Origin of the sequence: Methanomicrobium antiquum (assembly GCF_029633915.1) — an archaeon.
In the GTDB taxonomy this organism is placed as follows: domain Archaea; phylum Halobacteriota; class Methanomicrobia; order Methanomicrobiales; family Methanomicrobiaceae; genus Methanomicrobium; species Methanomicrobium antiquum.
In genome coordinates this window covers 747731-805401 of sequence record NZ_CP091092.1, presented here as the reverse complement: position 1 = coordinate 805401, position 57671 = coordinate 747731, and the positions used below count along the sequence as shown (strand labels likewise).

The following is a 57671-nucleotide window of genomic DNA, read 5'->3' as shown; positions in this document are numbered from 1 at the left end:
TTTATCAGACATTTTTTGTCATTTTTTTCATTCAACAAAAAGAAATGAAAATTTTTCTGAATATTACCTGAACTTCTGATGATAAATTATTAATTTTTCTAAAATCCAATTTTTGCGCAGAATGTATATTCTGCGTAAAGATTATTTATAAAGAGATATTAAAGAATAAAGCATGCAGGGCGATTATTTCTCAGAATGGCTGAAGCGTTTTGTTTACCACCTCAAAATGAGGAATTATTCTCCCAGGACAATCAAAAGCTATGAAGAAGTGATAAGAAAATTTGGTTATTATCTATGGATTAGAAGAAACAGAGGTCCTGATAAACTTGTTATCTACTGGAGTGATTTAAAAAACGCAAGACTGGATACAGAAATTGATTCAGCTCCGATTATTATCAATGATTTTCTCTTGTTTATTTCATCGCAAAAAAATTATAAACCTGCAACACTTCAGAGAGTAATATCTTCATTAAGCTCATTTTATCGGTTTTGCTATACTCAGGATGCAATTGACGCAAATCCAATGCTTGGAATAGACAGGCCAAAGATAAAAGACAAAGAAATCAGGTATCTAAAACACAATCAGGTGCTAAAACTCCTTGATTCCATCTCAAATATAAGAGACAGACTAATAATTAGAACAATCTATGCAACAGGCGTCAGGGTTTCAGAGTTGTGTTCTATAAATATAGAAGATATTGATTGTGAGGATCACACAATTAAAGTCAGAGGAAAGGGAGGTAAAATACGAATTGTTTTTGTTGACGATGAAACTCTAAGAGAAATTGAGGAATACTCAAAAGGAGAGATTGAAGGACCTTTATTTAAAGGGCAGATGGGCAATAATCTCTCACCAAGAACTGTTCAACACATATTCACTAAGTACGCACCACAGGGAATAACACCTCATAAAATACGTCATAGTTATGCAAGTGAACTCTATAAAAGGTCAAAAAACCTTCGTGTTGTTCAGGAAAATCTGGGACACAGTTCAATTCAGACCACTGAAATTTATCTTCATACAGACATTGATGAAAGAAAACAGGTTTACAACAGGTATTTCCCCCTTTCAAACAATAAAGAGCAATAAACCATTCAAACAAACTTTTGGCTCTTCGCTGTTTTGAATGGGTGAAATTTAATCAGTTGGATCAGCAATTCAGCCAGAAATCTCAGGAATTGATCAGTTAGATTAAGGAATGTGTTATAATCCTGCTGAAAACCCGGATGATTCAGTAGAAGTTGTAATAACTACCCACACGATCTGACGAAGAGCCAAACTTTTTTTCTGATTCATTATTTTTTACATTTTGTCCTGAATCATTTCACATCTTTATTCATAAAGCCTGCCTGGAAATTTCATCTCTTTTATTTAATGAAAATATAGACTGTTATTATTGTGCAGCTGTTATTGTGCTGATTCCAGATCAATTATCAAAAAAATAACATAATGAGGCCGATTCCAAAATTAGAGAGGATTATAACCTGACTTTGCCACTTGGTCTTTTGAAGTGCATTATTCCCAAAAATATCAAAAATAATCGTTATTGAATTTGACATTTGGGACATATTTGCATGTAAATCTGCAATAAAAAATTTTTTAGAGCATACAAAAAAGTTCAGAAATTCCATTAATTCACCGATTAAGAACTTTGAGGATTTCTTCTTTATTAGGTCTACGTTCTGTCCGCATAATATCTGCGCACACAGGTTCCCCCTCATTTACCATTATCAGCTCTTTCATCATTAAAAAACAAAAAAATACTCTTTTTTTATTCCTTAATCACTCTAAAATCACTCTTATTGTTTATTAGTGCCCTCAATAACACACCTGAGATGTGAATATTATAGCAAATTATTATTTTTTATAGCAGATTCTTTTTTGGATTCATTTATGAGAGAAAATAATGAGATATAATAGTCTCTTTTCTTAATCAGATTCTATTTTAAAGAGAAAAAAATCCAGACTTTCATTATTTTTCTCATAAATTGTCCGGGAAAATTTCATAACAATAATTGTATAAACCATATGATGCTATACATAAGAAACTGAATTGAATCATAATCTATAATTAAAATTATCCAAAATTAATAAATTTAATACTGGTTTAAAATGCAATTAAATGATAAAATAAAGAAATAACATTTACAGAATTAACAAATATACTTTATTAAGATGATATAAGAGGACTAAAATGAACAAAAATGACGATGATGATGATTCTAAAGGAAATACAGATGTGAATTTAAACGAAGAATTTGAAATTAATAAACCTGTAATTGCCGATGAAGCAGAAAGTTATGGTAATTTAAAACCAGATATGGACATTACTCCAGATATAAATAACACTCCAAATTCAGATGATACCTATGATTCTGAAATCAATAATAATCAGACATATATCGCACCCCCTCTCCCCAGAAAGCTTACAGAAGAAGAAAAGGAGCGAATAAACAAATATAAAAAATTCAAAAAAGTTGATGGTGCCGCATACAAAAGAATCAATACATTTCTGAGAAAACATACATATATTACTGCAAGAGAATGGGCCATTGCCCGGCTTTGCGCTGATTTTTCAACACGTGGAGGCGCAGAAATGACATTTATCGGAGAAAACCTCCCCGAACTTGTTCCATTTATGACAGACACATATTCTCCGCAGGCAGTAAACCAGGCAAGAAGCTCCTTTAAGAAAAAAGTTAAAAAATCAGGTGCAACTTTTTTTTACGGTGCACTATGTGGTTTTTTTACAGCAGATGAACTTGATGACATACTATTTGAATCAAGTGAAGTTGCAAGATTCCTTCTGGAAATTGAAGGAACATCTGTAGATATTGATGACGAAATCGAAACTGAGGACAGAATAACTGATGTAATGAGAAGTGTTGCAGAAGCCGCATCAATGATAAGACAACCGCGACAATCATCTGATTCATCTGACAATACACACCCACCCGATAATATACAAACATCTGATAATAAAGACGAAATAACTAAAGATAATAAAAGTGAAGCTGAAGAAAATAAAAGTCAACAAAGCGAATTGTAAAAGGAGATACAAAAATGAAAATTATTCATCTGACAGGGCATTCAAATTCAGGCAAAACAACTCTGATTCACAAACTTCTGGATAAAATGGTCCTGATGTTTCCAAAAAAAGTAGGCGTCATAAAACATATGGGCCATCATAATTTTGAGATGCCAAAGGGAAAAGATACAACCACCCACTATGAACATGGTGCCTATGTTGTCGGCGGTCTTGATTCCAATAAATCAATGGTTGCTATAAATAGCAATGAACTTTCAGACATTCTGGATTTGTTTTCAGACGCAGGTATTGAATATGCTATTATTGAAGGATTCAAAGACGAGGGGTTCAAAAAAATTGTTCTTGGAGAACTTGAATTAGATAACGTTATCATGAAAAACCCGGATGTTGATGAGATAATAAATTCACTTGAAAAATTTGATGATTACTATACTATGCAGGGAATTATCAAAAAAATCAAATCAGAAACAGATATGCCTCATGCCGGTGCAATCCTCTCATTTAATGGAATTGTAAGGGAATATACAAAAGATACAAGGACAACACACCTTGACTTTAATGACAAAAAAAGTGTTGAAAAGATAATAAGTGATATTGAAAAGGAAGTAAAAGAAGTACCCGGAGTTTTAAACGCCAAATTCCATCACAGTACTGGAAGAATTAACGCCGGGGGGGATTTAACTTATCTTGTAATAATATCTTCTCACAGGCAGGAAGCATTTCTGGCAATGATGAATGCAATTGACAGACTTAAAGCTGAACTTCACGATGCCGGAAAAGAACTTGTTGAATAACCCCTTTTTCAACCTGAATTTTCCCATTTTTGTTCAGTATTCTTATTTTTGATTTCATTTTTTTTGTTCTTTTCCTTTTTCCTTTTCCCTGCCTTATTTTGTTTTCTTAATTTTCATATAAACTCTATAATGCAATATCTAAGATACAGTAAAAGAACTCGAGCACTTAACCTGCCACATTATCAACAAACAAAAGAACATCAGGAACAAATAAAATATCTTCATTGAAACCAAATTACTTTCAAACAGAAAATTGGTGTATTAATGTCTGAAAAACAATTAAAAAAACAGCTTTTTGGTACAAACGGTGTTCGCGGAGTTATTGGAGAATCCATGAATCCGCAACTCGTCTTAAAAATTGGTCTTTCTCTTGGGGCAATGAGACAGGGGACTGTCGCTGTCGGGATGGATACAAGGACATCAGGCCCTGCTCTCATTAATGCCTTAAAATCAGGACTCATCTCTGCCGGATGTAATGTTGTAGACGTAGGCATACTTCCAACACCTGCTCTTCAGTATCTTGTAAAAAAACACTTTGACGCCGGCGCAATGATTACAGCATCACATAATCCTCCTGAATACAACGGTGTGAAATTAATTGATACAGACGGAACAGAGATGGATGATGAGCAGACAATAATGCTTGAAAATATTCTCTTTTCAGAATCATTTAAAGTACAGGAATGGTCAAATGCCGGAACAGAAACTCAGTCTCATGGCATGATCAATGAATATATAGACGAAGTTGCCGCACAATATCCCTCTTTAATTTCTGATATGACAATATCCGCCGACCCCGGAAGCGGTCCTGCCTGCCTTACAACCCCTTTAATTCTCTCAAAACTCGGATGTAAAGTCCACACTATAAACGGCCGCTGTGACGGGACTTTTCCGGGCAGACTTCCGGAACCTTCAGTTGAAGGATTGAAGGGTTTATCAGAACTTGTTATATCAACAAACTCTGCATTTGGTGTTGCACATGACGGAGATGCGGACAGGGCTGTATTTGTCGATGATAATGGGGAATATCTGGAAGAAAATGATGAATTTGCTTTGATGCAGAGATATTTCTGCAAAGATTCTGTAAACGGAGTTGTAGTAACTCCTGTAAGCACATCACGTATTGTAGAAGATATTGCAAAAGAGACAAACTGCAGAGTGGTTTATACAAAGGTTGGAAGCATTTATGTTGCACGTAAAATGCTGGAACTAAAAGCAAAAGGTGAAAATGTCTTATTCGGAGGAGAGGGAAACGGAGGATTGATCTTTCCAAATTTCCAGCATTGCCGTGACGGAGGTATGTCTGCGGCCGCAATGGTTGCACTTTTGACATCTGAAGGAAAAAAACTCTCTGAATTGAGAAAAGAACTTCCAAAAAGACATATGCTTAGAGATAAGGTATTCACTGAAAATCCGGAAGGTGTCTTAAAAAAGATAAAATCTGTCTTTTCAAATGAAATGGTTGATGAAACAGACGGAATCAGAATCAACAGAGATGATTCCTGGGCACTCTTAAGACCTTCCGGAACAGAACCTTTTATGAGACTGTTTGTTGAAGCAAATGACAAAGAAAAAGCAGAAAAATTTTGCAATGAAATAAAAAATTCAATTTCATTTTAAATCATATAATTTTTAAAATATCAAATTCTGTCGCAGAATTTTTAGATTTAAGTTAAATCTAAAAAGATAGTTTTTTCTGATTTTTTTTATTAATCCTGTGAGCAAAAAATATATTCCAGGGCATATCCTCGGTATTCGCCGAAATTTCGTTTAGCAACCTCTTTTATTGTATCATCAAACTTATCATCCTTTGGAGTTCCAAGATTTACATTTTTTAAGTAATTGGCTGCAAATATTTTTCTTATATGTGCATCAACAGGAAATGCTTCGTATTTTTTAAATGCAAAAAGAAGTATCCACTCGGCAACCCTGTGTTTGATGCCCTTAAAATCCGTAAGAATACCAACAGCTGCTTCATAATCCGCCGAATAAATTTCATTTTCCCACAATGGGTTTTCAACGACTTTTCTTGAGGCCATCAGGATATTATCAGCAAAGTAACTGATGTTGCAGGATTTAAGCGCAGGAAGGCCTGCCTCTAAAATCTCCTGAGGTCTTGGAAAAGAAAAGAATTTTTTTCCTTCAAATTCAATTTCTTTTCCAAGTTTTGAAGAGACTCTTGTTATCCTGTCACTTGATGATTTTGTACGAATTTTATTTACAGTCATCTGAAAAACCAGACATTCCCATGCATCCTGATTTACCAGTCTAAGCCCGTAATTTTTTTCAATTGCCTCTTTTCCGTAATTATCACCTTTAAGTCTTGTATAGACATTTTCTAAATTTAAATCAAGACAAAAATAATCATATATGAATTCAGCGTCTGCTCCAGTAAAATGCAATTCATTTTCTTCCTGCCGTATTTTAACAACAGATTCCCTTATTATCCCATACCACCAGCCATTATCAAAAAACCATCGGGGAGCCTGCCCACAGGATAATGTTTTATCAAGACTGAATGGCTGATTAGAATCCAGCTCAATTACATCGAACTTTGCCATTAAGAGATCATTTGTTTTCAATATTCAAAAAACATATTACCTAAAATTTGCCACATCCATCAAATATATTGTATTGTGCAAGAATTAAATTTGACAGTTCCAGGAATTTTTGAAAATATTTCCAAAATTAACTTCATTCTGAGCTTAAATTCTAAATGACTCTGGCATTAAAAAAATAAAACTGATGTTTTGCATACAAATATGTCCCAACTGTAAAATTCTATAATGATTATTTTTGATATTTATTGGGTAATAATGCACTTCGAAAGATTAACTGGCAAAGACAGGATATTACACAAAAAAAAGTTTTCACAGAAAATTACGTTCTCATTCACATGAAAAAATAAAAAAATATTCCAAGAGTGTTTTTATGAAAAATATCCGCCTAATATTTTTTTTCTTTTACTTTTTCAATTATGGAGTAATTGTTAGGATTTTTCGGTAACTTTTCTAATAAATTTGATGAATTAATAATTATTTCACTTGATTTTTTAAAAACTTGTCAAATATACAAATTTAATCTAAAATGATTTTTTGAACATCACAATTAGTAACACTTATATTCATAAATATCACACCATAAAATGTTGATGGATTATGCACATACCTGATGCTTTTATTCCGCTACCACAGGCAGCGGTATACTGGATTATTGCGATAATATTTGTCGCACTTGCTCTAAAATGGGCAAGAACTGAGCTGAATGAAGAAAAAATGCCATTAATAGCAGTACTTGCGGCAGGCATCTTTGCCATTCAGGCATTCAATCTGCCAGTCGGAATGGGCACTTCCGGACATCTTGTCGGAGGTGCACTTGCAGCTATAGTATTAGGTTCACCTTATGCGGCAGTATTCATACTTTCAATAGTTCTTATAATTCAGGGAGTAATATTCGGTGATGGTGGAATTACAACAATGGGCGCCAATATCATAAATATGGGAGTCATTGGTGGATTTGTTGGTTATTACTCATTTAAAGGGATTAAAGCAGCAATTGGAAACTGTTACGCATCTGCCGGAATTGCAGCATGGATGGCATGTTTAATCCCGGCGCTTGCATGCGCTATTGAGATGTTCATTGCAGGTACTTTCCCTCTGGTCCCGGGTATTATTGCAATGGGTACATACCATGCATTAATAGGAATAATTGAAGGAAGTATCACAGCCGGCGCTATATACCTCATTCATACCACAAGACCAGATCTTATGGAAGCTGAAACAGCAGGAGGGGTTGCCGCATGATTGACAATAAAACATTTATGATAGCAGGAATTATTCTTGCAATTGTTATTGGAGTTTTGGCAGTTTTCCTGGCGTCGGGTGACCCGGACGGTCTTGAAAGCACAGCCTTTGTAGTACAGGGCGAAAAAACACTAACAGGTGCTTCTCCTGAAGACGGGGATGCAGAGGCAATAGGCTCAGGAACATTTGAGTATGAATCCCCGCTTCCTGACTATTCAATGGAAGGCGCAGGGAAAATAGGTGATATAATTGCACTTATCATTGGTGTCCTCATTACATTCGCACTTGTTCTTGGGGCAACCTGGGCACTCACATCAAAAGCCTCAAAATCTTAAAAAACCAACTTTTTTATATTATGCACCTGATTGAAACACGAAACCTCACACATACCTATAATAAAAATATAGATGCATTGAAAAATGTAAACTTTATTGCAGGCAGAAAACAGCGTATAGCAATAATTGGTGCAAACGGTGCGGGAAAAAGTACTCTTTTTAAACATTTTAATGGCATCCTTAAACCCACTTCAGGAGAAATATTAATCAGAGGAGAGCCGATAACAAAATCAAACATCAAAGAAATCAGAAAATTAGTAGGAATTGTATTTCAAAACTCTGATGATCAGGTTTTTTCTCCAACAGTAGAACAAGATATTGCATTTGGACCGACAAATCTGGGTCTGGATGAACATACTATTGAACACAGGGTCAATGAAGTCCTAAGAATTCTGGATATAGAGGATTTACGAAACAGACCACCGCACCACCTGAGCGGAGGTGAGAAAAAAAGGGTTGCAATTGCAGGTGTTCTTGCAATGGAACCTCAGATACTGATTCTGGATGAACCAACAGCAGGACTTGATCCAAGAGGTGTTGCAGACCTTACACAGTTTGTAAACCGTCTTCCTGAAGAATATGGAATGACTGTTATTTTCTCCACTCACCATATAGACATTGTTTCAGAGATTGCAGATTATATTTATGTCATGGATAAAGGGCAGATTGTCGCACAGGGAAGTATGGAAGAAATTTTTACACAGCAGGAGTTACTATCTGATTTAAGGCTGGATATCCCGGTTCTTCCAAAGTTAATAAAAAACCTTCAAATGCATGGAATTGATATAAAAATGGCTTATAATTACGAAAGCTCAGAAAAATCCTTTTTAAAAGCATTTGGTAAAAAATATGATTGAAGAGCTGTATTCTATAGAACGCCAGGCGATGGGAAACAGCTATATTCACAATATGGATGCCCGGATAAAAATAATAATTGTATTTTCTGTAATAATTGCAATGGTAGCATATCCATATTCCAAAGATATAATTATTCCAGGGATTTTTTTCTATTTTTTCTTTTTAACACTGTGGATATTATCAAAATTAAGTTTTTTCTCATATCTGAAAAGAATTCTTATGATTCTTCCATTTGGGATATTCATAATTATTTTTCAGATTTTTTTTAAAAACCGTTATTATGATATATTCACACCGATAATAGATCTTCCCCTCGACATTCATATTTATTTGGAATCGGTTGAATTTGCTTTAATTTTACTTGTAAAGTTCATAGTCTGTATATCTTTCATAGTACTTTTATCTTCAACAACTACTATGCAGGACATGCTAACAGGTGCAAGAAGACTCGGACTTCCTTCTGAGTTTGCTTTAATTACAGGTCTTATGATAAGGTACCTCTTTGTATTTGCAGACATTTTTGAAAAAGTAAAAAACTCATTTGATACAAGATGTTTTAATTCATTTAATAGATCGCTTCCATATAGTTATCGTCTAAGGACTCTTGCATATACAGTTGGAACAATATTTATCAGATCATACGAACAGGGTGAACGTACCTATACAAGTATGCTATGCAGAGGGTATAGTAAAGACTCTTTTCTTCATGTTGGAAAAAAGAAATTAAAACCGGGAGAAATCAAATTCTTATCTTTTTCTCTGATGCTTGTAATAGTAATACCAATAGTTTCTTATCTTTTCTCAGGATCCGTCATATGAAATTTTTATGTTCAATATAAGACCAATTCTGTTCTTAAAGATCTTTCTGAAATTAATTTTTTATTCACTTTATTTTAAAAATCATATTTGATTTTAATCATAAATGACATGCTAGATATATGTTATGAGATACTTTTTTACTTTTAAATGAATTTCCGTTGCAATCCTGAAAAAAATGCACAACATAAAATAGCATGAATTTAATGAAGTTTCAGGGATATTATAGGCTATTTTCAAGAACTATTTTAACCCCAATTAATATCAGAATAATCCCGCCTATGAAAGTCGCATATCTTCCTGTCGAACTTTGGAGTTTATCACCAAGATATACTCCAAAAAATGAGATAACAAATGTAAATATGCCAATAATAAATGCAGGGAATAATACAGATTCATTTAAAAATGCAAATGAAAGACCAACTGCCAAAGCATCAATACTTGTTGCGATTCCAAGAAGCAAAAGAACATAGGGATTTTGGATATCTATTAATTTTTCATCACTCTCCTCAATCATTTTAATTCCAATTATGAAGAGAAGAAAAAAAGCTATCCAGTGAGCATAATCCAGAATAAATCCAGTAAAATTAATCCCTAAAACCCACCCCAATACCGGCATGAAGCCCTGAAAAAATCCAAAAACAAGACCAATTACGACAGCCGCTCTAAATTTGCCTTTAATCTTTGTTGTTCCGGATGACACAGAAACTGCAAATGAATCCATTGCAAGTCCTGCCGCTATGGCAAAAACAGAGATTAAATTCATTTTTTAATCTGATTTTTTCTAATTTTTACTGATTCCTCTTCACTTGAAACTTTTACCAGAAAGGTTCCATGACAAGGCTTTGTATATGGAAATATAACTATGTCATCATCAAGAGCAATTGTTACAGGAGGTACACCTATTATATGCACATCAAATATTTTGTAACCGGGAGAGACTGTATAGACTTCCTTGTAATTTTTCTTAAGATATTCTCTGCACTCGGAAAAACTTACGTTTCTCAAAATTACCTCATACGGAAGCTTATCTAGGCATCCCATTTTATCACCTTGTTTATTTCATTTATCAGAGGTTTTGGATTGTGAGTTGCCGGCACAGATATCTTTTCGCATTCAAATGTAATCTGAGTAGACAGTTCATCGGCATCACTTCCAAAAATAACAGGATATAAAACAGATTTCATTATGGAATCCATTGTTGCGGCATATGATACACCTGCATCATTGTGAATGAAAACAAAGCATAAAGGATATTTCTCTCCTTTTTCTATTATTGCATCGATTATAAAATCCAAATCCTTTATCTCGTCTATATAATGTCCGTCAAAATCAGCATATTTGATAAGCAGTCTGGCGGCAGGGGTTCCTGCAACAACGGTCTTTATACCGGCTTTTTTTAGCTTTGCGGCAATATACAAAACAGATGTCGTCTGAACAGGAACCTGAGGACATCCAAGAACCAATAGCGCTGAGCCTGAATTGTTTAAAATTTCCATACTATCACTGAACCTTCAAAGATACAATACAATATATTTTCTATAATAGTTATTGATGACCTTTAAAAGGCCATCAGAATTTACCTGTTACATGTAATTATTCATATAATATCAGTGATTAAAAGGACATTATGAATTAAAATTCAGAAAATTTCAAACAAATATTGAACAAATGATAAGAAAGGGAATGAAAAAAGATAATAATTAAAAATAAGACTTAATCTCTAAGTTATTAATTAAAAACGTCCATGAAATTATATTTCATACACGGTCTCATGTAAGTTACGAAGTGACTTTCATGTAAATTCAAAGATAATCATATTTAATCAGGAAATGCAGGCTGGAAATAATGAATTTAAAATATGTAGATTTTGAGATAACAATTGTTAATAAATGGGATAAAACAGAGATTGTTGAACTCTACAGGGATGGCAACTGGTGGGATGAATCCTGGAATCCTGAAGAAATTGGAAGTTTAATTAAGGGGAGCTTTATATTTGCAGTGGCTGTAGATAAATCAACAAATTCGGCAATAGGTATGGGAAGAATAATATCTGACGGAGTCTCAGACGGATACATACAGGACCTTGTTGTCAAAAAAGATTACAGAAAACTTGGAATTGGGAAATGTATCCTGAACACTCTTGTTAAAGAGGCTCAATCAAAAGGACTTACATGGATAGGATTAATAGCTGAGCCTGAAACGTCCGGATTTTATAAATCTGAAGGTTTTTTTGTTATGGAGAATTATATCCCTATGATATACAGGAAATGAAACAGCATGCTTGATATAAGTGATTTTAAACCGGTAACACTGGATGACAGAAATTTTTTTAAATCCTTTTATGAAAGATTTCCAATACAGCACAGCGACAACACCTTTACAAATATGGTGTGTTGGAATGACTATGCACAATATGAATACTATACCAATAATGACGCACTGGTTATTTCAAGTACAATAGAAAATAAAACCTCTTTTCGAGGTCCTTTTGGAATTTATGATGATAATCTTTTAAAAGAGGTTCTAAAACTTGCAAAAAAAACAAATCACCCGCTTGCATATCAGATATTTGACGAAGAAACAAAAGCCCGAATCCTCGCTTTATATCCGGATATTAATCTTTCATCAGATAGGGATTACTATGATTACGTTTATAAAACAGATATTTTATCAAAACTCCCCGGAAAAAAATTTCTAAATATCAGAAAACACATAAACAGCTTTAAAAAGAGATGCAATTATACAACCGAACCTATGACCTCAGAATCCGTTCAGGATGTCATTGATTTTTTTTTTAAATGGTGTGAATGGAAAGAGTGCAAAAAAAACCCTATTATGAATTATGAAAAAAATGCAACCATTTATTCAGTAAAACATTTTGAACAGCTTGGCCTTTGTGGATTGCTTTTAAAAAACGAAAACGAAATAAGTGCTATTTCAATATATGAAGAATTAAACAAAGATACAATAGTAATTCATTATGAAAAAGGCCTGCCTGACTGTGAAGGAAATTATAAGGTTATTAACAATGAGGTTGCCAGACTTGTTTCAGGCAAATATGATTACATAAACAGAGAATCAGATCTTGGGATTGATGGCTTAAGAATTGCAAAAATGCGTTATTATCCGGAATTCTTTGCAAAAGTATACAATATTGATGCAAACGATATTCCGGAGATTTAATTTTGGGATAGCTTACTTTAAATATTATTTTTTAATTTTGAATTTATAAATTTTTAATTTTTCATATTTTTTTAACTTGTTGCGGCTAAAACACACTCTTCAAGTGTTCCTATTCTTACATTGCATCCACACATATTTGGAACATATGCGAATGCTTTTCCTGAATCAACCATTACTGTGTCAAATACATCCATCGCCGGAGATACTACAATGCAGGTGTCTTCAACAACCTTTGCACCACTCTTTTCGATTTTACTGACATATCCCATGTTTGAATCCTTCACTCCCTTAGCTACAAAGACAAAGAAGGTTTTCGTAGTTTTTTTGCCTTCAAGAAGAGATGCAAGACGGGATAACTCATCAGGTGAACAGTGCGGACATCCAACTGCAACAGCATCAACATCAGACTTCTCAAAAAGACTTTCAATTTCGGACTGTTCAATAACAACCTTCTCAACAGGTTCTGTTTTAAATGTAGGAAGCTTTGTTTCAGGAGTGATGCCCTTTACATGGTATAGTGCAACAGCTCCGGATGCCGCCATAGCTGCACCAAGGGCTTTTAGCTGATCTCTTGACGGACGGATGTTTGTCAAAAAGGGAATTTTATTTCCTGCTATTTTTCCTGCAAGATAACCTATTGCGCCATAATGCCCGCTGTGAACACCACTGCCGGATTCAACCTCAATTGTAATTTCAGGCATTCTGTTTTTGAAGAGATGAAGACCATAATTGGGTGTTTTACCAATCATTGCGGCCGCAAGTGCAGAAGGGCCTCCCTCTCTATTGGTTCTTGCTCCAATCACTGAATTGGCATATGATACAGCAGATGACTCTGACCATGCCAGATGATCTCCATAATTTGTAATATTAAGATAATATGGAGTGCATGTACACTCCATTTTTATTCCAAGACGCTTGTAGGCTTTTATTACCTTATTCTGGTTTTCTGCAAACTCTGTTGATATTCCAATATCCCTCCAGCTTTCACGCGGCATTCCGATTGGATTTAAAATTGAAGGAACAGCAACACGTGCATCAAGGTTATTTAGCCATTCAAGCCCCCATTCTCCTATAGTCTTATAGGATGCACCACTAATCTGTGCACTTGTTATGGGTACAAGATTTTCTGCATTGAATACTTTTCCAAGTGCAAGAAGAATTTCCATCATCTTCTGCCTTGTCTCTCCATATTCACCATTTAAAATACTTTCATCTTCACTATCAAGATACATTGTCAGTCATCCCATTCTGCTCTTATAAATTCGTCTTCTTTTCCCATTACCATAGTTGCATCCACACCAACCTTAACATTCATTCCATCACCAATACGACAGGGATCAAGCGAAGAGCCTCTTACACCTTTTATAACCATTATATCTTCATCTCCCCTGACACGCGTTGCAATAGCATATTCCACATCCTCCATATTGTAGATATCAATATCTTCATCAACAACTACTACATGTTTTAATGATGTATGGGCGGCAAAAGCGGCCATTATAGCATTCTTTGCATCCCCCTGAGTGTTTTTTCTAATCTGTACGACACCATGAAGATATCCGCATCCTCCTGTTGTAAGAGATACATTTCTAACCGTTGTTACTCCTGATACATAGCGATAAATTTTGGGTTCATATGGCATTCCCATTAATAGCTTATGTTCATTTCCTCCGGGCAATATTCCATGATATATCGGGTCATCTTTAATGTGCATTCCTGTAATCTCAATTACAGGACCCTGTCTTACCGGATCATATGTTCCTGTTATATCTACAAAAGGACCTTCAGTAGCTTTTTCTCCTGTGATATATCCTTCAAGAACAATTTCTGCATCAGGAACTTTTACACCATTGGGACATTCGAAAACTGATATTTCCCCTCCCATGAGCTCAGCGGCAAAAGGCATCTCCTTTCCTTCAGGCACTCTTGTACATGAAGCAAATGTAACAAGAGGGTGTGTTCCTATTGTAATTGCAACAGGAAGCTTTTCATTATTCGAAAGGGCACTTTTTAAGAGATTATGAGTGTGCCTTCCTTCCACAAGCCTTGCCGCAAGATGATTTTTGTCAAGAACAAGCATCCTGTGTATTGATGCATTTGAAATGTTGCCGTACTCTGAAAAAACTATTGCTGATGTTAAGTATCGACCGGCATCCTTTGGATAATGCTTCATTATCGGAAGAGACAAAAGATCAGGCTGAATCATGTACAGTTTGCCTCTGTTTACAACATTTCCATTGTATTCAGCTTTGGACAGGTTTTTTACTATATCTTCTTCCGGGTACCCAAGTGCAATGGAAAGTGACTTTCTAATAGAAGTTACATTCATCACACTCTTTTTATCACCATCAAGTTTGTGGAAAAAAACCAGTTTATTAGTCTTTGATGCAATCTTTGGAGCCTGGTATACAGAAGATACTTCTTCGTATATATCATCAACAAGACCTGCATCTCTCATTTTTTTTATGAATTCACGCATCAGTCACAACTCCATCTTTTCCCGATATCATGTTCTTCTCCAAGATTGTCAAGCGCTCTTGCAACAACCATATCAACAAGATCTGCAATTGTTTCAGGTCTGTTATAAAAACCCGGACTCATTACCATAATAGTTGCACCTGCTTCATTTAAAGAGAGCATATTTTTAAGATGGATTCTTGAAAGTGGCATTTCTCTGGGCATTAGAATGCATTTTCTTCCCTCTTTTAAACAGACATCAGCCGCACGTGTTATAAGATTATCTGAAAAGCCGGAATTTATAGCAGAAAGCGTTTTCATACTGCATGGAATTACAACCATGCCGTCATATCTGAATGAACCGCTTGCAACTCCGGCAAACATATCATCCTCATCGACATATACTGCATCAAACCCATCAAGATTTACCATTTCATACTCAGCTATTTTTTTGGCAATCTTTGTGATAATCACATACACTTCTGCCTGCTTTGACAAAACTTCAAGGAGTCTTTGGGCATATATTATTCCACTTGCACCAGTTACTGCAACAACATATTTTTTCATTTTTTATATCACCGGTAATTAAAAAATCAATAATAATTAATTTTTTAGGGCACTTTTTTACCTATTTTTTTACTTTTTAATTTATTTGCTTTTTAATTTATTTGCTTTTTAAATTTTTTTTACAAATCAGGAAGTTACGTATTTTCTATGAGGGTCTAAATCCCGGAAAGACTTAATCAGTGGTTTTTGTGTGATGGCGATTTTTTTGTGATGAAAAGCGCTTATCATTCATTTCTTACATACAAATAATATTCAAATCATGTAAACCATATTATGGATTATTAAACAGTGTATTATATTATTAGTTTGTCCTGTTTTGTAACTTTTTCAATATTAAGAACTTCATAAGCTGTCTGTTCTACAATTTTTCTGTTTTCAGGAGTTGTATATATGCCCATTCTCCACTGGCTCTTTCTTGTCTCATTCAGTGTTGACATAAGAGGTGAAAGTTCTTCTAATGACAGCAATAAATTATGGTTTTTAACCGAAACTTCAATAGACATTGGAGAGGGAATTGAAGGAATGTCTACAAGCACCTCAGAATCGTCTATACCAGCGGCTTCGCACACGGTTTTTGCAACACTTCTCTCATCCTTTAGAGAAATCATCTTCAGAAGTGAAGAAAATCTTACCTGATCCATTCCAACAAACAACGCTCTTTTGTAAAGTTTTCTCAAATGAAGATCTTTAATTATCTTTCTTGCATTATCTGAGGGCGATTTGGATATCTCATTGTAAAACTGTCCGTCATCCATCAGTAAAAGTTCAGCAGTTTTTTCAAAGCCTGATTCCTTCAAATGTTCATGGGCCGCAAATTTAATCATGGATTCAGCAATTCTGCTGACATGATGAAAATATACCGCCGGACGCATGAGTGTTCTTGCAATAAGTAATGATTCAGCGGCATTTATCCCGTTTTCCTTCAATACAAGTCCTTTATCGGTGAGATTTGTACTGCGAATCAGGCGGTGTGCATCAACAGTGCCGTATGGGACACCTGTGTAGTGGGCATCCCTCAACAGGTAATCCATTCTGTCTACATCCAAATCACCATGGATTATTCCTGCAAGAGGATGTTTTCCATTGACCATTTCACATACATCTTCAGGATTTAAGTTAAGAGCCAAAAGTTCATCTGCAAGAGGACCCTTTAATACTAAATACTCAATATCCTGATGATTTTTCCCAAGATACTGTTGCATCAGCGGTTCAGTTGCATGAGAGTACGGCCCATGACCTGTGTCATGCAAAAGAGCAGATACAGTAACCAGCAAAACATCCTGACTGCTTAATCCAAGATTCAGACTCATAAGTCTTGCAAGATGCATCGCACCAAGCGAGTGCTCAAAACGAGTGTGGTTTGCTCCCGGATATACAAGATTTGAAAATCCAAGCTGTTTTATGTACCTTAACCGCTGAACTGCCGGTGAATCCAGAAGAGGAAGTATTTTTTCATCCACTTCCACATAACCGTGAACAGGATCCTGTATTATTTTCATTGGTCTGATTCCCTGCAATCTCCGGATAAAAAAATATGAAAGTTAAGAAAAATCACTTCCCTTGTTTGTGTATCTGATTCCAATAAAAATTCTGCTGATTTTAATTTCTCACATACAGTTTCAGGAACAATTTTCTATTCAAAATTCTATTATACGGATTTCTTAATCATTAATGATTCAGCTATAAAGAATAAAAAAACTATTCATATAATAATATAAGAAAAAATAATACACGAAAAAAATTTAACCCAGGTTTTTCCATTTTTTATTTTCATCTGATTTTTTACAACACCTTTTACTGATTTTTCTTATCCATTGGCTTTCATTTTAGCTTATTATATCTACAATAAACTGCATATGATTTTTAATGAAAATTACATTCCTTTCCGGCGGGACTGGAACTCCTAAACTAATCAGAGGATTTAGGAAAATAATACCTGACGAAGATATCTCTGTTATAGTAAATACTGCAGAAGATATGTGGATTTACGGAAGCCATCTTTCTCCGGATATTGACACATTGCTATACCTTTTTTCCGGACTTTTGAATACTGAAACATGGTGGGGTATTAAAGGAGACACTACGATTACTAATGATTTTTTAAAAGATATTGGTGAGGATATCTATCTCACCCTTGGAGATAAAGACAGGGCTGTTAATATAGCACGTGCAAGGATGCTAAAAGAGGGATTTACACTCACTAAAGCTACTAAAAATCTTTCTTTAAAACTTGGCGTATCGGCAAATATTCTGCCGATGACCGACACAGAAGTTACAACGAATGTTCTTACAAAGAATGGTCTTATACATTTTCAGGAATACTGGGTCAGACACAGAGGAAATGTTTCAATAAAAGATGTTGTAAGAACTTTTAATATAAAACCATCAGCAACCAAAGAGTGTCTTAATGCAATAGAAAATGCAGATGTTGTCATTCTGGGGCCATCCAATCCTGTAACAAGTATATCTCCTATTCTTGAATGTGAAGGAATAAAAGAAGCTTTGAATGAAAAAATTGTTGTTTCAGTAAGTCCTTTTATAAGCAAAAATCCCATAAGCGGCCCTGCGAAAGAATTAATGGAGGCCTGGAATATAGAGCCGTCATCAAAGGGCACATATTCACTTTACCGTGAATTCACTGATATCTTTATACAGGATATCAGAGATGAGGAAATAATTAACGGTGCATTGAAATTTGACACTCTTATGGTAAATGAAGAAGTGAGCACACAGCTTGCAGGAAATATTTTAGATGAGGTCAGGGAATTTATCTGACCTCCATATTTATATCCTACTTCTAATCAGGTATAATTATGTCTGACTATTATGCATTCAGTAGCATTGATCCGGCAATAGAGAGGACAAAAAGACTTCTGTGGCCTTTTAATAAAGGCATATGGTTGAGAATTGCTTTAATATCTTTGTTTATCGGCGGATTTACTTCATTCAATCCTTTCCAGTTCACTTCAGGAACGGATTCGACTGAAATGCCTTCTTCTTTTGCAGGTTCGGATCTTTTTATGGATCAACTGCCTGTTATTTTGGGAGTGGTTGCTGTAATTATCATACTTGCTTTGATTTTCGGATACATATCATGTGTTTTTCAATACCTGTTTGTTGAGTGTCTTTCAAAGAATGAATTTGCTATTCGAAAATATTTTAAAACTAATACTAAAAGAGGCGCAAGACTTTTTGGTTTTGAACTTGTTATTGGAGGATTATTGATTGCAGTCATCATGATCGCAGTATTTATGATGATTATGGGTTTTGCCTCAGTATCTATCGACTCTATGCAAAAAGTGGGATTTTTTATCTCTATTTTCCTTTTGGTTCTTTTATTAAGTATTCCAATAGGCATTATAATGCTCTTTACAGTAGATTTTGTCGTTCCAATAATGATTAAGGAAAACTGCAAACTGATTGAAGGATGGAAAAAGTGCTGGGGAGTTATAAAAACAGACTGGAGTCAGACAATAATTTATCTTATTATGAGAATTATAATTGGAATTGTTGTTTTCATTCTAATGTTTATTGCAATTATGATTGCCGCACTTGTTCTGGCAATTCCCTTTTTTATTGTCGGATTAATTGCAGTTGGATTAAATCCTGGCAGCTTTGCTATTGCATTTATTATTCTGCTGATATTATTCATTCTGTGCATGATTCCAATATCTCTTTTGATAAGTGTTCCTTTTATTACATTTGGCAGATATTATTCCTTAAATGTTTTAGGATTGTTGGATAACAATTATACAATGCTTGAATAATTTCCCATATAACACATTTTTCTATAAAAACATCCATGAAATTATATTTCATGAAATTATCATCTCATGTATGGTTTCATGTAAGTTACGAAGTAACTTTCATGTGAAAATTCATACAATATTCAAATAACTCTTTTTTGATGTAACTTTTTCATGTAAATCAAAAACTTCATTTTTTCAATTACTTTTAAAAGTTAAAATGGAAATATTATTACAATATTTTTAAAAATTAGAAATAATTGCAACAAAAAAGGTATATCAGATTAGAGTATTAGTTATTCTGACTAATGTTCGAACAATATAAATAATCAGGAATTTGATTACGAATAGTATAAATTAATTTTTAAGATCATTATGGTTGTTACATATACAATTGCTTCTGGGAAAGGCGGTACCGGAAAAACTACATTATCAGTAAATCTTGGTACAATGCTGGCTCATTATGGAAAAGAGACATACATTATGGACACTGATATGGGCATGGCAAATATTGGAATAGTCCTTGGTCTTGAAAATGTTCCTGTAACTCTGCATGAAGTTCTGGCAGGAAAGGCCTCAATATCAGAAGCCATTTATGAAGGCCCATTCGGCGTTAAGGTAATACCAAGCGGAATTTCACTTCAGGGCTTTCAGAATGCTGATCCTGAACACCTGCATGATGTGATGAAAGAGATTATTCAGCAATGTGATATTCTTATATTAGACGCTCCTGCAGGAATCAGCAGAGATGGTGTTATACCCCTTGCAATTGCTGATGAAGTTATTTTAGTTGTAAACCCTGAAATTTCATCTATGGTAGACGCTCTTAAAACAAAAATTTTAACGGAACTGGTGGGTGGTAAAATAAAAGGAGCAATTTTAAACAGAGCAACGCTTGAAAAAACTGATATTAGCATCCATAAGATAGAGGAAGTTTTAGGAGTGAAAGTAATAGGCATTATTCCGGATGACCCAAATGTCAGAAGAGCTTCCGCTTATAAAACACCGGTGGTTGTTAAATACCCAAATTCACCTGCGGCAGTTGAAATCAAAAAAATAGCAGCAGAAATTGCAGGAGTGGATGTTAAGGAAAAGGAGTTAAACAAGGATTCAAATGAAAAATTCCTTGATCGCCTTACAAGCTCTATAATTAAAAGGAGGAAGTAAAAATGTTTCATTTTGGTGCAGAATTTTTTATAATAGTATTATTTGGTCTGGTTATTATTTTCCTGTTGTTTCTTCTTTATTTGATGCAAAGAAGAGTAAGTCAGCTTCTTGATGAAGTAGATGATCTCAACAGTACAATGAATATTACCTGTTCGGAACTTTCAGAACTGACAAAAAATGTTGAGGAATTTAAAAAAATAAAAATCTAATTTAACAGAATAATTTACACAGCAATGTAATGATTTAAACAATAACATTATGTAAAATAATTGTTTCATGAATTTTTCAGGTTTAAAAGAGAAATTAAATAAACAAGTGTTTCAAATATACTATGGTATTTTTATCGGGGCCATAGGGTAGCCTGGACCATCCTAGGAGGCTGGGGGTCTTCTGACCCGCGTTCAAATCGCGGTGGCCCCATTATTCTTTAAAGTAACTAATTATCTTACAAGATAATTAAAAAACGCTTGATTTTCATTTTTACAATTATAATTCTCTCAGTTTCACCTGTAGAAATCACAATTGATTTTACATATTAAATAATTATAATTATCAAATATTATCAAATATTCTTATATTATTTTAAAGCGAATAATAATTTGGTGATGTTTTTATGACAGTTTACCATTGCTATAACGCATACGACAGTTTTTTAGAAACACTAAATCGTCTATATCTGAACGACTGAATAGAAAAGATAATACTAACAACATTATTACCTCTACCATAAAAAAAATAAAATCATATTTCTTTCAAATTTTTTTTGTTAAAATCTTTTGAGTTACATATTTTCGTTTTATTATGCAGTAATTTTTCTTGAAACCTTTGTTTCAAAATCCCTGTTTACAAAAAATTGTGCTGATAAATCGGTAAATCTATAAATCTATAAAAGATTTATGAAATTCTCAAGAATTTTAAGTCCGGTTGTGCCGCTTTTTTCCGGATGAAACTGTGTTCCATATGCGTTTTTGTTTCTGATGGATGAGGCAAAAGGACAAATATAGTCTGTTTTTGTAAGTGTGTATTGCGGTTTTGTATCTGCATAATAGGAATGGACAAAATAAACATAACTTTGATTCTCAATTCCCTCAAAAAGCGGACTTTTTTGGGTTATTTCAATATTATTCCATCCCATATGAGGAATCTTAAAGGAATCATTTACCGGAAAATGCCTGACTGCGCCAGGAACAAGCTTTAAACCTTCATGTACTCCATATTCTTCTCCAACATCCAAAAGCATCTGCATACCAAGGCAGATTCCAAGAACAGGTCTGTCTTTTACATACTCATAAAGTGCAGACTTCATCTTCTCAAGCTTTTCCATACCTTCTGAAAACGCACCAACTCCCGGAAGCACTACCCCGTCAGCGGATGCCATTACATCAAGATCTGATGATATTTGCGCCTCTGCACCTGCCTTCTCAAGACCTTTTTTTACGCTTCTTAGATTTCCAAGCCCGTAATCAAGAATAATTACTCGTGTCATCCTCTCCGCCTCTTTTCCTCCACTCAGCATTCTTTATCCATTCTTCAGAGAGATTGTTTTTCTCCGCCCAGATTTGTAGTTTTTTCTCCCATATTTCCCAGAGATCAGGATATTCTGCTTTTATAATTTCAAATGAGGCAAGATCACTTGACGGGCACATAAAGCATCCGATTCTGTCAATTCTTTGCTCATACAAAACATTATAAGGAGCATTTTCCTTAAAAAGATATAAAAACACATGAAGCGCAGTCCAGTGCTGGATTGGCGCAGCTGAAAGCTGAACCTGAACTTTAAAATTTCTCCACACACGCGGGCTTTTCATTCTTGCAAGAGATTCATATTTTCTCTGTCCTATAAATGAGAGGCACTCACCCCATTTTTCAGTTATAATCTCCTTTACAGGCATAAGCTTACATACACTACAGCACCATCTCACATCAACGGCCGGAGGCCCTTCAACCTCAAAAGTCTCCCAGAATTTTTCTCCTGCACCTGTTTTTATAATCTCAAGCCCGTACTTTTCTACAACATCTTCGATATTTTTGTATGTTTCCGGAAATTCAAGTCCGGTATCAGAGAATAATACCGGCACTTTTCCAATTGCCTTTAAAACTATAAGCAGAGTTGCAAGGCTGTCTTTTCCACCGGAGTATGAAACATTGCAGAGAAGATCAGGATTTTTGCTGACAACCGACTTTACAAATCCGACAGCCTCTGTCTCCACATTTTCAAGTATTATACGATTTGCTTCTATTGCCTTTTCCCATGAAGCCTCTCCCGGTATGCATATATCGGGCTTTGTCTTTCTTGTCCTGACAATAGAGCCTCTTTCCATTAATTTTGCATCAGATGCATTCTCACGTGCACGCCCAACGGCGATGCACTCACCCGCCTTTGAAAGAATAAATACTTCATCGTCTTTTAAAACGCTTTCTTCTATATCAACCAGTCCTGGTGCAAGAACACTTGAACCGGTCTTAATTGAATCAATTGCGCCATCATCTGCAACAACAAATTTTCTTTTAGGAATTGCATATTTAGAGGCATGAACGCGGGGCAATAGCTCCCATCTTTTCTCAGATGGGATATACCTGTATGCGCAGATAACTGCGCCTCCCATCACAACCTCTTCCATCCTGTCAACATCAGGTATTTTATTTAAAATTACAATATGCCCTTTTGGAATAAGCTTTTTTCCAAACTGATTCTCATAAAGGCTGTTTATATGATCGATATCAGCTTTAAATGCAGGTCGTATGTCTCCAGGAGGTGTGAGCAGAACAGCTCTGGTCTTAGAACCACATGAGCATTTTTTACCAAGTACAGGAGTGTGACATTCATCACACCAGTTTAAAACAAGTTTTCCCAAAAAAGCCTTTGACATTTGTTTAATATTATCTGGCATAATCGGATAAATATTTGTGTAATCAAACCCGTCTTTGTCAAAACATTCATGAAACTAATTTTTCATAAACTGTTATCATGAAAATCAGAGTTGCTTTTCGTGGTAAATCCAAAAATCTGAAACCAGAACAAAAAATATACAGAAAAAATATACGAGACAAAAAGATAATGAAAGAGTTAAAAAAATAAAAAAAACAGAGTGTTTGTATGCATTAAACTCAAATGATATATCCGGATTATGAGAAGACAACAGGTGCTGAGATGGATTTTAATGACAGCCGGTCTGTATATTATGACATTTGGGGTTGCACTCTCAACAAAAGCCGAACTCGGCACATCTCCGATATCCTGCATCCCTTACGTTTTAAGTCTGGCTCTTCCGCTGACAATCGGAGGATGGACTTTTTTGATGAATCTTCTTTTTGTAATTATTCAGTACCTGCTTTTAAGAAGTGATTTTTCAGTTTACAAGTGGCTTGAAATACTGGTCATCTTTGTATTCAGCCTTTTTACCGATATCAACATGTTCTTTGTCTCATTTATTCCTATATCAGGATACCTGATGCAGTGGATATTTTGTATTCTAAGCTTTTTTGCAATTGCATTAGGTCTTGCAATGGTTTTAAAGGCGAATGTTTTAATGATGGCGGTTGATTCACTTGTTCTTGTAATATCAGGCATCTTTCGGATTGAATTTGGAAAAGTCAAAATCGTGACTGACAGCTCAATGGTAATACTGGCAGTCATACTCTCATTTGCCCTGATGGGCAATCTCTTTGGTGTAAGAGAAGGAACAATTGCCGCGGCACTCTCAATAGGCTTTCTTGTCCGTCATATAAGAAAACTTCCGGGATTTAAAGACAACCCGGCAGAAAAAAAATCTATATGAACTAAATCACTATGAACTGTTACTGCCATCAGAATCGTATGTAAATCAAATATAATCCCATAATAATAATAACCATGAGCAGAACTTCAAGGGCAGTTTTTTCTTTTGAATCCAAAAGATTTTCGTCTTCTTCTTTTGTATTGTAGGATAAAGCCTCTTCGAACTCATCAGATAAATCATTGTCATGCTCAACAACAAGTGCACCCTGATAGCCACAGCTTTTGCACCTGTAAATATTTCCTGCATATCCTCCTACGACAGTAAATATCTCAGGAGAATCACACACAGGACAATGAAGGCTTTTTGATTTGAATTTTTTCCTGCTCATAATAATCCGGCTCTGTTTTAATATATGCCTCAGTTTTAATAATATTTTAATTCAACAGGAAGATAGGCGTTTATCTACACCACAGGAATCTGATTTACGCTTTTTTTACCGCACAAATCAGTCTGTCTTAACCTGCGATTACACTTTCGCTTATAAAATCTGCAAACTCAGTAACCTCAGGTTCAATAAAAATAAGACCAACAATATCTCTGTAAAATTCCCGGGTGATGCTTAGCAGTTGTACGCAGTTCTGCCGGGATGCTAAAGTGTATTGCGAAACATAAACACCTGCACCATAAACACCTGAACTGTCATCTACTTTAGGATTTATCCAGGCTCTGGAAGAGTGTTTGTCTCTGACAATCATATTTATTGTAGAACTAATAAAATAAAGTGATATCAAATGCCGGCAAAAATTTCACTCCTTTTATTAAGCGCAATTTTAATTCTGCTCTTTGTTCTTTCAGCCGGATGCACAGGAGAATTTCTGCCTGCAAAAACTGACAGGTTTCCTCATGTCGGGACTTCCTCTGTAACAGGAGATTATAATTATATCACTCATTCCTTTAATTTTGAGAACAGAAAGATTAACCTTACAGTTCCGATCGATATGGGAATTTATTCTGCCGCATATAACTCAGATAAGTCTGCATACTTAAACCCCGAAAAATTATCTTCAAACGAATGGTATGATGAATATTACAGTTCATTTATGATTTCTCCTGCAATGGATATGGTTTACATTCCAATTCTTGAAGAATTTCAAAAAATAAAGCAGAAGATGTCTCTTGATTCTGACAGGTATGCAGAACTTATTTTTGCCTATGCACAGTCAATTCCCTACAGGACTGACGATACAAGAAAACAGCCGAAATTTCCAGTTGAAACCATTTATGAAAACTCAGGTGACTGCGATGACAAAAGTATTCTTGCGGCGGCACTTCTTGCAAAAGAAGGGTATGATGTCGCACTTTTTGAATTTGAGGCAGAAGAGCATATGGCTGTAGGTATAAAATCTGATATCTGCACATACAAAAACACAGGGTATGCATACGCTGAAGTAACAGGCTACAGTTACATCGGCTGGCCTGAAATTAAGACTGATGATAATGCTTCTATAAAATCAGACCCGTATATTATTTCGGCAGGAAAAGGCACAATTGCGTATCAAAGTTGCGGGGATGTTTTATTCATCTATCAAAAGATGAATGAAGCGCTAAAATTTACATATGATACTGAAAAGCAGATAATTGAGGATAAGGCCGAGGCTGAAAGAATGGCAGATCAAATCTCCGCATTCAAAGAAAAGATGAAAATTCTTAAAGACAGCGGGAATATCGCTGAATACAACCGCAATGTATCTTCCTACAACAGTATGATATCTGAATACAACAAAAAATCATCTTCTCTTGAAGCGCTCGTAAACCAATACAATAATTTTGTAAACATTTACAATTACATAGCAGAGCACAGATACGACAGAAAAGGAGTATATGAATATCTGGCTGATTCATAAATTCAAAATAAGATATTTAAATAGTGTATTTTTTTCATGCACTGTTTAACAAAATCAGATAATGCTAAATGAAAAAATTGCAAAAAAAATTAGGAGCCGATATGAATTTTAAACCACTAAAAACAGCCAGGCTTACATTAATTCCGGCGGATTTAAGCATGCTTGAATATGAAATAAACAGAAATAATTTTCCAAAAAGCCTTTTTGGAATCACTGTTCCAAAAAACTGGCCGCATGAATCTGTAAGCCGGGGGGTGTCTGAAATTTTTTTAACCCTATTTAGGGAAAATAAACTTTACAACTATTACTGGATTTTAAATGAAGAGTCAAAAAAAGATATTCTAATTGGAAGCGGCGGATTTATTGTACAGGATGACGGCACTTTAGAGCTTGGATATTCAGTCTTAAAGCAGTTTGAGGATAATGGCTTTGCATCAGAGGCAGTTAGTGCAATAATAAAAAACGTCAATGGTTTTAAAAATAACATCCGGATTACTGCAAAAACAAAAAAGAAGAACATCGCATCAGTAAGGGTTCTAGAAAAGAGCGGATTCTCCCTCTTTGGATTTGACAGTGAAACCGACCTTTTGATTTACTCTTTAGTTACAAATTAAAAGTTACAAAATAAAAAAATACTGATTATTCTTCTTTAATCAGAATTTTTTGACAGGTATCTGGACTTCTGTTAAAAGATCCTTTGAGTCTGTCTCAGAAGGGTCGTTAAGATATATTTGTCTGTCAGGGCCAAAAGACTCAAGATTATTTTCTGCAATGAATTTAAACGCATTTCCAAATGCAGCAGAAAATCCCTCGTGCTCATAAGGCCCTTTGTAGATTACTGATACAACAGTGCATGCAGGAATTGTCCTCACAGAATATGCAGGATTGTCAGATACCACCTGTCCTCGGACAGGAATGGCCATCTCAATATCAGCATCATTTTCACGGTACTCCTCGTCATAGCATAGCGACATGCAGGGCCCTGTTATCCTGACACCTTTTTCCCGGTTTTCAGGGCTGTTTATAATCCTGATTAACTCCTCTGAAATTTCAGAGCATATCTGCTCATAAGTTCCGGTTCTGCGGGCTGAGAGTATCCTTAATGCAGGAGAATCCTTTACTACGGGTTTTGATACATTCATCTCAAATAACTCCATAAAATCTCTTTTTTGATTTAAAAGAGACTCAATTTTCTCAAGCCTGCCTATCTCTTCCATAGTCTCCCTGTGCTTTTTGGATATGAGAAGGCTTACCGTTTTGTCATCGCCATCTCCGACAGCCCTTAAAATTTCAGATATCTCCAAAAGCCCGAATCCGAGTTTTGAAAGAACTTTTATTTTTAGAGCATCCTCTATCTGGTCGATTGTGTAATAGCGGTACCCTGTAAATCTGTCTTTAAATCCGGGGACAAGGACACCCTTTTTATCATAGAGACGAAGAGCCTTCTGTGACAGATATGTCATGTGCGAAAAGCTTCCTATGGTCATTTTTCCGGCAGGCATATTACATCACCATATTCTATCCATTAAAATAAAATGGGTATTTCTCTCCCCCGGGTCATGGTTTTTTCGCGTTTGCAGATTGTTTTGAAAATTTTGATAATAAAAAAAATAATCTGAAAGGCTGATCTTTAATGAGAACCAAAATCCCTGATTGAAAAATTATTTTTTGCAATTTCCATTTTCATCATGGCTTAAGTACCATTCATTTGCCCTCATCAGATCACGCGGTGTCCCGACATCTATGTGTATTCCGTCAATTTTTTTGTAGAGAACATTTCTGCCCTGTTCAATCTGAAGTCTGATAGAATCAGTAAGCTGAATTTCACCTTTGTAACCGGGCTTTGTATCTTTTATTGCATCAAAAATGCCAGTGCTGAACACGTAGGCACCAAGTGCACCAAGACTGCTTTTTGCCTCCTCTTTTGGTGGTTTTTCAACCATATCCAAAACTCTGAAACCATCAGGAGTAATTATTCCATGCCGTGTTACATCCTCAACTTCAGCGACACCAACAGTCGTCTCCCCTTTCTTCTCAATGTGAAAATCAATCAGATCTTTTAGGAAAGTCTTGGGTGAAAAATAGTTATCCCCCAAAACAACAGTGAAATTTCCATCGATTACATGCTCGCCGGAAAGTACAGCATCGCCAAGACCTTTTCTTTCATCCTGGACAACATATGTGAAATCAACGCCAAACTTCTTCCCGGAGCCGAAATAATCAGAAAGGCCGTGTTTATGAGGGCTTGTAACAATAACAATCTCTTCTATTCCTGCAAGATGCATTGCGCAGACTACATGCTCAATTACAGCCTTGTCGCCGACAGGCAAAAGCTCCTTTGGAATTGCGTTTGTAAACGGACCAAGCCTTGTTCCGGAACCTGCGGCAGGAATCAGGCCCTGTTTTACCAGCATATGCCCTCCTTTTCATCAATTGTTAGAATGTGTCTTCCTTCGATTATTATTTTTGACTTCATTTGGTTAAACTCATCATTTAGTTTTGAAAATTCCGGCCACTCTGTCATAACAAGGCATCCTTCTGCATCTTTTAGGGCTTCTAACGCTGTTTTGCAGTAGTTTATTTCAGGATATATATTTTTCATATTGTCTGATGCCATAGGATCAAATGCAAAAACATCTGCTTCTTCCAAAATAAGTGCTTCAATTACAGGAATTGAGCGCGAATCTCGGATATCATCGGTATTATCCTTGAATGCAAGCCCTAAGACTGCAATTTTTTTATTTTTTAATGAACAAAGACGACTTTTTAAAATTTCAGTCATCTTTAGAGGCTGTGTTTTGTTCACATCAAGAACTGATTTAAGCAAAATTGGATTCTGATCTTTTTCTTCTGCCAAAGATACAAGCGCGGATACATCCTTTGGAAAACAACTTCCACCAAATCCTGCACCGGCATTTAAAAAATACGGTGAAATTCTGTGATCCATCCCGACTCCCTTCATCACCTCATATACATCTATAGAAAGACTTTTGCAGATGTTTCCAATCTCGTTTGAAAAGGATATCTTTGTCGCCAGAAATGCATTAGATGTATATTTTATCATCTCAGCGGCAGTTATTCCGGTGTGCAGGACATCTCCGTTTAATTTTTCATACATCTGTTCTATCACATCTCCTGCCCGTTTATCACTGCTTCCTATGACAATTCTGTCAGGGTGCATGAAATCCTCCACTGCGAGGCCCTCTCTTAAAAACTCAGGATTCATGGAAAAACCGACATCCTCATCATTTCTTCCTGAATATTCAAGAACTGTTGTTTTAACTATACCTTCAGTGGTTCCGGGAGGAACTGTGCTTTTAACAGCTACAACGTGGTATTTTTCACTTTTCTTTTTCAGCTCTTCTCCAATTGAGGCCGCGGCAGATTTGATATAATCAAGATTTGCAGACCCGTCTTTTTTTGGAGGTGTTCCGACACAAATCAATGATACGTCTGATTCTGACACATTTTCATACTTTGTTGATGCAGTGAGATTTTTGCCAACTGTTCGTTTTAAAATATCCAAAAGCCCCTTTTCATAAATCGGAGGCTTTTTTGAATTAATCATATCAACTTTGGCAGAGACTGTATCTATAATTGTAACATCATGTCCCAAATCTGCAAGGCATGCACCTGAAACAAGACCGACATATCCTCCACCGACTACGGTTATTTTCATTCTTTCCCCAAAATGCTGTAAAATAATATTTGACCACAACAGTAAAAAGATAACCTAAATCTGTAATTATAATATCAGATTTTTCTTAAATTATCGGATAGCTTTAAAATGTAATGCTGATAAAAATACATCTATTGCAAATTAAACGAGGTCATAATTATGGATAAAACAGCACTTGGAATGTTAATTTTAGGACTCATCCTTCTGATAGCAGGAGTATACGGGGCTTATTATTTCCTGGATGAATTAATATTTGTCATTAAAGGTCTATTAGGGCTTGTTGTGGCTTTGGTTGGAGTAATGCTTCTTGTAGTCGGAATCCTGACAATCAAAGATTAAAAACAGTCAGTAATAATCAAAAATAATCACAAAAAAACACAGAAATCATGCGTGTAATTCTGTGTGTTTAAGTCAATTTAAATCTATAAAATTCAATTCAAATCAGTTTTAATCAACTGATGGATTGACTTTATCCGGATAACTGACTGCAGAGTAAAATTTCTAATCCAGCCCTTTTTTTAAATCAATTATCTATTTATATCATTCGCCCTAATATCAAAGCATCAGAGCTTATTTCAAGCAAAATGAGGTTTAATATGACACTTGAAGATATTGTAGAGATAGCTTATCCTCAACAGCCGCACTGCCCGACAATACTTCTCCTTGATGTATCCGGCTCAATGGTTATCGGAGATAAAATTTCTCAGCTCAATGAAGGGATAAGGATTTTCAAAGAAGAGATTGAGCAGGACGAACTGGCAAGAAAAAGAGTTGATGTATCTGTAATAACCTTTGGAAGCAAAGTTGAGGTTGCACATGATTTTTCATCAGTAGAGGATTTCAACCCGCCTGAACTTATTGCAGACGGCCTGACACCTATGGGGGATGCCATCAAAAAGACTCTTGATATTCTTGAAAAGAGGAAAAACGAATACAAAAAAGAGGGAATTGATTACTACCGCCCCTGGATATTTTTAATAACAGACGGTGAGCCGACCGACATGTCTGAAGGGGATGATAAATGGAATGAAATTGTATCAGAGATTCACAAAGGCGAGGATGAGGGAAGGTTTTTGTTCTTCGCAGTCGGCGTTGACTCAGCCGATATGGAGACCCTTAAAAAAATATCACCGCCTGCAAGAACACCAATAAAATTAAAAGAAAACCATTTCAAAGAGATGTTTTTGTGGCTTTCTAAGAGCCAGACAAAGGTCTCTGCATCAACAATGGGTGAACAGGTAATCCTCGATGATCCTTTTGGAACAAATGGATGGGGAGAAATCCCTTCAATTTAATCTTCTCAAAAAGAAATTTAAATCAAATCCATTCAAATAAATTTTGATTTGTAATCAAAACACAAAATAAGCATAAATTCAGGTGATTTTGGTGATTTTAAAATCAATCTTTTATATCCGGAAATTTACTGTTTTCCAGACTAATTTTTTAGGAGAATTTCAGACATATTTAAGATAATATTCAGGAGTATTCCATGTCAAAGCCAGAAATTAAAAAAGATTCTAAGAATTTAAGAGATTTGGACAATTTAAAAATTTCAAAAAATATAAATTCTAAAATAATTTCAGAGTCTTCCAAATATCCAAAAAATCAAAAAATAATCGAGAAGAACAGGATATTTATCTTTGGTGCAAAAGCAACCGGGAGTTCTCATATCAAAAGGAATATTGTATGCCAGGATGCTTTTAAATATCTAAAATTTGGAGATGATTCTGCTGTAATTGCAGTATCAGACGGACTTGGAAGCGCAGTACACTCTGACACTGGAGCATCAATTGCAGTAAATGCTGCGGCAGAGACGGCAAGGAGGCACTTCTCTGTAAAATATAGTGACAACAGCACATCTGCGGACATTACAAAAAATTGTCAGATAATAAAAGAATGCTTTGAATCTGCTGTTTCAGAAATAAAAGAATATTCAGCAGAAAGGGAAATCCCAATAAATGAGCTTGCATGCACCTTAATTGTCGTTTTTATCTACAAAAATTCAGTAAATGCAGGACAAATTGGAGACGGCGGGGTTGTCGGGCGGTTTAAAAACGGTGATGTTGAAATTATAATGGAGCCTGCAGAGTCAGAATACATAAATGAGGTTACTCCAATAACTTCTGAAAACTGGTCTTTAAATTTAAGGATAAATGAAAATATATCAGGCGCAGACTCTGTTGCCGTATTCACAGACGGATGCCAGAGGGCAATTTTAGTAAAAGAAGATGCAAAATACATACCATTTATCCCTTTTTTTAAACCGCTCTTTTCTTATTCACATTCTACAGAAGATGAATCAAAATCCTGTCTTGATGTTGAATCACTTCTTTTGTCTGAAAAATTAAATGAAGTGTCTGATGATGACAAAACCCTTGTAATATCTGCAATAAAAAAGAATACTACAAGAGAGTTCTGATGCAGAAGCTGACTGTTTTTTCCGAAGACAAAAAAAGAATAACACTTTCAGGGCCGGTTAAGACCGGAGGTGAGGGTGCAATATATGCCATAGAAAATGAACCCGGGCTTTGCGCAAAGATTTATTTTAAGGACAAGTTAACTCCGGAACTTAAGGATAAAATTTCCGCCATGCTAAAAAATCCTCCGGGTGATAATCTGACAGGTCAAAGATTTGGTCTTCGGACAAGCTCCATTGCATGGCCTGTTTCATTATTATATGACTCAGATAAAAAAAATACGAAATTTATCGGATTTGTAATGCCTTTTGTTGATACCTCGCTTTTTAAGGAGGTTCATCGTTACTATGACCCTGAAGACAGACTAAAACTTATGGGTGGTTCATTTTCATGGCTTTATCTTTTAACAGCGGCATTCAACATATCATTTGTTATCGCCGCTATTCACGAAAAAGGGCACAGAATCGGGGATATAAGCGCAAGTAACATTCTGGTTGCAAGGACTTCAGCAGTTTCAATTATTGACTGTGACTCCTTTCAGATTGAGGATAAGGAAAAGAAACAAATCTATTATACAAAAGTCGCAACAGGTGATTTCCTGCCGCCGGAACTAATGGGCAGAAATTTCAGGGACGAAAATATTGACAGATATTATTCCGATCTCTTTGCGCTTGGGGTTATAATATTTAAGCTTTTAATGAATGGTTATCATCCATTTCAGGCAAGGGGAAACGGCATTTCAAAGTATCCAACAACAGAACAGAAGATTATGTTTGGCTTTTTTCCGTATGTCAGAAGATCCCCTGATATCTTTCCTCCAAAACATGCTCCGTCATATTCGATAATCCCTCCGGCTGTAAGAGATTTGTTCAGCCGCTGTTTTGTATCAGGACATAAGAATAAAAATTTAAGGCCGTCTGCTTTAGAGTGGGCAGAGATACTAAGAGAAGAGCTCAACCAGATCCGGCAGTGCAAGGTAAACTCCAACCACTGGTACTCAGGCCATCTTGACTTCTGCCCGTGGTGCAGAATAAAAGCTTCCGGAAAAAATAACTGCGATATTTTTCCTCCGGAAAAAAATAATGCAAAAAAATCTCCTTTTATCAGCAAAAAGCCTTTTGCAGACGAGTCCAGGCCTGCGAAGATTTTTACGCCTCTCGCTAAATTTTCTACCCGGCATATTGATTTCAGATTGCTTGAAAATGATTCCATAAAAAGTGAATCAAAGGATAAAAGCCTCAGTTTCAAGCTTGAAATTGAAAATGCAGGAGACGGTATATTATCAGGAAAATTAAGCTCAGACAGAAAATGGATAATAATAAAAAATAAAGACTTTTCGACTGCAAAAAAAGCAGATGTTGAAATATCAATCGACAAATCAATAATTCCTTCTGATTTTGAGGGATTAAAATTTGCAGGAAATATATATTTTTTGTCAAACAGCGGAAATTTTAAAATTCCAGTCACAGTTGCCGCAGGAAAAGCTCCCTGTGCAGAGATTTCACCAAAAAAAATTATGCTGAAAGATGTAAATGCAGGAGATATCGTGCAGGTAAATGCAGTTTTATCAAATAAGGGTGACGGAATTTTAAAAGGCTCTGTAAGTTCAGACAGAGACTGGATTAGTGTATTACCTGATTCTTTCAGTACTGGTTCAGAGCAGATAATAGAAATTATAATTGACACAAATAAGGCCGGAAATAAAATTCTTGTACTTGGAAAGGTTGAAATATCAACAAACGGAGGCTCATTTTATATTCCTGTCGGGATAACGGTTTTAAAAAAAGATTCAACAGATAATAAAAGTCAGTGACAATATTTTTATTCAATGCGTAACTTAAATACCAGATTAAAGGAGTGATTTGATATGAAGATATTTAAAATTTTTTTGCTGGTACTTTTACTTGCATCTCTTTCAGTTTCAGTTCAGGCATTTACTCTGAACACTTACAAAGTAACTGTTGAGGAAAACGGAGATTGTATCTCTGAATTTGATTACAGCATGTCTTTTTTTGAGCTAATCGGATATTACACAAATATTGCCAGTGCTCCTGCTATAATCAGGGATGAAATTGACGCAAGAACATCACAACCTATTGATGTTATTAGCACAGACGATAAAAAAGCGGTTTTTAAGATTTACAATTACACAGATATAATTGAAAAAGACGGAAGTACAACATATACTGTTCCTTCGCTCAATCTGCTGAAGGCTGAAGATATTTTAAAAGATCACTGGGTTGCTAAAATTACAAGCTTTGATCTGTCACCTTCAGAAACAGAAATTATTTTTCCTGACGGATTCATCCAAAAGTACTATAACGAGGCAAATATTCCACAGACAATCCATAATATCTGAAAAAATATGAATAACTAAAAACTTCCGATACTCTTTTTTTTTCTGCAATCAGCTAAAAAATGATTGAACTAAAAAAATTCTCATATCCTTTCTTTTTATCTTATTGATTTCCAATAAAGAGCTCATCCAGACAGCTTTTTTACTTAAAAACTTATTGCCATTTTTTATGACACTCAGGCAATTAATACATGCCTTTATATATTTGAACTGTGATGGTTCATGGAATTCAGTGAATAAACCCAATTTGAACCTGATTTTTATGAAAATGGAATAATAAGGCCAGAGTCAATCTGCAAACTCCTTAGCGAACTCAACTTCAATGAGATAATAATTGATCTGGAAAGGGACAGTTATTCCCAGGATAAATGGAGAAAACATTTTCCTGTAGTTGCACTTCTAAAGTTACTCGCCGTAAAATCATTCAGAAGGCAATCGTACCTGCAGGTTGTAACTTCCTTAACAGATGAAGAATGCAGATTGCTCTCATTACCTTATGATCCTGAAACAAAATCATATTTACGCCCTTCAAAATCAACCTTACACTATTTTGCAAGTTCACGAGTTGGAAAGAATGGAGTCATTAAACTGATGAAATTTTTGGCTGAAAAGATAATGAGACTGATTCCTAACGGTGAGGGAATCATTGATTCAACTCCTCTGGAAGCTTCAAGATACAGCAAATGTTCAAAATTTAATCCGCATTATAAAATTTACATGGACAAGGCGCACATATTCCATTACGAAAACAGTGTCTTATTCATGGAATTTTCGAATGCAACAGAACATGACGAAAAGCATAGCTATTCCTTATTAAAATCTGTTGAAGAAATAAAACCTAATATAACTAAATTTTCACTTGATGCGGGCTATAAGAGCTTCGACACTCATGGAGACGCATGGTATATTTTAGGTGTCCACCCAATAATCACTCTTCCTGAGAATGCAACTTACCATGAAGAAGCAACATCCAAAAAAATTGATGAATTAGTCAATAAAATGTGGAAGAAAGGTGGAGATGTCCATTCGAAGATGCAGGACAAACTCAGGTTCCTATATGAAAATGGTCATAAAAAAATCGTAGGAAAATACCTGAGAAACAAAAATATGGATAATCCCGAATTTAATAAGAAATTAAAAAGCAGGAGCAACTGTGAAAGAAAACATGCACATATCAAAAAAACGGTTAAGTTTGATGTGAAAGGATATCAGGAGGATAACAGGGAATTTAATGTCCTTTTAAATTTCGTTGCATTTCAGATACTTGATCTTGCAAGGATACAATCCGGCATGGAAAAATCCAGGTTTTCGCGTTATTATTAGGTAAATTTCATCAGAAAAAATGCCATGTCACTAGCGTTAGCTATGTAGGATTATACTATTTTTAAGTAAAAGAGTGTCATTTTTTGAATATCTATGATTGATCTGCCCTTAAACATTTAGAGGGTCACCTAAATATCTGATAATTTCATAGAGTTTGACCAGGTTTTAGATAAACCCGTCCAGATAGGATAGGGGATAACTGGATACACTCATAAAGCATAAACAAATAGAGCATAAATTCTAAGCTGGTTAGAAATAAAATTACTAGGAAAATTTCTAAAAGGACTTTTAAGAGAATTTCTAAAGAGACATTCAGGTATATTTCTAAGAAATTCTAAGAGAATTTTAATTTTTGATTAATAAGACCCCGCAAAGTTAAAACATCAAATATATATATTTTTATGAAAAAATCCATATGATTGGCGGTTTCACCAAAAATAATCAATTATTAAGTTTGTTTGGGATTTTGACTTTCATAACAACCGCTCGTGAAATTATATTTCATGCACAATTTCATGTAAGTTACAAAATAATTTTCATGTCAAAATTAAAACAAAAGTGAATATTATTATATTTCGTGCCAGCAAATTTAGCCTGTCAAATAAGATCAATATAAGGTGAGAAAAATCTCAATTAACACAATTAATTCAATATCAAAGGCAATTTCAGATTTGGATGCAGAATTATCTGCTCTTCTTGACTATCCAAAAGAAGAACTTGCCAGAATAATCTCGGATGTAGGTTTTTCATGCACCCTTTGCGGCAGATGCTGTACAAAAGAATTTAATGACCATGTTTTTTTATTATCAGAAGATCTTGTCCGTGCAGTTGAAAAATATCCCTCTATGATTATTCCTGCACCATATTTTGAGGTCTGCGACAATAACGGCTGTTTTTATGTCTCCGGATATGCACTCAAAACAAAAAATAACGGCGATTGTGTCTTTCTTGAAGATAAAAGTAAAAAGTGCAGAATTTATGATGACAGATTTTCCATATGCAAAATATATCCTTACATGCTTCACCGCGAGGCAGATGAGACTGGAAACGTTGAATGGCGGCAGATTTCAGGTCTTGATCAGCATGGAGAATATGGTAATTTAATACCTGAAAACCTCTCTTTGGAATACGCAGAAGATACAATCAATTATGAAAAAAAGTTTCTTTTACAGGAGAAGGACTTCTACATCACTCTTCTTGGTTATTTTAAAGAGAATAATTTAAAACCGGTTAGAAAAATATACGATGAAAACATGCGTATTTTTAAATCCGGCGGAAAAATCACAATTTTTGCATTCAATGGGAAATCATTTGACAAACATATCATCTCAAAAGATGACTATATCACAACAAACCCTTCAGATTTTTAAAAACCTGAAATCCAAACTAAAATATGCCTGAAAGGTTTTATTTAATTAGATATCATGGCCGCAAAAAGAAAAAAATCATCAAAGAAGAATGCACCATTTTTTCTTAAAATTGCACTTGTAATTATACTAATTATCTTTGCTGTTTCGCAAAAAGATGTAATCTCTGATACCGCTCAAAACGTATTTTTAAACGATGATAAAGACAGTTCTCTGATTAAAGCAGGAGCATTCAATATTCAGGTCTTTGGTACAACAAAAGCTGAAAACAGTGATGTCATGAATATCATATCCAAAATAATCAGACAATATGATATAATCGCTATACAGGAGATAAGGGACAGTTCAGGAACAGCTCTTCCACAACTTATCAGTCTTGTAAACTCGGACGGATCAATGTATTCATATTTTGTCAGCGAAAGGCTTGGAAGAACATCAAGCAAAGAACAGTATGCATATATTTACAATACAAAGACTATTGACCCTATATCAGATCCTTTCACATACCCTGAACCTGAAAACACTGATCCATTTCACAGAGAACCATTTATTGGATCATTTAAGTCTTCAGAGGGTTTATTCAACGCTACTTTTGTCGTAATTCATACAGATCCCGATGAGGCAAAAGAAGAAATTGACGGACTCTACCAGGTAGCAGAGTATGCCAAAAATGTTCTGCCTGTTGATGAAACTGTAGTCATTATGGGTGATTACAACGCAGATGGCAGATATTTTGATGAAAATACCTACACTCCAATGAAAAGCAAAGGCTATGTATGGGTTATTGATAACATCCTTGATACAACAACTGGAACAACTGACTGCACATATGATAGAATTGTTATAACAGGTGGAAATGACTTTTACACTGGAGATGCAGGTGTCCACAGGTTTGATACAGAATATTCACTAACAGATGACTTCACAAAACTGGTATCTGATCATTATCCTGTATATGCAATGTTTTCAAAGGGAATGCAGGACAAAACATTCGATTTATTTGAAATTCCCAAAACTGCAGGTGATGCAATCTTTGGGTCTGATAATGAATCTGTTTTAGATGAGAGTAAAAATACTGCAAACAACAGCCCTGATGAAGATAATTTTTCAAATTTTAATACAGGTATAAATATTGAGGTTACTTCAATTGATGTGATATCAAATGAAGTAGAAATTAAAAATTCAGGGCAGGAAACTGTCGATATAGAAGGATTTGTTATCTCAAGCAGTAAGACCAAAAATTCATACGTGTTTCCTAAAAATTCCTACATACAATCACGAGATACAATAAAACTCATTTCCGGCGTTAAAACTGATAAAGAAGGAGTATTTTGCTGGGAAAGCATTAATGACGTCTGGGATAACAGCGGAGATGCGGCAATTCTTTATAATACCCGTGGAGATGTTGTAGACAGCATTATTTCATGATTTTTTCCGGAATCTTTCAAATAAAAAATTTATCCTTTTTTATTCACTTTTTCATCTACACATTATTCTTCCAATTCATCAAAACCAGGTTAGAATGATTAGAACCTAAGTTTGCCACTTACGTATAAAGTACCAATCAAATGATTTGAATAAATAGCTCAAAAATCCAATTAAAAAGAAATAAGACTGTTCTTAGTGATGTTACAAATGATCAAACATGCAAACAAAACTAAGAACCTATGTAGTTGAGCCTAATGACAATATATCCTTTCCTATTGGCATCATCCTGCTTGTCAAAACACTATATGAAATACTTAATTTTTCAGAAATTTTTGGCAAGCATAAGAAAAAAGGAATAAGTATCGATGATTTACTTATCGCGCTTATCAGTTACAAGCTGACTGATAATTTCAGCATCAAGCGCTCACATGGATGGATAAATCGCTTAGAGGTTTTGCAGATATTTAACCTGATTTCTTTCAGTGAAAGAACGATTTATCGTCTTCTTGAAACAATCGGAGCAAACAGAGAAGAAATCATCTCAGATATTCAGGATAGAATCTTTGATAGGTATGATTTTGATCTCACCGACATCAACATGGACTGGACCAGTATAGTTCTTCACGGAAATAAAGCAGAACTTGGTAAATATGGATATAGTCGGGATCACAGACCTGACAAAAAACAGATAACTATTGGATTGGCTGAACTGGCTAATCCAATCAATATTCCGATAGGAATGACTGTTGAACCCGGAAATCTCAACGATCAGAAACATTTCAAAAAGACGTATCTTCAGGTAAAAGATAGATTAAAAGAAGATTCTCTAGTAATATTTGACAAAGGTGCAAACAGCATTGATAATACTCAGATGATTCGCTCCGATAACCTGCAGTATATCACAGGAAAGAAGCTTAACAAAAGTGATGATAAGATAATTGCAAAATTCGAAGAATATAGTCCTGAAATTATTGATGATGAAGCCGGCATTCGCGGCATTAAAATTGTGAAACCAAACAGCATCAATTACTTCTATTTTTCAAAGAAACTTCAGAAAGAACAACTTGAATCCAGGGCGAGAAAAGTTGTGAAACAGATTAAGGAAGCAAAAACGATTCAGGAATGTATTGAAAAAAATAAAAAACTCCCTAAGAAGTTTCGTATAAATAATTTGCTTGTTGATGTTGATTATTCCATCCAGACAAAACTTGTTCAAATTTCAGAGGATGAAGCTGTAAAACTCCTTGAAGATAAATTAATCACTGGCAGAGAAGGATTTTTCTGTCTGAAATCAAGTAAGAATTTGACACTTGTTGAGGCCCTAAATACATATCGAAAAAAAGACTCGATTGAGAAGATATTCCACTCTTTAAAGAATGAAATTGAAATTAAACCATTGAGAGTCTGGACAGATAACAGCATTTATGGTGCGTTAATCATCGGATTTATTGCACAGCTTTTTATTTCACTGATTCGATTTGAAATCCCGGAAATGAAGCATACATCTACAAAATTCATAAAAAAATCATTATCGAATTTGACAGTTACCATTGATTTGTGGAAAAGAAAGACAAAAAAGTACATTCACTCGAATTTTGACTCCATAAATACGAAGATTTTACTCTATGACTGGGGCATTTCATGATTTTAAAGTAGTAAAATAGCCAACTGTCAAATTCTATTTCCTGACAAAAATTTGAAAAAATCGAATAGAGATAGTGGACAGTATCTTGAGGGGGATTGAACTCTAACTGGCAAAGTTAGGTTAGAACACATAACCGTTCTGTTCAAAATATATAACTTCTGCAATCTCTCATATGTTTAGATGTGTCCGGCCAAAAGAAGATAACACAGATTGCAATGAGAGTTGGCGAGACTGAAAGGCAGAGTCTGATTTCTTTTTCTTCAACAATAATACTCACATTTGTCGGATTTTTATCTACAGCCTATTTTGCTCATTCACTGGGTGCAGGCCTTCTTGGAGAATATTGGATATTTCTTGCATATTTTGGAGTTTTCAGTGTCATAAGTGATTTTGGAATTTCAGGTGCGGCAGTAAAAAAGATCAGCGAAGGGGGTGATATTGATGAATATTTTACCGCATCTCTTCTGATACGTCTTATACTGACTTCAGTTACTGTTGCAATAATTATATTTTTAGCATTTTTGTTTGTCGATTTCAGCGAGACAGGACTTTTCCCATATCTGATTATAGCATTGATATTGTCCGGATTTTCATCTGTTATTTCAGCAGGTGTGTATGCAAAGGGAAAAGTTGGGATAAACCAGATTTCATTGCTTGCAGACTCTCTTTTCCGAATAGCAATCCAGGTTGCATTTGTTTATGCAGGCTTTAGAACTGGCGGACTTGCGGCAGGTTTTATCGCAGGCATTACAGTCGCAATTTTGATAAATATAAAGTATCTAAAGATAACTTTTAAGGGATTCAGCAAAAAACACATCAAAAATCTTTTTGGATTTTCTTTCTGGACATTTTTGTCATCGGCTTTTATCTGTGTAACAGCATATGCAGGAACAATTCTTATCGGATACTTCATGAAAAGTTCAGATGCAGGAGTATATACAACCACACTTGCTTTGACATCAGTTGTTATTTTTTCAGCTTCTGCTTTAAATACTGCTCTTTATCCTAAATTCTGCCGATGGTATGCAGAACAAAAAACTGATTTTATTGAAAACGCTCTTTCGGGAATATTTACATATTCATTTTTGCTTGCGCTTCCTGCTGTTTGCGGCGGAATCATACTGGGAAAAGAGATTTTGTATTATTTATACGGTGCTGATTTTGCCATAGGATATTCTGCACTTTTATTTTTATTTGCCGCACAATTTGCACAGATTTTTGTAATAGCGGCACTTATGACAGTAAACTCTGCAGGACATCCCGGATGGACATTTAGAGTCTATGCAGTACAGTCGTTTTTAATTCTGGTTTTAAGTTTTTATCTGATTCCTTTGATTGGAATTTCAGGTGCTGCACTAGCTGTAATGATTGCAAACATTTCAGGTGCCGCAATATCGTTATGGTATGCCGGTCAGTTTGCAAAAATCAGGTACCAAAAAATTCAGATCAGAAATATAATTCTGTCATCTGTTCTTATGACAGTCTTTTTGCTTATATCAAAAGAAATATTTCTGCCTGATACATGGTACAAAACAATAATCCTTGTTTTGGCAGGCGGAATTTTGTATTTTATTATTCTTTTAAAAGCAGATAAAAATCTAAAAAATAACCTGAAAAAAATCCTTTTGGATATTGGAATCAGAATATGAGCCTTAAATTTTTTAATTTTTTTTAATTTTTTTTTCTTTTTTTCTTTTTTTCTTTTTTTCTTTTTTTGATTTCTGACTTTCATTGCAGATTAAAACCAGATCCTAAAATACTGAAGATTTTGGTATGAAAGTCAAAATTCCTGATAAACTTTTCATCACTTTTTGTGTGATGAAAAAAGCTCATCATGGGGCTTTTACATGAAAGTTACTTCGTAACTTACATGAAACCGGTGCATGAAAAAAATTATCATGGACGTTTTTATACAATCCTTAAAAAATAGTGAATGCCCATACAATTTTTTAATATCTATCTTTCAACATTCTGAATTGTTTTGTCTGCAAGTGCAATCATATCAGAGTCCCCTTCAATTTCTGCAACATCCCTGACAGCCTCGAGAACATGCACTGACTCTTCAAGAAAACTAAGTATATCAGTTGGAAAAAGAGATATTCCATACTCATCGAGGAAAAAATCTGAAATCTGCTTATGATCCATTCCGGTCATTCTAAGCTCAAGAATTTCTGCGGCAAATTTTCTCTCAGCACACCCGCACAAAGGGTTTGTTTTGCATCTGCAGTTTAAAAAAGTTTTAAAAAAATTTATAATCTGCTGTCTAAGCCGCTTTTCCATTCGCGGATAATCAGCACAGGCGCAGACAGCTTCGAGAAACTGTCCTTTAAAGGCAAACTCCGGGACACGGTATCCCACAATATTCTGCAGTTTCTTTGCCGCCTTAAAACGCGCCTTTGATGCAATCAAATTCCTACTCCAAATTCCTCATCGAATTTCTTAAGAGATTTTAACGCCTCGCCCATATCATCGACTTCTACAAGCCAGTCGTCAAAGAGTATGGGCTCGTCATCAGAATCCGAGCGCAGATATTTTCCACAGCAGGATTCTCCATTGAGTACTTTTGCGCCGATTGTGGATGCAAGCTCAAGTGACTTTTCAACATCGCTGTCGCCTGTTTTTCTGCCCTCTTTTACAAGATCTTTTATTTCTCCTTCTCCGATTTCACCGTTTAAGAATTTCTTGCATGAAAGGAAGAGGACTAAAAAGCGCATCTGGACACCCTGAAGAATATCGAACAGTTCATTTTCAGGAACCTCTCCCATTATGATTGCTTCAACTTCATTCAGCTTTTCAAGTGCTGTTTTGGAATTATAGCTGTTATTCTGGAAGAGTTTTATTATTTTCAATACAGAGACGTTGATGTCTTTTGTAAAGTTGTCAAGCGCTGCTAAGCCTTCGGGCATCTCATCAGATTCTGAGTCTTCCTCAAAGCTCATCTCAAGAAGCGTTTTTAGCCAGTTATCCCATCTTTCCTGTGTGTAAAAGTAATACAGTACTGATGTTGGCTCTGATTTTTCCGCTTTTTTCTTTGCCATAGTTACTGATAATTTCATCTCGGACTACTAAAAGAAGTTTCTATTAACAACCATTACAGAACAGGATGTAGTGATAAATTTACATTGACTTCCAAACGAAGATCAACACAAATTAGTTGTTCCCAGCTTAATTGTTGTATAGAATAATTAATGCCTGAAATATTGTGAAGATGTAATATTTTCTAAGTAAAACTGTTTAGTTCCTAAAAAGATACAGAACCTGCCAATAAATAATACTTAACAGATTCATATAATTAAGGCACAGATGAAAAAAACGGTGATGGCAAAATATGGTGAGCTTTTTTTAAAAAGTGAATCAGTTCAGCGCTACTATACAAAATTACTTACAAAAAATATCAGGATGGCGCTTAATGCCGCGGGACTCAAAGCAGATATCGAACTCCACAGAGGCAGAATTTTAATCAGCGGGGATAATACAAAGGATATTGCAGATACAGTATCTAAGGTTTTTGGAATTGTAGGAGTAAGTATTGCGGTTTTGACATCTCCTGAACGCTCCGAAATAGAAGAGGCCGCTGCTGAATTTGCATCAAAGAAACTAAAATCAGGCATGACATTTGCTGTCAGGCCGCGAAGGTCAAATATAACAGGCTTTACAAGTCAGGAACTTGGCGCATCAACAGGAAGCAGAATATATCAGCGTGTTCCGGGCTTAACTGTCAATTTAACAGATCCTGACTATGAAATTTTTGTTGAGGCAAGAAAAGAAGGCGGCCTTATTTATGACAATTCAATTGAAGGCCCTGGCGGCCTTCCGGTTGGCACACAGGGCAAGGTGCTTTCATTGTTATCAGCCGGAATTGATTCTCCTGTCGCATCATGGCTTGTCATGAAAAGGGGCTGTATTGTATCTTACGTTCATTTTAACAGCGAAAAATACATGGGAGCAGATACCAAAAAAGCCTCGCTGGAAAACCTCGCAAACCTCTCTTTATGGACTCCGGGACATTCTGTTGAAATGGTCTGTGTAAAAATTGACAAATTCTATGATTCACTGGTAAATGTAGAAAACCAGAAGAACCGGTGTCTTATATGCAAGAGGTTTATGCTTAGAATAGCATCTGAGATTGTAAGAAAAGAAGGATATCTTGCGATTGTGATGGGAAACAATCTGGGCCAGGTTGCATCGCAGACACTTTCCAATATATCAGTTGTTGAATCTGTTGTGCCACCAGATATTCCGGTAATTCAGCCTTTAATCACATATGACAAAGAGGAAACCGTAAAAATCGCAAGAAAAATAAAAACTTTCCGCAATCTTGCAGGAGATGTTGGATGCAGTGTTGTTCCAAAACATCCTGCGGTTTCTGCAACGTCAGAATCTGTTATTGAGGATGAAAAGGAACTTGATATAAAAGAACTCATGAAAATCTGCCTGCTGGATGTCAAAAAATATCGTGCATTAAACGGGGAGATAATATCTCCAGATGAAAGTTGAATAAATCAATTAAATTTTGATTTTATTAAATTTCTAAAATTTTTATATTTATTTTTTCCTGGAACGTTTTTTTGATATTATTCATTAACATTAAGACCGTTTTCTTTGGCAATCTCTTTAAATGAGTCACAAAGATACATTGTTTGTCTGTCCGTAAGTCCGAATGTATTGTATTTCCATACCTTTGTTGAACCGGCGATAACACCACAAATACCTTTCTTTTTAAGTTCGGCTGAGAAAAAGTATCCTCTTTTCTTGTGAGTTTCTGCAACCTTGTCAAATGACTCTATTGTATTGATACGGGTGAGTGTATGCTCTCTTGGCATGTCGCTTAAGCACTTTGTTCCTTCAATTGAGCATAGTGCGTCTGCAACCATCCTGCTGTGCTTAATTTCTGTATCCCAGTTTTCAACACGCTTTTTAACAGCCGGAAATGATGCAACAAGTCCTGCCATGGTAACTCCCATAAGTGTGCATCCCATCATCTCAACCTCTTTTATACCAAAAGTGCGTCCGGTGACATCTCCTTTTGCCTGAGTTGTTCTAAAGACCTTTTGGGCATACTCCTCAGTTGTTGCAATAATTCCGGATGGTGCCGGTGCAGCCATGCTTTTATGACCTGAACCGATTATGAAGTCAGCACCGATATCTTTTCCGTCAACCGGCATTATTCCAACAGTGTATGCACCGTTTAAAAGAACAGGTATATCATATGAATGGGCGGCTTTTACAACGCCTTTTATATCATGTATATTTCCAAACTGGTAGTCGGCATGCTCGACAAAAAGAAGTGAAGGTGTTTTATTGTACTCTTTTATTACATCCTCAATCTTTTGCGCCGCATTTTCGCCTGTGATATGATTGTTCTCATCTTTTGGAATTTCGCAGGGGATACCTCCGGACTGCTCAACAGATACAAATTCGGTGTAGTGAGAAAGTGCAGTTAAGATTACAGGATCGCCTTTTTCAACAAGGGTTGATGCAACGGCCTGAAAACCTCTTCTTGCGCCCGGAACTACCCTGACAGCATCCATATTGAGCCATTTGGCACAATCTTCGTGAAACTCAGAGAGGGGCGGCTTTTTTATGTAGTCAAGCCTGAAGGGTTTTAGGCAGTTATCGCATACAGAATACCCGTCAGAATATGCTAAAACTGCTTTCTGAGCCTCAGGAGTCAGCCTTCCGCCGGCCTGTATCGGATCGATGTTTATGAACATCTCTTCTACAGAGCGCGCCTCAATTTTATCTGCGCAAAGCATTTTTTAAAGCACCTCCTGTTCAATAACTGATATCTGCTTTTTTAATTTTTCAATTATTTTTTCAGCCTGTGCTTTATCCTCTTCCTCAAAATCCGGAAATGGTGCGTTTTTTCTAAAAAGCTCTCTCATATCTGTTAACAAAAACATTGCCTGGAAAACTGCGTCAACTCCCCTCTGGGACATAAATTATCACCTGGTTGTAATATCTATTCTCTTTTATCTGCTATTAAAGAGTGGATTTTTCAAAAGAATGTTGACTCTTCTCCATATTTCTGATCACCCTAATTTGGAATTGATTTGTCGCGATGTACACAATATCCCCGGGAACCGGAGGGGCCTAGCCCCCCTCCGGTGACCTATCGTAAGCGGGGTGGGTTTAAGGGAGGGGCCTGTCCCCTCCCTTGCTAATAATCGATTGTCTTTGATTGTCTTCCAGTCAAGGCCAGTAACCTAAGAAACTGATGAAATCTTCCATATCAATAATCTTAAAAGCCCACAAATGAGAACATAGATGTGAATGCAGAAATGCATTCCCTCCATTTGTAATGTTTATTGGACATATCATCATATTTGGAGGTTATTCTCTAAGTTGTTTCTCTTTTTGGATAGTCCTAACTTTCAGAAAAATGGAGAAAAACCAGAATGTTTTCAAAAATGAAAGTCCAAAAAAATGTCAGCGGAAACAAAAAAACAAGAAAACAAAAAATAAAAACGAAAATAAGCAGAAACTAAACTGAGAAAAATTTAAAATTTAACGCTAAAAAATCAACAAGATTTAATGGAAATATTCTTAGAAAAAAAAATCTAAAATAAACTCACAATAAGAATAAACGCCCAGTACGGAATTCGAATCCGTGTCGCAGCCGTGACAGGGCTGCATGATAGGCCACTACACTAACTGGGCAATTACTAAAATTAACATACTATATTGGAATCTCTTATTTTTTAACTCTTCGATTTAATTCGGGAAAAGCCAAAAGCAGATGAACGAACATAAATCAGATTCAGACATAATTATAAATCACACCGGATATTCTAAATCCTACTGAATAATATTATGAATTTAGGATTCATATGAATTTATCATATTTTCAAAAATCTCAAACAAATTTCATAAAAAAGAATAAACGCCCAGTACGGAATTCGAATCCGTGTCGCAGCCGTGACAGGGCTGCATGATAGGCCACTACACTAACTGGGCAAATTTGAGATTATGATTTTTTTAAGATTATTACACCAGCCCGCAGCTGTTTCAAACAGATCCCGCCTCCCGGATTCGAACCGGGGACATCGCGGTAGCCGCGCAGTTACTCGACAAGCTTATCGGGTAAACCAAACTACAGCCGCGCACTCTACCAGTCTGAGTTAAGGCGGGTCTGGTGCTCTACTATATTTGATGGACAATGGTTTAAAACTTGCCTTTTTGAACTGGCGTTTAAATTTACAAATAAATTGAAAATATTGAACAAAAATAAGTTTAGACTGTTATATTTCAATATTTTAGATATTTTTCAAATTTCAGATTAATTCTTTATTTCAGACATCTTCTTTATTTCATATAATCCCCGGATTTCAGGGTATACCTTTTAGATAATTTCTATATTTTTGATAAATTCGTTTCAGAGATTTTTACGTATTTTAGAGAGATCCTTTTTAGATAATTTCTATATCCCTAATTCATTATTTCAGATATAATCCAGTGCACTGCCTGAAATTACTGTAATTCCATTATATGTCCCAATCCAGAGATTGTTGTCAGAATCCATCAGAAAACACTTGACCTCCATATCTGAAAGTCCGTCCTGTCTGGCAAGTACCCTGAAAATATCTCCTTTTTTTACTGCCAGACCATCATATTCTGACCCGAACCATACATTCCCTTTATCATCAACAAACAATGAACGAACTTTATTTCCTGAAAGACCGCTTTCTTTTGAGAGTCTTTTATCCGATATCCACTCACCATTTTCTAAAACAAGTCTTACTGCTCCGCCTCTGTCGTAAAGGCCGGTTCCTATCCAGATTCCACCGTTTAAGTCCTGCGTTATTGCATTTATGTTGTTGTGCATTAAAACATCAGAGATTGTGAAATACTGCCAGCGGCCATCTTTAAAGTAGCTGACTCCGCCTTTTGGCGCGACATACGACCCATACCACATCCCTTTGTCATCGTCCTGATAAATGACATTTACCATATCCTCTAAAAGACCATCCTCTGATGTGATATATGTCCATGAGCCATTGTCATAAACAGAAACACCTCCCCACGTTCCGATGAGAATTCTTCCCTCATCATCCTCATACAATACCTTCACACGTCTGTCCGACAGACCGTTTTTCTCATCAAACAAAATGCATTCTTTGCCATCATACCTGACAGCACCCTCATTAAACCCGGCCCAGAGGTACCCGTTTTTGTCAACAAGAACAAAATCCACATAATTCATATCCGGACAGCAGTCAATTCCATCCACCACCTCAAATGTGTGCCGGTTTATTTTGTATATCCCGTCCTTTCCCCCTGCCCATATGAACTCTTTATCTTCAGCAAGTGATTCGACATCTGACGGAGGCCGGATTATGGTCCACCCATCTTTAAGAACGGGAGTGTTGTCCATCCCAAATTCTGTGCATCCGGCTGAAAGCAATGCCAGGGAAAAAATAAATCCTAAAATCAGGAGTTTCCTATACTGTTTCATATTTTTTATCCATAACTTTTTTATCCGGGAATCTGTCAGTCAGGAGATACAAATTGCCCGGATTCTATTCTGAATCTTGTTTTTGATATCATCTCAGCTTCTTTTTCCTCATGTGTCACATAAACTAGAGTGCATTTTGTCTCTTTTTGCCAGTCAATAATAAGCTCAATCATATCCTCCTTAAGAGAAGGATTGAGATTTACAAGAGGCTCATCCAAAAGAAGAATTTGCGGACGTGGAGCAAGTGCACGTGCAAGAGCAATTCTTCTGGCCTCTCCACCGGATATTTTTGAGGGGTATCTGTCTTTTAATGCTGACACAGACAAAATATCCATAAGTTCACTGCATCTTAATTCAGCCTCACTTTTTGAAACATCATGAATACCAAATGTAATATTTTCCATAACTGTCATGTGCGGCCATAATGCAGGAGACTGAAACATATAACCAATTCTGCGAAGATACGGAGGTATAATAATTCCTTTTTTTGAACTTGCACACTCTTTGTTTATCTCAATTGTTCCTGCACAGGGAATTTCAAGGCCTGCAATCAGCCGTAAAAGTGTTGATTTGCCACAACCTGACGGGCCTGTAATTACAACAGAGGAATTATCAGATATTTCAGCTGAAATATTTTCAAGAACATACCTTTTGTCATAGGACTTTGACAGTCCTGAAATTTTAATCATCTGCATATCTCTCCGAATGATTGTCTCTTTTAATTGCAATAAGAACAATTAAGCCGGCGGCGGCTGTCAGAAGTGTCATAAAAAGACAAAGCCCGGCAACCGTCTCTGAACCTCCATAATGTAAATAATTATATATTCTCATAGTAAGGGTTGCCTCTCCGGGTGGCATCACTATTAATGTTGCACCAAGCTCACCTAAACCGAGTGCAAAAAAAAGAGCAGAGGCACCTGCAATCCCTGGCATCAATAGCGGCAGAATTATGCCCTTTAATGAATCCAAATATCCTCTGGAAAATATCTGTGCCGCATCAATAAGAAGAGTATCACCGCTTTTTGAAAAGACAAACAGAATAATTACTGCAAATGACGTAAATCTGGATAACAGAGCAAATACAGGTACTATAAGGGTTCCATGTAAAACAAAAGGCATAAAACCGTTCCAAAGGGAGATAAGACCCATACCTGTAAGGGGCGGCGGAAGAACAAGCGGAAAAAGAACCAGTATCCACCACAAATTTGAGTATTTGTGGTTTTTTATAAGCTCTTTTGAAACCGCCAAAGCCGCAGGAATACAAACAACTGATGATATAAGACAGATTACAATGGTTGTCCTTATATTGTCCATGGCATTTGTTACAGATGAGAAAAATAATCCAGCAGAGCCTGTCTCTGAAATGAGGGTTATAAAAAGAACAAAAACGCCGGCAAATGCAATCAAAAATGCTGTAATTTTAATATAATTAACATATCCGGGAAATTTCAGCTGATTTATTGAGTGATCAGGATTCTTTGAAAATTCCCAGGAGATCTCTTTTATGTACCTGACAGCAGTTAAAACCAGTAAAACTGATATAAAAACAAGAGGCAGAGCCATTAGAAATGCACCGGAAGTATCGCCTGAAGAACTGTATTCCGCAAATATCTCAAGTGGATATACACTCCTAGAATAAAGTGAAGGGACGCTGTAATCCATCAAACAAAGAAGAAATATGATGATTCCGCCTGCAATTAAAAAAGGCTTTGAAAGCCCTGCAATAATTTTTGAAAATACCTCTCCATCAGGTGAAAAAATTCTGCCTGCATCAATGAAATCAGACTTTACACTTGCAAGTCCCAACAGGCATATGAGTATTGAAAAAGGCAGAAAGGATATCAGATAAACAAAGTACACAGCAGTCCATCCTGTAAATGATACTCCTGCAACACCGGCGGCTGAAGAGCAGGAAAGTGCATACACATAAGGTGGAACAGGTATCAGGATGAATATCAACCATTTTAGATTTGCTAATATCTTTATTTTTGTTCTCCAGAGAAATACAGCGGCAAAAAAACCGGTTGCCATTGTTCCAGCAGAAACAGCAAATGAAAGGAATATACTTGTAAAAAAAAGAGAAAACTGTCTTATATCCGGAATCAGGTATTCAAGATAATAAAAAGGGTCCTGTACATAAGAGAGAAAGGATAAACAAAATAGTGCTCCTGCCGGAAGAAAAACTACTGCAAGGTACAAAATAAGTCCTCCGGTATGAATTATGTCTTCAACTGAAAGGGAAAATATCCCTTTTTTTCCAGGGCAGGGGGCTGTCATATAAAAATTTAGCGGATGAAAATTACCTTCATATCCAGAGAGGCATTTTTCTGATAAAGGTTGATCTCATCAGGACTAACAGTCATTCCCTTTATTGTCTTGCTAATAGGGGAATCAAAAACCTCACCGGTATCTCTCAGAGTAGTCTGGAACCATCCGGATTTAACAAGCTTTGATTCCATCTCTTTTGAGAGAAGGTAATCAATCAGTTTCCGGCCTTCATTTTTATTAGGTGCATCTTTAACAAGAGCAATTGTATTTGGAATAACAAGTGTTCCTATCTGATCTTCACCCTGATCAGGAACGATTATAGACACAGGAAGCCCGCGTTCCACAGCGCCCAGTGCATCATCTGTGTCTGTAAGTCCTATAGAGACAGAACCGTCTGCAACCAAATCTCTTACAACGGAATTGCCGTCAACTACCCGAACACCTTTTGAATAAAGGGATTTGAAATATTCTTTTGCTTTCTCATCTCCAAGATAAGCATAAAGGGCAGATGCATGTGTTGCTGTTGTTCCAAACATAGGGTATGCGATTGCAATTTCCTCAGCTTTGTACTTCTCATCTAACAGATCAAATATTGAATCAGGATAATCCTCAGGGCTTAATCTGTCAGTGTTTACAAGAATAATTCTTGCACGTCCTCCAAATCCTGTCCAGTAACCGTCTTTATCACGGTATTCGTCAGGAATATCCTTTGAATTGTTGCTGAAATATGGTTCAAAAACACCTTCATCTCTTAGTAAAAGTGTCTTTGAAAATTCACCATTCCAGAAAACATCTGCAACAGGATTATCTTTTTCAGCAAGCAGTCTGTTTGAAAGACCGGTTGTCTTTGCGGCCTCAACATCATATACTGCAAGTACTTTCACTCCTGTTTCAGCTTCATATTCCTTTAAAACCGGTTCTGAAAATATCTGATCGACAGATGTGTAGACAACTACTTTTCTTTCATCTGAAGGAGTGTTTTGACCGGTTAAAACAAAAAATAAAAAAATTGCAATTACAATTACTGCAAATACTGCAATTAATGATTTGAAATTAAATTTGTCAGACATAAATTATAATCCTCTTAATTTTTATTTTTGTTTAACTCTTATTTAAATTAATATTCATTGTTTTTTAAGAGTCCCTTTAAAACTTAAATAAACACCCTAAAAAAAGATTTTTTTTATTTTTTTGGGATGTGGGAATTTCAGGCTATTTTATTCCCGCATTCTGAACAGAACTTTGCACCTTCTTTTAAGGGAGAGCCGCATTCAGGACAAAAATTCTTTTTTTTGCCTGATTCTTTCTTCTCACTGGTTTGAAACTGCCCGGATTTCTGATCATCCAAAACGACAACTGCTTCTGTAGCTTTTATATCATCTTCAGCTTCTAAAACTTCTGTAGAGTCATTAGTATCTTTAAATTCTTTAGATTCTTCTACTTTTAAAACTTCTGCAGCTTCTGTTTCATCTTTAATTCCAATATCCTCTTTAGCCTCAACCACATTTTCAAACTTGGATTCTGCATCTGAATTGTCTGATTTTTGCAGATCGGCTTTAAAGAGTGATTCAGGATCTGTTTTTGGGTTTTTTAGAAGTCCGTCTGTCAAAAGGAAAGCATCGCTTCTTTTAAGCCAGAACAAAGATACTTTTTCCGGATAATCTGATGATTTCATAACTGAATAAAAACTGTCTTTTGAAACAATTCCAGAAATTCTTTTCTCAAGAACTCTGTCATTTTCAACTGTCTTCAGATGAGTTATGTCAAGAGCTACATCAGGAACCAAATATTTTACAACAGATTCGCGGTAAAGTGGATTTAAGTGATATGAATTTCCCATATCCCTGATAATGCCTTTTTTTGACAGTGAATTTAACGCCTCATCCGATACATCAGATTTAAATGCATCATCGGTCATTAAAATTCTGAATACTTCTGAGAAGAGGGAATATCCGGGTATTTCAATCACATCGGAAAATACCTTCTTTATTGCCTCCTTTCCAAATCCTGACAGAAATTTATCATTAGAATAATCAGGTATCTTTGACACAAGGAAAAGTTCTCTTTCAAGATCACAAAGAGCAAGAAAAACAACCGCTTCTTTGATGTTTAATTCTATAGCCAGTGGCTTTATCTCAATCTCATTTGCCCCGGTGTCAAGCCCGTAAGCCGATGTAATCCATGATGTTTTAAGAGACGCCCCTACAGCAAAAGAATCATCTTCACCTTCAAGCATTGTAATAGAACGGGAAAGAGAATCAGAATAATATTTAGAGATATTATTCTCCTTTGTATCGCTTAAAAAAACAATGTTGACATATGATGTCGGAAGTGCAAAAACCTCCAAAATCTCCTTAAAGCTATCCCCGACACTTCCGGATTCATCACATATTCCTTCCTTTAAAAAGTAATCAGGATAATTTTTTCCTTCAGGATAATTACTTTGGAAATCAAGAGGGGAAAGTGGTGTTAAGTCTTCTTTCCATAAAATCCCGAGATCTGAAATCTGCCTGCCTGTGAGTGTATAGGATATTTTGTCAGACATTAGAATCCTCCGTTTTTGATTTGTCTTTTAAGCCTTCTTATCTCTTCCATCTTATCATGCCCCTGCTTGTAGAGATCCTCTGCTGAAGGCATTTTGTCAAGTTCTTGTTTTATTTCATCATATTTTGCTTTTGTTTTCTTCATATCCTCAGCAATATCCTTCATCTCAACCTCTTTTCCAAAAGCTTTCTCTTTTGCCTTGTCAAGAGGTGTTTCTACATCCATTTTTTTCTTGACGCCTTCCCATATTTTGTCTTTAGGATCAGATACCGCTTCAAAAATCTCTTTTCCGCCTTTGAACATCCCTCTGAAACCATGCTTTACATACTGCCTGTAGGCTTCAATTTTCTTCTTTTCAATCTCGTTTCTTTTCTGCTTGGTCTCTCTTAATTCCTGCATTTCCCGCTCAAGTCTCTCCAGTTTCTCCTTTAGAATTATAATATCCTCAGGAGGCTGAACTTCGGGAGGTTCCGGAGGTTTTGGAGGCTCAACAGGCGGAGCAACAGGAGGTTCCGGAGGTTTTGGAGGTTCAGGCTCAGGAGGGAGTGGCTGCTCTGGAGGCTGAACTTCGGGAGGTTTCTGAGGTTTTGGAGGCTCAGCTGGTGGAGCCACAGGCGGTTCTTCAGCCGGAGGTTCCGGCTCTGGCTGGACAGGCTCTTTTGGAGGTGCTTGTGGTGTTTTTTCAATAACAGGCTCCTCAGGCACAGATGCTTCATCTCCGGGGTAATCTCTGTATGGATCGTCTTTTGTTCCCTTCCCCCATATTTCCCGTGGCTCATCCTTGTTTTCAGGATATGGCTCAATACTTCCATCATCTTTGGTTTTCCCAACAGTTCCTTTATCTCTGAATGGATCGTCAGGAGTACCTGTTCCATAAATTGTGCTTTCAGGAGGTGTTTTGGGTGTACCGCCAGAGCCTGTTCCACCTGCCATACCTGTACTATATCCACCGGATGAAACAATTGCTGAAGCGCCTTCCACTCCAATTATTCCTGTAAGAATACCTATAACAGAACCCAGTGCAGGAGGAAGACCCATTATAACCGCGATTGCTGCACCCTCACTGACAACCCAGCTTTCAAATGTGCCTCCGGCCTCTTCAAAACCGCCGTCATCTGCCGCTACCGGAATAACTGTAAAGAGAGAAAGGAGGATTACAAACAAAATACCGGCTGCAACAACAGTTCCAGGCGGATTTTTACCCTGATTGTTTTTATTGTAATACCAGTATGCACTATATCCAATTGCCAGTACAGCAAGAATCAGTGTTATAATGTATGGCAGTATTCCTGAGATAACAAATCCTGCTACACCACCTGTAAAAAGAAGCACTGTTCTTTGCATATCAAGCGGGCAGAATTCTTTTTCACCAGAAGAATTTCTCTTTATGTCTGAGTAACCAATTCTTGTGCATAGTACCAAAAGACTTTCATTTTTGGCAGAAAGAGAAAACAAGAGAACAATCGCCAGCATAAAAGAAACTAAAAAATTTCCCAGGAACCATCCGACAAATAGACAAATTCCGATTCCTGCCGCCATAAGCGCCTGAAACTCTTCTGAAACTGAATCCTTAGACGAGGAAAACATCCCGGATATATCCTTAAAGTCTCCAATAAACCCGCCAGGCCCTTTCTTTTTAATTTTTACTATTGTTGCAGTTAGAATAAAAGCAAGAATCATCCAGAAAAGTGTTCCTGTAAGTTCACTGCCAGACAGGGCAAGAATATATACATAGATTGTTCCTCCAGGATTGAATCCCTCATTTAACCATACCAGAACATATGTGTGAATAAGCCAGACACCAATAAATACAGCCAGCATAACAGGAATCATTTTTTTGAAATTCTTCACCATCCCTGTTATTAAGACCCTGCCAATCTCCTCAAGTGTCTGTGGACCACCTTCAAGGTCTGTGTTTTCGTAATTTTCCATTAATTCACCACTTCCAAAATATCTGAGAAAACATAAAACGTATTAATGAACGGTTGTAAAACCTGTTTTTTATTATGAAAGAAATACTGTGTTTTAAATTAATAAATTGTACGGTGTCAATAAGAACATCTATAAAAACCAGCAGATAGCATTTAACCCTCAATTTTATAAATTCTTTGATTAAAAAAGACTTTTTGTGATTATTAACCACCAATGAAAGATTAGTACATAATAGGACACTCATAACGAAAGACATAACTAAAGACATAGCTGAATAAAAAATTGAGTGAAAAGCTGAATAAAAGATAAAAACTGAATAAAATGAAACATTGAATTAATTAGAAAATTTACCTGAAAAAAATTAGTTTGCAGAAGGAGGAGCGCCTGCACCCTGTGACTGCATGGCACTCTGAATCTGCTGTTGTAGCTGTTCAAATTTTGTCTGAAGAGCCTTTTCCTGCTTTTCAAGTGACTTTACACGAAGCTCAAGTGTATCAGCCTTGTCATCAAGATCTGATGCGACAGATTCCTTGTCTTTCTGCATCATAACTGTGCCTATTGTAACGTATACACCGGCATCATCTTTAACATTGGAAAGTTCTTCCCTGGCCTTTTTTGCCTCTTTGGCCGCCATCTCAAAGCTTGCTTTCTGCTGCATTATAGTCTGCAACTGTTGCTGTACCTGCTGAAGCATTGCCAGCTGATTCTGAACTTTTGGTGGAATATTATTCATCTTTTATTACCTCCTGCATCTCTTCTGCAATAATAATCAGTCTTAACCATGTATTTAATGCCGCACGAAGGGCAGAAACATCATCTGCCTCAACCGTCAAAGCAATCGAATTTTCATCTTTTAATGAAACTTTAGAGCATGAACGGCCCATATCATCATCTTCAGGCCTGACAGATTCAAAAATCTGCTCTGCATAAGGTGTTTCAAAAACAAAAACCGCCTTATTCTTCTGCTTTGAGTTTAAGGACATATCTTCGTCTCTGCGCACCGTCAAAGATTATTCTGTCATGGTTTTGGTCTGTCTTTGCAATATTCAGATATTGCACCAGATTATCATAAACAGTTTGGTTGCCGGTCGTCAGTCCTTTCACTAGATTATCTTCGCGTTCAATTACAGAATACGAAGAAAAGGTAAAGTCAAAGACCGGTTCACCGTCATGATAAACTTCAATTAAAAAATTCCTGCCTGCTTTAGAAAAAATAATTAAATTGCCAAATTTTTCTAAAATATCGCCAATACCTGCTTTTCCTCTTGGTGAATAGTGTTCACCAATAGAAAAGGCAAGGTCTTTTGAGAAAGTTCTCAGAGGCGGTGCAGGTTTGCGCGAAGTAGTTACTTCCATTATCTGGCTTTAACAGTTTTAATGCCTGCCCCGCGCTCCTTGAAAAGAATACGGTGGCCGCAGTATGGACAGCGGACATTTATGTCAATCTCCACTTTCTGCTTGCACCTTGCGCACTTGTAACCTGACATAAATCAAGACCTCATTACTCTTTGATTAATGAACGCTCAATGGTACGGAGTGCAACTTTAAGGTTTGGAGTCTGTGGAACATATGCACCGCCGGCGTACTTGAAACCGCACTTTTTGCATTCCCAGATACCTGTACCCTTTCTTGAGACAGCTTCTGTATCACATTTTGGGCACAGGTGCTTTGCATTTGTAATTTTTTCGATTTCGTTAACACGTTTTCTCAGGAAACGTCCGTATCTTGGACCAAATCTTCCTGCGCTACCGGTTACCCTTCCTTTTGCTCTTTGTTTGCTTGATTTTGCCATATTAATTAAGCCCCGAAATTTAGGTCTGTATATATTATTTCTACAACCTTATTAATGGTGACT

General features: G+C 36.0%; 59 protein-coding genes and 4 tRNA genes (1 of these 63 cut by a window edge). 29 read left to right on the top strand and 34 right to left on the bottom strand.

What is annotated here, in order from left to right:
* Nucleotides 1–172: 172 nt before the first annotated feature.
* The 4 genes from xerA (at nucleotide 173) to glmM (ending at nucleotide 5464) form a co-directional block, all read left to right on the top strand.
* The gene (gene xerA / locus L1994_RS03950; RefSeq protein WP_278100387.1) at nucleotides 173–1090 is read left to right on the top strand and encodes a site-specific tyrosine recombinase/integron integrase; all 918 of its coding nucleotides are present in this window, start codon (nucleotides 173–175) and stop codon (nucleotides 1088–1090) included.
* Between the two features lie 1105 nt (nucleotides 1091–2195).
* Nucleotides 2196–3050, top strand: a complete 855-nt coding sequence (locus L1994_RS03945; RefSeq protein ID WP_278100386.1) for a DUF5806 family protein — start codon at nucleotides 2196–2198, stop codon at nucleotides 3048–3050.
* 14 nt (nucleotides 3051–3064) lie between these two features.
* Nucleotides 3065–3844, top strand: coding sequence for a molybdopterin-guanine dinucleotide biosynthesis protein B (mobB, locus tag L1994_RS03940; RefSeq protein WP_278100385.1), 780 nt, complete (start codon nucleotides 3065–3067; stop codon nucleotides 3842–3844).
* 264 nt (nucleotides 3845–4108) lie between these two features.
* Nucleotides 4109–5464 (top strand): phosphoglucosamine mutase, encoded by a 1356-nt coding sequence (gene glmM / locus L1994_RS03935; RefSeq protein ID WP_278100384.1) that lies wholly within the window; start codon nucleotides 4109–4111, stop codon nucleotides 5462–5464.
* Nucleotides 5465–5553: 89 nt separating this feature from the next.
* On the opposite strand, the gene L1994_RS03930 is transcribed toward glmM, so the two are convergent.
* Complete coding sequence (locus tag L1994_RS03930) at nucleotides 5554–6405, bottom strand: DNA-3-methyladenine glycosylase family protein (protein WP_278100383.1); 852 nt, start codon at nucleotides 6403–6405, stop codon at nucleotides 5554–5556.
* 597 nt (nucleotides 6406–7002) lie between these two features.
* Between L1994_RS03930 and cbiM the strand changes: the two genes are divergently transcribed.
* From cbiM to cbiQ, 4 genes are read left to right on the top strand one after another with little or no spacing between them, the layout of a single operon-like run.
* Nucleotides 7003–7647 carry a cobalt transporter CbiM gene (gene cbiM / locus L1994_RS03925; protein ID WP_278100382.1) on the top strand — a complete coding sequence of 215 codons (645 nt, stop codon included), beginning with the start codon at nucleotides 7003–7005 and terminating at the stop codon, nucleotides 7645–7647.
* The gene (locus tag L1994_RS03920) at nucleotides 7644–7982 is read left to right on the top strand and encodes a PDGLE domain-containing protein (protein ID WP_278100381.1); all 339 of its coding nucleotides are present in this window, start codon (nucleotides 7644–7646) and stop codon (nucleotides 7980–7982) included. The genes cbiM and L1994_RS03920 overlap by 4 nt, the downstream gene beginning before the upstream one ends.
* A gap of 20 nt (nucleotides 7983–8002) precedes the next feature.
* Nucleotides 8003–8839, top strand: a complete 837-nt coding sequence (locus L1994_RS03915; RefSeq protein WP_278100380.1) for an ATP-binding cassette domain-containing protein — start codon at nucleotides 8003–8005, stop codon at nucleotides 8837–8839.
* Nucleotides 8832–9659: a cobalt ECF transporter T component CbiQ gene (gene cbiQ, locus L1994_RS03910; protein WP_278100379.1), complete on the top strand. Its 828-nt coding sequence runs from the start codon at nucleotides 8832–8834 to the stop codon at nucleotides 9657–9659. Before L1994_RS03915 ends, cbiQ begins: the two co-directional genes overlap by 8 nt.
* Nucleotides 9660–9879: 220 nt before the next feature.
* Here the strand turns inward: cbiQ and L1994_RS03905 are convergent, their stop codons facing one another.
* The 3 genes from L1994_RS03905 to L1994_RS03895 are packed head-to-tail and all read right to left on the bottom strand — an operon-like array spanning nucleotide 9880 to nucleotide 11155.
* The gene (locus L1994_RS03905; RefSeq protein WP_278100378.1) at nucleotides 9880–10422 is read right to left on the bottom strand and encodes a manganese efflux pump MntP; all 543 of its coding nucleotides are present in this window, start codon (nucleotides 10420–10422) and stop codon (nucleotides 9880–9882) included.
* A complete protein-coding gene (locus L1994_RS03900; protein ID WP_278100377.1) occupies nucleotides 10419–10700 on the bottom strand; it encodes a DUF1894 domain-containing protein in 282 nt (93 codons plus the stop codon). The genes L1994_RS03905 and L1994_RS03900 overlap by 4 nt, the downstream gene beginning before the upstream one ends.
* Complete coding sequence (locus L1994_RS03895) at nucleotides 10688–11155, bottom strand: DUF1890 domain-containing protein (RefSeq protein ID WP_278100376.1); 468 nt, start codon at nucleotides 11153–11155, stop codon at nucleotides 10688–10690. The genes L1994_RS03900 and L1994_RS03895 overlap by 13 nt, the downstream gene beginning before the upstream one ends.
* Before the next feature lie 349 nt (nucleotides 11156–11504).
* Here L1994_RS03895 and L1994_RS03890 point away from each other — a divergent pair, with 349 nt between their 5' ends.
* Both L1994_RS03890 and L1994_RS03885 read left to right on the top strand, forming a co-directional pair.
* Nucleotides 11505–11930, top strand: coding sequence for a GNAT family N-acetyltransferase (locus L1994_RS03890; RefSeq protein WP_278100375.1), 426 nt, complete (start codon nucleotides 11505–11507; stop codon nucleotides 11928–11930).
* A 6-nt stretch (nucleotides 11931–11936) separates the two neighbouring features.
* On the top strand, nucleotides 11937–12842 hold the full coding sequence (locus L1994_RS03885) for a DUF2156 domain-containing protein (RefSeq protein WP_278100374.1): 906 nt from the start codon (nucleotides 11937–11939) through the stop codon (nucleotides 12840–12842).
* Nucleotides 12843–12913: 71 nt separating this feature from the next.
* Here L1994_RS03885 and L1994_RS03880 read toward each other — a convergent pair whose 3' ends face one another.
* The 4 genes from L1994_RS03880 to L1994_RS03865 form a co-directional block, all read right to left on the bottom strand.
* A complete protein-coding gene (locus tag L1994_RS03880) occupies nucleotides 12914–14074 on the bottom strand; it encodes an aconitase X catalytic domain-containing protein (RefSeq protein ID WP_278100373.1) in 1161 nt (386 codons plus the stop codon).
* Between the two features lie 2 nt (nucleotides 14075–14076).
* Entirely contained in the window at nucleotides 14077–15321 is a 1245-nt protein-coding gene (locus L1994_RS03875; protein ID WP_278100372.1) for a UbiD family decarboxylase, read from the bottom strand.
* A complete protein-coding gene (locus L1994_RS03870; RefSeq protein WP_278100371.1) occupies nucleotides 15321–15866 on the bottom strand; it encodes a UbiX family flavin prenyltransferase in 546 nt (181 codons plus the stop codon). The genes L1994_RS03875 and L1994_RS03870 overlap by 1 nt, the downstream gene beginning before the upstream one ends.
* A 293-nt stretch (nucleotides 15867–16159) precedes the next feature.
* Entirely contained in the window at nucleotides 16160–17365 is a 1206-nt protein-coding gene (locus tag L1994_RS03865) for an HD domain-containing protein (RefSeq protein WP_278100370.1), read from the bottom strand.
* A gap of 367 nt (nucleotides 17366–17732) precedes the next feature.
* Between L1994_RS03865 and cofD the strand changes: the two genes are divergently transcribed.
* The 5 genes from cofD to L1994_RS03840 all read left to right on the top strand — a co-directional run bounded on the left by cofD (nucleotide 17733) and on the right by L1994_RS03840 (nucleotide 21199).
* Nucleotides 17733–18641, top strand: a complete 909-nt coding sequence (cofD, locus tag L1994_RS03860) for a 2-phospho-L-lactate transferase (RefSeq protein ID WP_278100369.1) — start codon at nucleotides 17733–17735, stop codon at nucleotides 18639–18641.
* A 38-nt stretch (nucleotides 18642–18679) separates the two neighbouring features.
* Nucleotides 18680–19633 carry a DUF7544 domain-containing protein gene (locus tag L1994_RS03855; protein WP_278100368.1) on the top strand — a complete coding sequence of 318 codons (954 nt, stop codon included), beginning with the start codon at nucleotides 18680–18682 and terminating at the stop codon, nucleotides 19631–19633.
* Nucleotides 19634–19987: 354 nt separating this feature from the next.
* A complete protein-coding gene (gene minD, locus L1994_RS03850; RefSeq protein ID WP_278100367.1) occupies nucleotides 19988–20779 on the top strand; it encodes a cell division ATPase MinD in 792 nt (263 codons plus the stop codon).
* 2 nt (nucleotides 20780–20781) lie between these two features.
* Complete coding sequence (locus L1994_RS03845) at nucleotides 20782–20988, top strand: hypothetical protein (RefSeq protein ID WP_278100366.1); 207 nt, start codon at nucleotides 20782–20784, stop codon at nucleotides 20986–20988.
* A 136-nt stretch (nucleotides 20989–21124) separates the two neighbouring features.
* Nucleotides 21125–21199, top strand: a tRNA-Pro gene (locus tag L1994_RS03840).
* A 463-nt stretch (nucleotides 21200–21662) separates the two neighbouring features.
* On the opposite strand, the gene hisH is transcribed toward L1994_RS03840, so the two are convergent.
* Together hisH and L1994_RS03830 are read right to left on the bottom strand one after the other, a co-directional pair.
* Nucleotides 21663–22265 carry an imidazole glycerol phosphate synthase subunit HisH gene (gene hisH / locus L1994_RS03835; protein WP_278100365.1) on the bottom strand — a complete coding sequence of 201 codons (603 nt, stop codon included), beginning with the start codon at nucleotides 22263–22265 and terminating at the stop codon, nucleotides 21663–21665.
* Entirely contained in the window at nucleotides 22243–23649 is a 1407-nt protein-coding gene (locus L1994_RS03830) for a phosphoadenosine phosphosulfate reductase domain-containing protein (protein WP_278100364.1), read from the bottom strand. The genes hisH and L1994_RS03830 overlap by 23 nt, the downstream gene beginning before the upstream one ends.
* Nucleotides 23650–23907: 258 nt before the next feature.
* On the opposite strand from L1994_RS03830, the gene L1994_RS03825 reads away from it, so the two are divergent.
* Nucleotides 23908–24558 carry a YczE/YyaS/YitT family protein gene (locus L1994_RS03825; protein ID WP_479686800.1) on the top strand — a complete coding sequence of 217 codons (651 nt, stop codon included), beginning with the start codon at nucleotides 23908–23910 and terminating at the stop codon, nucleotides 24556–24558.
* Nucleotides 24559–24586: 28 nt separating this feature from the next.
* Here L1994_RS03825 and L1994_RS03820 read toward each other — a convergent pair whose 3' ends face one another.
* Complete coding sequence (locus L1994_RS03820; protein WP_278100362.1) at nucleotides 24587–24886, bottom strand: hypothetical protein; 300 nt, start codon at nucleotides 24884–24886, stop codon at nucleotides 24587–24589.
* 127 nt (nucleotides 24887–25013) lie between these two features.
* On the bottom strand, nucleotides 25014–25253 hold the full coding sequence (locus tag L1994_RS03815) for a hypothetical protein (RefSeq protein WP_278100361.1): 240 nt from the start codon (nucleotides 25251–25253) through the stop codon (nucleotides 25014–25016).
* A 36-nt stretch (nucleotides 25254–25289) separates the two neighbouring features.
* Here L1994_RS03815 and L1994_RS03810 point away from each other — a divergent pair, with 36 nt between their 5' ends.
* Nucleotides 25290–26402 (top strand): hypothetical protein, encoded by a 1113-nt coding sequence (locus tag L1994_RS03810; RefSeq protein ID WP_278100360.1) that lies wholly within the window; start codon nucleotides 25290–25292, stop codon nucleotides 26400–26402.
* A gap of 101 nt (nucleotides 26403–26503) precedes the next feature.
* Nucleotides 26504–27016: a GNAT family N-acetyltransferase gene (locus L1994_RS03805; RefSeq protein WP_278100359.1), complete on the top strand. Its 513-nt coding sequence runs from the start codon at nucleotides 26504–26506 to the stop codon at nucleotides 27014–27016.
* 39 nt (nucleotides 27017–27055) lie between these two features.
* On the opposite strand, the gene L1994_RS03800 is transcribed toward L1994_RS03805, so the two are convergent.
* The 3 genes from L1994_RS03800 to L1994_RS03790 form a co-directional block, all read right to left on the bottom strand.
* On the bottom strand, nucleotides 27056–27904 hold the full coding sequence (locus L1994_RS03800; protein WP_278100358.1) for a MerR family transcriptional regulator: 849 nt from the start codon (nucleotides 27902–27904) through the stop codon (nucleotides 27056–27058).
* A 159-nt stretch (nucleotides 27905–28063) separates the two neighbouring features.
* The gene (locus L1994_RS03795; protein WP_278100357.1) at nucleotides 28064–28816 is read right to left on the bottom strand and encodes a sugar phosphate nucleotidyltransferase; all 753 of its coding nucleotides are present in this window, start codon (nucleotides 28814–28816) and stop codon (nucleotides 28064–28066) included.
* The gene (locus tag L1994_RS03790; RefSeq protein WP_278100356.1) at nucleotides 28807–30081 is read right to left on the bottom strand and encodes a UDP-glucose dehydrogenase family protein; all 1275 of its coding nucleotides are present in this window, start codon (nucleotides 30079–30081) and stop codon (nucleotides 28807–28809) included. The genes L1994_RS03795 and L1994_RS03790 overlap by 10 nt, the downstream gene beginning before the upstream one ends.
* Nucleotides 30082–30240: 159 nt before the next feature.
* Here L1994_RS03790 and L1994_RS03785 point away from each other — a divergent pair, with 159 nt between their 5' ends.
* The 10 genes from L1994_RS03785 to L1994_RS03740 all read left to right on the top strand — a co-directional run bounded on the left by L1994_RS03785 (nucleotide 30241) and on the right by L1994_RS03740 (nucleotide 42266).
* Nucleotides 30241–30420, top strand: coding sequence for a hypothetical protein (locus L1994_RS03785; RefSeq protein WP_278100355.1), 180 nt, complete (start codon nucleotides 30241–30243; stop codon nucleotides 30418–30420).
* A 257-nt stretch (nucleotides 30421–30677) separates the two neighbouring features.
* Entirely contained in the window at nucleotides 30678–31376 is a 699-nt protein-coding gene (locus tag L1994_RS03780) for a vWA domain-containing protein (RefSeq protein ID WP_278100354.1), read from the top strand.
* Between the two features lie 194 nt (nucleotides 31377–31570).
* Entirely contained in the window at nucleotides 31571–32500 is a 930-nt protein-coding gene (locus L1994_RS03775) for a PP2C family serine/threonine-protein phosphatase (RefSeq protein ID WP_278100353.1), read from the top strand.
* On the top strand, nucleotides 32500–34311 hold the full coding sequence (locus tag L1994_RS03770; protein ID WP_278100352.1) for a helix-hairpin-helix domain-containing protein: 1812 nt from the start codon (nucleotides 32500–32502) through the stop codon (nucleotides 34309–34311). The genes L1994_RS03775 and L1994_RS03770 overlap by 1 nt, the downstream gene beginning before the upstream one ends.
* A 54-nt stretch (nucleotides 34312–34365) precedes the next feature.
* Complete coding sequence (locus L1994_RS03765) at nucleotides 34366–34857, top strand: hypothetical protein (RefSeq protein WP_278100351.1); 492 nt, start codon at nucleotides 34366–34368, stop codon at nucleotides 34855–34857.
* Between the two features lie 588 nt (nucleotides 34858–35445).
* Nucleotides 35446–36177 (top strand): transposase, encoded by a 732-nt coding sequence (locus L1994_RS03760; RefSeq protein WP_278100350.1) that lies wholly within the window; start codon nucleotides 35446–35448, stop codon nucleotides 36175–36177.
* Between the two features lie 617 nt (nucleotides 36178–36794).
* Nucleotides 36795–37547, top strand: a complete 753-nt coding sequence (locus L1994_RS03755) for a YkgJ family cysteine cluster protein (protein ID WP_278100349.1) — start codon at nucleotides 36795–36797, stop codon at nucleotides 37545–37547.
* 54 nt (nucleotides 37548–37601) lie between these two features.
* Nucleotides 37602–38972 carry an endonuclease/exonuclease/phosphatase family protein gene (locus L1994_RS03750; RefSeq protein ID WP_278100348.1) on the top strand — a complete coding sequence of 457 codons (1371 nt, stop codon included), beginning with the start codon at nucleotides 37602–37604 and terminating at the stop codon, nucleotides 38970–38972.
* A gap of 217 nt (nucleotides 38973–39189) precedes the next feature.
* Nucleotides 39190–40617 (top strand): IS1634 family transposase, encoded by a 1428-nt coding sequence (locus tag L1994_RS03745; protein WP_278098696.1) that lies wholly within the window; start codon nucleotides 39190–39192, stop codon nucleotides 40615–40617.
* A 182-nt stretch (nucleotides 40618–40799) separates the two neighbouring features.
* Nucleotides 40800–42266 (top strand): flippase, encoded by a 1467-nt coding sequence (locus L1994_RS03740; protein ID WP_278100347.1) that lies wholly within the window; start codon nucleotides 40800–40802, stop codon nucleotides 42264–42266.
* Nucleotides 42267–42573: 307 nt separating this feature from the next.
* Here the strand turns inward: L1994_RS03740 and L1994_RS03735 are convergent, their stop codons facing one another.
* On the bottom strand, nucleotides 42574–43026 hold the full coding sequence (locus L1994_RS03735) for a DUF5814 domain-containing protein (RefSeq protein WP_278100346.1): 453 nt from the start codon (nucleotides 43024–43026) through the stop codon (nucleotides 42574–42576).
* Entirely contained in the window at nucleotides 43023–43655 is a 633-nt protein-coding gene (locus L1994_RS03730; protein WP_278100345.1) for a DUF2150 family protein, read from the bottom strand. Before L1994_RS03730 ends, L1994_RS03735 begins: the two co-directional genes overlap by 4 nt.
* A gap of 280 nt (nucleotides 43656–43935) precedes the next feature.
* Between L1994_RS03730 and thiI the strand changes: the two genes are divergently transcribed.
* Nucleotides 43936–45114 (top strand): tRNA uracil 4-sulfurtransferase ThiI, encoded by a 1179-nt coding sequence (gene thiI / locus L1994_RS03725; protein WP_278100344.1) that lies wholly within the window; start codon nucleotides 43936–43938, stop codon nucleotides 45112–45114.
* A gap of 77 nt (nucleotides 45115–45191) precedes the next feature.
* On the opposite strand, the gene pscS is transcribed toward thiI, so the two are convergent.
* From pscS to L1994_RS03640, 17 genes are all read right to left on the bottom strand, one after another.
* The gene (gene pscS / locus L1994_RS03720) at nucleotides 45192–46373 is read right to left on the bottom strand and encodes an O-phospho-L-seryl-tRNA:Cys-tRNA synthase (protein WP_278100343.1); all 1182 of its coding nucleotides are present in this window, start codon (nucleotides 46371–46373) and stop codon (nucleotides 45192–45194) included.
* Between the two features lie 3 nt (nucleotides 46374–46376).
* Entirely contained in the window at nucleotides 46377–46556 is a 180-nt protein-coding gene (locus tag L1994_RS03715) for a hypothetical protein (RefSeq protein ID WP_278100342.1), read from the bottom strand.
* Nucleotides 46557–47204: 648 nt separating this feature from the next.
* A tRNA-Asp gene (locus tag L1994_RS03710) sits at nucleotides 47205–47277 on the bottom strand.
* Nucleotides 47278–47501: 224 nt separating this feature from the next.
* Nucleotides 47502–47574: transfer RNA gene (locus tag L1994_RS03705), tRNA-Asp, on the bottom strand.
* A 60-nt stretch (nucleotides 47575–47634) separates the two neighbouring features.
* Nucleotides 47635–47748: transfer RNA gene (locus tag L1994_RS03700), tRNA-Tyr, on the bottom strand.
* Between the two features lie 310 nt (nucleotides 47749–48058).
* Nucleotides 48059–49072, bottom strand: a complete 1014-nt coding sequence (locus tag L1994_RS03695) for a ligand-binding sensor domain-containing protein (RefSeq protein ID WP_278100341.1) — start codon at nucleotides 49070–49072, stop codon at nucleotides 48059–48061.
* A gap of 35 nt (nucleotides 49073–49107) precedes the next feature.
* Nucleotides 49108–49761 (bottom strand): ABC transporter ATP-binding protein, encoded by a 654-nt coding sequence (locus L1994_RS03690; RefSeq protein WP_278100340.1) that lies wholly within the window; start codon nucleotides 49759–49761, stop codon nucleotides 49108–49110.
* Nucleotides 49754–51349, bottom strand: coding sequence for an ABC transporter permease (locus tag L1994_RS03685; RefSeq protein ID WP_278100339.1), 1596 nt, complete (start codon nucleotides 51347–51349; stop codon nucleotides 49754–49756). Before L1994_RS03685 ends, L1994_RS03690 begins: the two co-directional genes overlap by 8 nt.
* Nucleotides 51350–51357: 8 nt before the next feature.
* Nucleotides 51358–52410, bottom strand: coding sequence for an extracellular solute-binding protein (locus L1994_RS03680; protein WP_278100338.1), 1053 nt, complete (start codon nucleotides 52408–52410; stop codon nucleotides 51358–51360).
* 137 nt (nucleotides 52411–52547) lie between these two features.
* On the bottom strand, nucleotides 52548–53885 hold the full coding sequence (locus L1994_RS03675) for a zinc ribbon domain-containing protein (RefSeq protein ID WP_278100337.1): 1338 nt from the start codon (nucleotides 53883–53885) through the stop codon (nucleotides 52548–52550).
* On the bottom strand, nucleotides 53885–55816 hold the full coding sequence (locus tag L1994_RS03670; protein ID WP_278100336.1) for a hypothetical protein: 1932 nt from the start codon (nucleotides 55814–55816) through the stop codon (nucleotides 53885–53887). The genes L1994_RS03675 and L1994_RS03670 overlap by 1 nt, the downstream gene beginning before the upstream one ends.
* A 361-nt stretch (nucleotides 55817–56177) precedes the next feature.
* A complete protein-coding gene (locus L1994_RS03665) occupies nucleotides 56178–56549 on the bottom strand; it encodes a prefoldin subunit beta (RefSeq protein ID WP_278100335.1) in 372 nt (123 codons plus the stop codon).
* A complete protein-coding gene (locus L1994_RS03660; protein WP_278100334.1) occupies nucleotides 56542–56799 on the bottom strand; it encodes a KEOPS complex subunit Pcc1 in 258 nt (85 codons plus the stop codon). The genes L1994_RS03665 and L1994_RS03660 overlap by 8 nt, the downstream gene beginning before the upstream one ends.
* The gene (locus L1994_RS03655; RefSeq protein ID WP_278100333.1) at nucleotides 56771–57172 is read right to left on the bottom strand and encodes a Brix domain-containing protein; all 402 of its coding nucleotides are present in this window, start codon (nucleotides 57170–57172) and stop codon (nucleotides 56771–56773) included. Before L1994_RS03655 ends, L1994_RS03660 begins: the two co-directional genes overlap by 29 nt.
* Nucleotides 57172–57303, bottom strand: a complete 132-nt coding sequence (locus L1994_RS03650) for a DNA-directed RNA polymerase subunit P (RefSeq protein WP_084172996.1) — start codon at nucleotides 57301–57303, stop codon at nucleotides 57172–57174. Before L1994_RS03650 ends, L1994_RS03655 begins: the two co-directional genes overlap by 1 nt.
* 14 nt (nucleotides 57304–57317) lie before the next feature.
* Nucleotides 57318–57608 carry a 50S ribosomal protein L37ae gene (locus L1994_RS03645; RefSeq protein WP_278100332.1) on the bottom strand — a complete coding sequence of 97 codons (291 nt, stop codon included), beginning with the start codon at nucleotides 57606–57608 and terminating at the stop codon, nucleotides 57318–57320.
* Nucleotides 57609–57669: 61 nt separating this feature from the next.
* Nucleotides 57670–57671, bottom strand: partial view of a ribosome assembly factor SBDS gene (locus L1994_RS03640; RefSeq protein WP_278100331.1) — a 2-nt sliver only. It continues 700 nt past the right edge of the window; just 2 of its 702 coding nucleotides fall inside the window; its start codon lies off the right edge, out of view; the stop codon is cut by the window's right edge — 2 of its three bases fall inside, at nucleotides 57670–57671.

Bases quoted from the DNA above. Each gene is read 5' to 3' on its own strand.
- L1994_RS03820 (WP_278100362.1), bottom strand. From the start codon at position 24,886: ATGAGCAGGAAAAAATTCAAATCAAAAAGCCTTCATTGTCCTGTGTGT.
- L1994_RS03730 (WP_278100345.1), bottom strand. From the start codon at position 43,655: ATGGCAAAGAAAAAAGCGGAAAAATCAGAGCCAACATCAGTACTGTAT.
- L1994_RS03930 (WP_278100383.1), bottom strand. From the start codon at position 6,405: ATGGCAAAGTTCGATGTAATTGAGCTGGATTCTAATCAGCCATTCAGT.
- L1994_RS03750 (WP_278100348.1), top strand. From the start codon at position 37,602: ATGGCCGCAAAAAGAAAAAAATCATCAAAGAAGAATGCACCATTTTTT.
- L1994_RS03670 (WP_278100336.1), bottom strand. From the start codon at position 55,816: ATGGAAAATTACGAAAACACAGACCTTGAAGGTGGTCCACAGACACTT.
- L1994_RS03660 (WP_278100334.1), bottom strand. From the start codon at position 56,799: ATGTCCTTAAACTCAAAGCAGAAGAATAAGGCGGTTTTTGTTTTTGAA.
- L1994_RS03800 (WP_278100358.1), bottom strand. From the start codon at position 27,904: ATGCCTGCCGGAAAAATGACCATAGGAAGCTTTTCGCACATGACATAT.
- L1994_RS03880 (WP_278100373.1), bottom strand. From the start codon at position 14,074: ATGTATCTTGATAGTGAAGATGAAAGTATTTTAAATGGTGAATATGGA.
- L1994_RS03745 (WP_278098696.1), top strand. From the start codon at position 39,190: ATGCAAACAAAACTAAGAACCTATGTAGTTGAGCCTAATGACAATATA.
- L1994_RS03905 (WP_278100378.1), bottom strand. From the start codon at position 10,422: ATGAATTTAATCTCTGTTTTTGCCATAGCGGCAGGACTTGCAATGGAT.
- L1994_RS03865 (WP_278100370.1), bottom strand. From the start codon at position 17,365: ATGAAAATAATACAGGATCCTGTTCACGGTTATGTGGAAGTGGATGAA.
- L1994_RS03815 (WP_278100361.1), bottom strand. From the start codon at position 25,253: ATGATTGTCAGAGACAAACACTCTTCCAGAGCCTGGATAAATCCTAAA.
- L1994_RS03770 (WP_278100352.1), top strand. From the start codon at position 32,500: ATGCAGAAGCTGACTGTTTTTTCCGAAGACAAAAAAAGAATAACACTT.
- glmM (WP_278100384.1), top strand. From the start codon at position 4,109: ATGTCTGAAAAACAATTAAAAAAACAGCTTTTTGGTACAAACGGTGTT.
- L1994_RS03805 (WP_278100359.1), top strand. From the start codon at position 26,504: ATGAATTTTAAACCACTAAAAACAGCCAGGCTTACATTAATTCCGGCG.
- L1994_RS03790 (WP_278100356.1), bottom strand. From the start codon at position 30,081: ATGAAAATAACCGTAGTCGGTGGAGGATATGTCGGTCTTGTTTCAGGT.
- minD (WP_278100367.1), top strand. From the start codon at position 19,988: ATGGTTGTTACATATACAATTGCTTCTGGGAAAGGCGGTACCGGAAAA.
- L1994_RS03855 (WP_278100368.1), top strand. From the start codon at position 18,680: ATGTCTGACTATTATGCATTCAGTAGCATTGATCCGGCAATAGAGAGG.
- L1994_RS03795 (WP_278100357.1), bottom strand. From the start codon at position 28,816: ATGCTGGTAAAACAGGGCCTGATTCCTGCCGCAGGTTCCGGAACAAGG.
- L1994_RS03825 (WP_479686800.1), top strand. From the start codon at position 23,908: ATGAGAAGACAACAGGTGCTGAGATGGATTTTAATGACAGCCGGTCTG.
- L1994_RS03645 (WP_278100332.1), bottom strand. From the start codon at position 57,608: ATGGCAAAATCAAGCAAACAAAGAGCAAAAGGAAGGGTAACCGGTAGC.
- L1994_RS03675 (WP_278100337.1), bottom strand. From the start codon at position 53,885: ATGTCTGACAAAATATCCTATACACTCACAGGCAGGCAGATTTCAGAT.
- L1994_RS03885 (WP_278100374.1), top strand. From the start codon at position 11,937: ATGCTTGATATAAGTGATTTTAAACCGGTAACACTGGATGACAGAAAT.
- L1994_RS03680 (WP_278100338.1), bottom strand. From the start codon at position 52,410: ATGTCTGACAAATTTAATTTCAAATCATTAATTGCAGTATTTGCAGTA.
- L1994_RS03765 (WP_278100351.1), top strand. From the start codon at position 34,366: ATGAAGATATTTAAAATTTTTTTGCTGGTACTTTTACTTGCATCTCTT.
- L1994_RS03890 (WP_278100375.1), top strand. From the start codon at position 11,505: ATGAATTTAAAATATGTAGATTTTGAGATAACAATTGTTAATAAATGG.
- L1994_RS03650 (WP_084172996.1), bottom strand. From the start codon at position 57,303: ATGTCAGGTTACAAGTGCGCAAGGTGCAAGCAGAAAGTGGAGATTGAC.
- L1994_RS03900 (WP_278100377.1), bottom strand. From the start codon at position 10,700: ATGGGATGCCTAGATAAGCTTCCGTATGAGGTAATTTTGAGAAACGTA.
- L1994_RS03870 (WP_278100371.1), bottom strand. From the start codon at position 15,866: ATGAAAAAATATGTTGTTGCAGTAACTGGTGCAAGTGGAATAATATAT.
- L1994_RS03810 (WP_278100360.1), top strand. From the start codon at position 25,290: ATGCCGGCAAAAATTTCACTCCTTTTATTAAGCGCAATTTTAATTCTG.
- L1994_RS03845 (WP_278100366.1), top strand. From the start codon at position 20,782: ATGTTTCATTTTGGTGCAGAATTTTTTATAATAGTATTATTTGGTCTG.
- L1994_RS03830 (WP_278100364.1), bottom strand. From the start codon at position 23,649: ATGTCAAAGGCTTTTTTGGGAAAACTTGTTTTAAACTGGTGTGATGAA.
- L1994_RS03875 (WP_278100372.1), bottom strand. From the start codon at position 15,321: ATGCGTGAATTCATAAAAAAAATGAGAGATGCAGGTCTTGTTGATGAT.
- L1994_RS03690 (WP_278100340.1), bottom strand. From the start codon at position 49,761: ATGATTAAAATTTCAGGACTGTCAAAGTCCTATGACAAAAGGTATGTT.
- cofD (WP_278100369.1), top strand. From the start codon at position 17,733: ATGAAAATTACATTCCTTTCCGGCGGGACTGGAACTCCTAAACTAATC.
- L1994_RS03760 (WP_278100350.1), top strand. From the start codon at position 35,446: ATGAAATTTTTGGCTGAAAAGATAATGAGACTGATTCCTAACGGTGAG.
- xerA (WP_278100387.1), top strand. From the start codon at position 173: ATGCAGGGCGATTATTTCTCAGAATGGCTGAAGCGTTTTGTTTACCAC.
- L1994_RS03780 (WP_278100354.1), top strand. From the start codon at position 30,678: ATGACACTTGAAGATATTGTAGAGATAGCTTATCCTCAACAGCCGCAC.
- L1994_RS03895 (WP_278100376.1), bottom strand. From the start codon at position 11,155: ATGGAAATTTTAAACAATTCAGGCTCAGCGCTATTGGTTCTTGGATGT.
- L1994_RS03785 (WP_278100355.1), top strand. From the start codon at position 30,241: ATGGATAAAACAGCACTTGGAATGTTAATTTTAGGACTCATCCTTCTG.
- L1994_RS03920 (WP_278100381.1), top strand. From the start codon at position 7,644: ATGATTGACAATAAAACATTTATGATAGCAGGAATTATTCTTGCAATT.
- hisH (WP_278100365.1), bottom strand. From the start codon at position 22,265: ATGACACGAGTAATTATTCTTGATTACGGGCTTGGAAATCTAAGAAGC.
- L1994_RS03655 (WP_278100333.1), bottom strand. From the start codon at position 57,172: ATGGAAGTAACTACTTCGCGCAAACCTGCACCGCCTCTGAGAACTTTC.
- pscS (WP_278100343.1), bottom strand. From the start codon at position 46,373: ATGCTTTGCGCAGATAAAATTGAGGCGCGCTCTGTAGAAGAGATGTTC.
- mobB (WP_278100385.1), top strand. From the start codon at position 3,065: ATGAAAATTATTCATCTGACAGGGCATTCAAATTCAGGCAAAACAACT.
- L1994_RS03715 (WP_278100342.1), bottom strand. From the start codon at position 46,556: ATGTCCCAGAGGGGAGTTGACGCAGTTTTCCAGGCAATGTTTTTGTTA.
- L1994_RS03945 (WP_278100386.1), top strand. From the start codon at position 2,196: ATGAACAAAAATGACGATGATGATGATTCTAAAGGAAATACAGATGTG.
- cbiM (WP_278100382.1), top strand. From the start codon at position 7,003: ATGCACATACCTGATGCTTTTATTCCGCTACCACAGGCAGCGGTATAC.
- L1994_RS03665 (WP_278100335.1), bottom strand. From the start codon at position 56,549: ATGAATAATATTCCACCAAAAGTTCAGAATCAGCTGGCAATGCTTCAG.
- thiI (WP_278100344.1), top strand. From the start codon at position 43,936: ATGGCAAAATATGGTGAGCTTTTTTTAAAAAGTGAATCAGTTCAGCGC.
- L1994_RS03915 (WP_278100380.1), top strand. From the start codon at position 8,003: ATGCACCTGATTGAAACACGAAACCTCACACATACCTATAATAAAAAT.
- L1994_RS03685 (WP_278100339.1), bottom strand. From the start codon at position 51,349: ATGACAGCCCCCTGCCCTGGAAAAAAAGGGATATTTTCCCTTTCAGTT.
- L1994_RS03775 (WP_278100353.1), top strand. From the start codon at position 31,571: ATGTCAAAGCCAGAAATTAAAAAAGATTCTAAGAATTTAAGAGATTTG.
- cbiQ (WP_278100379.1), top strand. From the start codon at position 8,832: ATGATTGAAGAGCTGTATTCTATAGAACGCCAGGCGATGGGAAACAGC.
- L1994_RS03695 (WP_278100341.1), bottom strand. From the start codon at position 49,072: ATGAAACAGTATAGGAAACTCCTGATTTTAGGATTTATTTTTTCCCTG.